This window comes from Pseudoalteromonas sp. SR41-4 (assembly GCF_014163985.1).
Classification (GTDB): domain Bacteria; phylum Pseudomonadota; class Gammaproteobacteria; order Enterobacterales; family Alteromonadaceae; genus Pseudoalteromonas; species Pseudoalteromonas rhizosphaerae.
Map to the genome: position 1 here is coordinate 89,385 of NZ_JACJEI010000001.1, position 57,671 is coordinate 147,055.

At 40.4% G+C, this 57,671-nt stretch carries 37 protein-coding genes and 1 pseudogene (1 of these 38 only partly in view); 23 read left to right on the plus strand and 15 right to left on the minus strand.

Annotation, left to right across the window (positions count from 1 at the left end):
* Nucleotides 1–56: 56 nt before the first annotated feature.
* Both H5180_RS00330 and H5180_RS00335 read right to left on the minus strand, forming a co-directional pair.
* Nucleotides 57–281, minus strand: a pseudogene (locus tag H5180_RS00330) (alpha/beta hydrolase family protein); the annotation flags it as partial.
* A gap of 71 nt (nt 282–352) precedes the next feature.
* Nucleotides 353–2,806, minus strand: a complete 2,454-nt coding sequence (locus H5180_RS00335; protein WP_259399518.1) for a prolyl oligopeptidase family serine peptidase — start codon at nt 2,804–2,806, stop codon at nt 353–355.
* A 174-nt stretch (nt 2,807–2,980) separates the two neighbouring features.
* On the opposite strand from H5180_RS00335, the gene H5180_RS00340 reads away from it, so the two are divergent.
* The 5 genes from H5180_RS00340 to H5180_RS00360 all read left to right on the plus strand — a co-directional run bounded on the left by H5180_RS00340 (nt 2,981) and on the right by H5180_RS00360 (nt 11,547).
* Complete coding sequence (locus tag H5180_RS00340) at nt 2,981–3,988, plus strand: LacI family DNA-binding transcriptional regulator (protein ID WP_182757420.1); 1,008 nt, start codon at nt 2,981–2,983, stop codon at nt 3,986–3,988.
* Nucleotides 3,985–5,205: a glycosyltransferase gene (locus H5180_RS00345; protein WP_182757421.1), complete on the plus strand. Its 1,221-nt coding sequence runs from the start codon at nt 3,985–3,987 to the stop codon at nt 5,203–5,205. The genes H5180_RS00340 and H5180_RS00345 overlap by 4 nt, the downstream gene beginning before the upstream one ends.
* A 117-nt stretch (nt 5,206–5,322) precedes the next feature.
* Nucleotides 5,323–6,549: a threonine/serine exporter ThrE family protein gene (locus tag H5180_RS00350; RefSeq protein ID WP_149980016.1), complete on the plus strand. Its 1,227-nt coding sequence runs from the start codon at nt 5,323–5,325 to the stop codon at nt 6,547–6,549.
* Between the two features lie 800 nt (nt 6,550–7,349).
* A complete protein-coding gene (locus H5180_RS00355; RefSeq protein ID WP_145234273.1) occupies nt 7,350–9,908 on the plus strand; it encodes a TonB-dependent receptor in 2,559 nt (852 codons plus the stop codon).
* Between the two features lie 319 nt (nt 9,909–10,227).
* A complete protein-coding gene (locus tag H5180_RS00360) occupies nt 10,228–11,547 on the plus strand; it encodes a TonB family protein (protein ID WP_145234275.1) in 1,320 nt (439 codons plus the stop codon).
* Here the strand turns inward: H5180_RS00360 and H5180_RS00365 are convergent.
* Nucleotides 11,528–13,681 (minus strand): winged helix-turn-helix domain-containing protein, encoded by a 2,154-nt coding sequence (locus H5180_RS00365; RefSeq protein WP_182757422.1) that lies wholly within the window; start codon nt 13,679–13,681, stop codon nt 11,528–11,530. The two genes, H5180_RS00360 and H5180_RS00365, sit on opposite strands and share 20 nt — an antisense overlap.
* 187 nt (nt 13,682–13,868) lie before the next feature.
* Here H5180_RS00365 and H5180_RS00370 point away from each other — a divergent pair, with 187 nt between their 5' ends.
* The 7 genes from H5180_RS00370 to H5180_RS00400 all read left to right on the plus strand — a co-directional run bounded on the left by H5180_RS00370 (nt 13,869) and on the right by H5180_RS00400 (nt 28,785).
* Nucleotides 13,869–16,460, plus strand: a complete 2,592-nt coding sequence (locus H5180_RS00370) for a TonB-dependent receptor (protein WP_145234279.1) — start codon at nt 13,869–13,871, stop codon at nt 16,458–16,460.
* A gap of 92 nt (nt 16,461–16,552) precedes the next feature.
* Nucleotides 16,553–18,601, plus strand: coding sequence for a S9 family peptidase (locus H5180_RS00375; protein ID WP_145234281.1), 2,049 nt, complete (start codon nt 16,553–16,555; stop codon nt 18,599–18,601).
* A 230-nt stretch (nt 18,602–18,831) separates the two neighbouring features.
* Nucleotides 18,832–19,257, plus strand: a complete 426-nt coding sequence (locus tag H5180_RS00380) for a hemerythrin domain-containing protein (RefSeq protein WP_145234283.1) — start codon at nt 18,832–18,834, stop codon at nt 19,255–19,257.
* Between the two features lie 307 nt (nt 19,258–19,564).
* Nucleotides 19,565–21,889 (plus strand): TonB-dependent receptor domain-containing protein, encoded by a 2,325-nt coding sequence (locus tag H5180_RS00385; protein ID WP_182757424.1) that lies wholly within the window; start codon nt 19,565–19,567, stop codon nt 21,887–21,889.
* A gap of 250 nt (nt 21,890–22,139) precedes the next feature.
* Nucleotides 22,140–23,150 (plus strand): alpha/beta fold hydrolase, encoded by a 1,011-nt coding sequence (locus H5180_RS00390; RefSeq protein WP_182757425.1) that lies wholly within the window; start codon nt 22,140–22,142, stop codon nt 23,148–23,150.
* A 473-nt stretch (nt 23,151–23,623) separates the two neighbouring features.
* Entirely contained in the window at nt 23,624–25,765 is a 2,142-nt protein-coding gene (locus tag H5180_RS00395; RefSeq protein ID WP_182757426.1) for a glycoside hydrolase family 16 protein, read from the plus strand.
* Nucleotides 25,766–25,839: 74 nt separating this feature from the next.
* On the plus strand, nt 25,840–28,785 hold the full coding sequence (locus tag H5180_RS00400) for a TonB-dependent receptor (RefSeq protein ID WP_182730915.1): 2,946 nt from the start codon (nt 25,840–25,842) through the stop codon (nt 28,783–28,785).
* Nucleotides 28,786–28,832: 47 nt separating this feature from the next.
* Here H5180_RS00400 and H5180_RS00405 read toward each other — a convergent pair whose 3' ends face one another.
* On the minus strand, nt 28,833–30,305 hold the full coding sequence (locus H5180_RS00405) for a S41 family peptidase (RefSeq protein WP_182757427.1): 1,473 nt from the start codon (nt 30,303–30,305) through the stop codon (nt 28,833–28,835).
* A gap of 318 nt (nt 30,306–30,623) precedes the next feature.
* Between H5180_RS00405 and H5180_RS00410 the strand changes: the two genes are divergently transcribed.
* On the plus strand, nt 30,624–32,168 hold the full coding sequence (locus H5180_RS00410) for a diguanylate cyclase (RefSeq protein WP_259399508.1): 1,545 nt from the start codon (nt 30,624–30,626) through the stop codon (nt 32,166–32,168).
* 24 nt (nt 32,169–32,192) lie between these two features.
* Here the strand turns inward: H5180_RS00410 and H5180_RS00415 are convergent, their stop codons facing one another.
* Nucleotides 32,193–32,615: a VOC family protein gene (locus H5180_RS00415; protein WP_182757428.1), complete on the minus strand. Its 423-nt coding sequence runs from the start codon at nt 32,613–32,615 to the stop codon at nt 32,193–32,195.
* 591 nt (nt 32,616–33,206) lie between these two features.
* On the opposite strand from H5180_RS00415, the gene H5180_RS00420 reads away from it, so the two are divergent.
* Nucleotides 33,207–35,390 (plus strand): fasciclin domain-containing protein, encoded by a 2,184-nt coding sequence (locus H5180_RS00420; protein ID WP_182757429.1) that lies wholly within the window; start codon nt 33,207–33,209, stop codon nt 35,388–35,390.
* A gap of 69 nt (nt 35,391–35,459) precedes the next feature.
* Here the strand turns inward: H5180_RS00420 and H5180_RS00425 are convergent, their stop codons facing one another.
* Entirely contained in the window at nt 35,460–36,284 is an 825-nt protein-coding gene (locus H5180_RS00425; RefSeq protein WP_182757430.1) for a sterol desaturase family protein, read from the minus strand.
* On the minus strand, nt 36,274–36,723 hold the full coding sequence (locus tag H5180_RS00430; RefSeq protein WP_182757431.1) for an SRPBCC family protein: 450 nt from the start codon (nt 36,721–36,723) through the stop codon (nt 36,274–36,276). Before H5180_RS00430 ends, H5180_RS00425 begins: the two co-directional genes overlap by 11 nt.
* Before the next feature lie 96 nt (nt 36,724–36,819).
* Between H5180_RS00430 and H5180_RS00435 the strand changes: the two genes are divergently transcribed.
* Complete coding sequence (locus H5180_RS00435; protein WP_182757432.1) at nt 36,820–37,818, plus strand: AraC family transcriptional regulator; 999 nt, start codon at nt 36,820–36,822, stop codon at nt 37,816–37,818.
* 93 nt (nt 37,819–37,911) lie between these two features.
* The gene (locus tag H5180_RS00440; RefSeq protein WP_182757433.1) at nt 37,912–38,673 is read left to right on the plus strand and encodes an ABC transporter substrate-binding protein; all 762 of its coding nucleotides are present in this window, start codon (nt 37,912–37,914) and stop codon (nt 38,671–38,673) included.
* Here the strand turns inward: H5180_RS00440 and H5180_RS00445 are convergent.
* Nucleotides 38,670–39,080, minus strand: coding sequence for an NUDIX hydrolase (locus H5180_RS00445; protein WP_096038737.1), 411 nt, complete (start codon nt 39,078–39,080; stop codon nt 38,670–38,672). The two genes, H5180_RS00440 and H5180_RS00445, sit on opposite strands and share 4 nt — an antisense overlap.
* 203 nt (nt 39,081–39,283) lie before the next feature.
* On the opposite strand from H5180_RS00445, the gene H5180_RS00450 reads away from it, so the two are divergent.
* On the plus strand, nt 39,284–41,173 hold the full coding sequence (locus tag H5180_RS00450) for a propionyl-CoA synthetase (protein ID WP_182757434.1): 1,890 nt from the start codon (nt 39,284–39,286) through the stop codon (nt 41,171–41,173).
* Between the two features lie 119 nt (nt 41,174–41,292).
* Nucleotides 41,293–42,561, plus strand: a complete 1,269-nt coding sequence (locus H5180_RS00455; RefSeq protein ID WP_182757435.1) for a mechanosensitive ion channel family protein — start codon at nt 41,293–41,295, stop codon at nt 42,559–42,561.
* 3 nt (nt 42,562–42,564) lie between these two features.
* Here H5180_RS00455 and H5180_RS00460 read toward each other — a convergent pair whose 3' ends face one another.
* Complete coding sequence (locus tag H5180_RS00460; RefSeq protein WP_182757436.1) at nt 42,565–43,449, minus strand: LysR family transcriptional regulator; 885 nt, start codon at nt 43,447–43,449, stop codon at nt 42,565–42,567.
* A gap of 110 nt (nt 43,450–43,559) precedes the next feature.
* Here H5180_RS00460 and H5180_RS00465 point away from each other — a divergent pair, with 110 nt between their 5' ends.
* Complete coding sequence (locus H5180_RS00465; RefSeq protein WP_182757437.1) at nt 43,560–44,702, plus strand: alkene reductase; 1,143 nt, start codon at nt 43,560–43,562, stop codon at nt 44,700–44,702.
* An 85-nt stretch (nt 44,703–44,787) separates the two neighbouring features.
* Here the strand turns inward: H5180_RS00465 and H5180_RS00470 are convergent, their stop codons facing one another.
* The gene (locus H5180_RS00470; RefSeq protein WP_182757438.1) at nt 44,788–45,315 is read right to left on the minus strand and encodes a hypothetical protein; all 528 of its coding nucleotides are present in this window, start codon (nt 45,313–45,315) and stop codon (nt 44,788–44,790) included.
* 324 nt (nt 45,316–45,639) lie between these two features.
* On the opposite strand from H5180_RS00470, the gene H5180_RS00475 reads away from it, so the two are divergent.
* Nucleotides 45,640–46,980, plus strand: coding sequence for an L-cystine transporter (locus H5180_RS00475; RefSeq protein ID WP_182757439.1), 1,341 nt, complete (start codon nt 45,640–45,642; stop codon nt 46,978–46,980).
* A gap of 315 nt (nt 46,981–47,295) precedes the next feature.
* Nucleotides 47,296–49,563, plus strand: a complete 2,268-nt coding sequence (gene katG / locus H5180_RS00480; RefSeq protein WP_182757440.1) for a catalase/peroxidase HPI — start codon at nt 47,296–47,298, stop codon at nt 49,561–49,563.
* Nucleotides 49,564–49,710: 147 nt separating this feature from the next.
* On the opposite strand, the gene H5180_RS00485 is transcribed toward katG, so the two are convergent.
* From H5180_RS00485 to H5180_RS00495, 3 genes are all read right to left on the minus strand, one after another.
* Nucleotides 49,711–49,908 carry a CPXCG motif-containing cysteine-rich protein gene (locus H5180_RS00485; RefSeq protein WP_145234329.1) on the minus strand — a complete coding sequence of 66 codons (198 nt, stop codon included), beginning with the start codon at nt 49,906–49,908 and terminating at the stop codon, nt 49,711–49,713.
* A 536-nt stretch (nt 49,909–50,444) separates the two neighbouring features.
* Nucleotides 50,445–51,179, minus strand: a complete 735-nt coding sequence (bla, locus tag H5180_RS00490; RefSeq protein WP_182757441.1) for a subclass B1 metallo-beta-lactamase — start codon at nt 51,177–51,179, stop codon at nt 50,445–50,447.
* Between the two features lie 678 nt (nt 51,180–51,857).
* Nucleotides 51,858–53,378, minus strand: a complete 1,521-nt coding sequence (locus H5180_RS00495) for an aldehyde dehydrogenase family protein (RefSeq protein ID WP_145234333.1) — start codon at nt 53,376–53,378, stop codon at nt 51,858–51,860.
* 189 nt (nt 53,379–53,567) lie between these two features.
* Here H5180_RS00495 and H5180_RS00500 point away from each other — a divergent pair, with 189 nt between their 5' ends.
* Both H5180_RS00500 and H5180_RS00505 read left to right on the plus strand, forming a co-directional pair.
* A complete protein-coding gene (locus H5180_RS00500; RefSeq protein WP_182733996.1) occupies nt 53,568–54,470 on the plus strand; it encodes an AraC family transcriptional regulator in 903 nt (300 codons plus the stop codon).
* A 306-nt stretch (nt 54,471–54,776) separates the two neighbouring features.
* Complete coding sequence (locus tag H5180_RS00505; RefSeq protein ID WP_145234337.1) at nt 54,777–56,159, plus strand: Na+/H+ antiporter NhaC family protein; 1,383 nt, start codon at nt 54,777–54,779, stop codon at nt 56,157–56,159.
* A 78-nt stretch (nt 56,160–56,237) separates the two neighbouring features.
* Here the strand turns inward: H5180_RS00505 and H5180_RS00510 are convergent, their stop codons facing one another.
* Nucleotides 56,238–56,654, minus strand: a complete 417-nt coding sequence (locus H5180_RS00510) for a phosphate ABC transporter substrate-binding protein (RefSeq protein ID WP_310736407.1) — start codon at nt 56,652–56,654, stop codon at nt 56,238–56,240.
* A gap of 10 nt (nt 56,655–56,664) precedes the next feature.
* On the minus strand, nt 56,665–57,671 hold the 3' portion of the coding sequence (locus H5180_RS00515) for a porin (RefSeq protein ID WP_392352553.1). Its footprint extends 73 nt past the window's final position; 1,007 of the gene's 1,080 nt are visible here — the last part of the coding sequence; its start codon lies off the right edge, out of view; its stop codon occupies nt 56,665–56,667.

Consider the following 57,671-nt stretch of genomic DNA (forward strand, 5'->3'; position numbering starts at 1 on the left):
GGTCTTCATCCCCATATAATTAAATTAACAAGCGCGGCATAAACCGCGCTTTCAATTTACTCTGAAACAGAAGGTTCAGTATTTGCTTGAGCATCGCTTACAGGAGCTTCGTCACTTAACAAGTACTTTTCGAGCCACTGCTCTTGCTCCCAAAGCACATGCAGTAAACTCTTGCGAGCACGGTAGCCGTGAGCTTCGTAAGGTAACATCACTAAACGCGCTTCTTTACCTAAACCTTTTAGCGCAGCGTACATACGCTCGCTTTGCATCGGGAAGGTGCCGTGAGATTAAGGGTGGGTCTTCATCCCCATATAATTAAATTAACAAGCGCGGCATAAACCGCGCTTTCAATTTACTCTGAAACAGAAGGTTCAGTATTTGCTTGAGCATCGCTTACAGGAGCTTCGTCACTTAACAAGTATTTATCCAGCCACTGCTCTTGTTCCCATAAAACATGTAATAAGCTTTTACGGGCACGATAACCATGGGCTTCGTAAGGTAGCATCACTAAACGCGCTTCTTTACCTAAACCTTTGAGCGCAGCGTACATACGCTCGCTTTGCATTGGGAAGGTGCCAGAATTCGGGTCTTCTTGGCCGTGGATCATTAACATCGGCTCGTTAATTTTTTCAGCATGAAAAAACGGTGACATATTGGCGTATACATCCTGTGCTTGCCAAAAATCACGTTCTTCTCCTTGAAACCCAAACGGTGTCAAGGTCCTGTTATAGGCGCCACTGCGGGCAATACCGGTTTTGAATAAATCACTGTGGGCTAATAAGTTTGCTACCATAAAGGCGCCATATGAGTGGCCTGCAATGGCGATTTTATCTTTATCTGCAATGCCTTTTTCGACCAGCACATCTACCGCAGCTTTGGCACTTGCAACTAACTGCTTTCTAAATAAATCATTTGGCTCTTTACCATCAACACCGACGATTGGCATCTTCGGATCATCAAATACAGCAATACCTTTTGCGAGGTAAGGCATTGGCCCCCAATAACCTATGTAGGTAAATTCGTACGGCGATTCACGTACTTGCGATGCAACTGCTTTATCTTTATATTCCAGTGGGTATGCCCACATTAATACAGGTAATGGACCTTGCGTTTTATCGTAACCTGGAGGTAAATATAGCGTACCAGAGAGTTCAACACCGTCATCACGTTGGTAACGCACAAGTTCTTTAGTCACCCCTTTAAACGCCGGGTATGGATGCTCAAAGGTAGTGAGCTGAGTCAGAGTGTCGGCATCTAAATCGCGAATAAAGAAGTTAGGTTGTTCGCTCTTAGATTCACGAATAGTAATTAATCGCTCACCTTCATCATCAAGCATGGCACGAACTCGCTCGTAATATGGCGCTTTTGATTGCCATAAACGTTTGGTTGTATTGGTCTTAATGTCGTACTGATCTAAAAATGGCACATTCCCTTGCTCTGACGCACCATCACCGCGCAAAAATATATAACGTCCACCAACCACTTTAATAACGTTTACACCGAGATCATTTCGCTCATAAATAGCGTCGCCCGGATCTTTATAAGCATCGTTATAGCTGCGCTGTGAAAACAATACGCGGTTATTATCCGCATCGCGTGGTTGGATCACATAGGTACGTAACTGGCGATCACTAAAACGCCACTCGGTTAAAAACGCAACGTTTTCATTCACCCACTCAATACCTGAAAAACGTCGTTCTAGTTTAGCAAATAGTTTTGGTTCACGTTTAAAAGGTGAGCGTAAACTATATAGATGATCATGATACGGCACATCGGTTTTCATATCGCCGCCATCTTGCGCCTGCGCCCAAATGAGTTCGGCACCTTGGTCATCACGCCACTGAAAATCACGACGCCCCGTTCGCACACTGTCATAACCTTGTGGAATGTTGTCGGCCAGTGGCTGTTTAGACAATTGCGCTAACGTATAACCACGCATGCCAAGCACCTGCCACGTTGTCGCAAAGCGGCTATAGGGTACTTGATACGAAAATGGTTCGTCGATAGTGGCTACTAAAATATTGGTTGAATCAGGCGAGATCGAAAATGATTTAAATAATGCTGGTTTGCCAATCGATAACGCAACACCGCTCAGAGGAATATAAGTTAATTGACCTTGGCCGTAAAACTTAAACTGCAACTCATCAAACGGGCTGGTTAATAAATTTTGGTAAGTCCGTGCTGGCGCTTTTTGACCGCTACTTTGTTGAATAACCGGCACAACGCTATTTGCATCACTAACTAATTTCGGCTTGCCAAGGTTAACCGCTTGGTTAGCAACAATTGCCGTGCTATCTGGTAACCATTGATAAGGGGTAGCTGTTAGCACTGAATTAAGAGCCACAGTTGACAACTGACGTGCTTGTTTAGTTTCGGCGTTATACACCCACAATTGCGCCTGAGTTGGTTGCTCAACAATAAACGCTAAATATTCGCTATTACTTGACCATTTAGGTGAGCGGATCACCCCTTGAGGTAAATTATTAACGGTAATCACAGCGCCAGTCGCAATATGTTTAACTTGTAACGCACTAAATTTAGTGCGAGGACGTGAGCGTGAAAAGTTTGCCGGGTTTAACTTTATACCCGCCAATTTCAATTCTTCTTTTGCTAAATCATCTAATGTTTCAATACGTTTTAGCTCAAACAGCGCTAACCATTGACCATCAGCCGATAGGTAGCTACTCGGTGCTAATTTAGCATCAACCAGCGCGGCTAAATCACTTGATGGGGTTTGATACCCCTGCGCGCCATGGCTAAAATGACTAAAGCCAACACTCAATAAGAGGGCGAATAAAAGCAGCATGCTTTTCATAGTGTATCCTTGGTATTTTTTATTAATTCCTGTATATAAACATGTTTTGCAACATTCATAAAGTTTTTACGATTCTACCTTCAATAACGCCGATAGATGACTTATTAGCTCAAACTGCGTTAAACTGGATCCTTCGTTCAAGCAATTGCTGACGCATACATTAAAATGAAAAAAAAAACCGATAAAATAACTATTTTTGACGTTGCCAGAGAAGCACAAGTTTCTAAGTCAACGGTGTCGTTAGTGCTTACACACAGTGACAAAGTCAGTGATAAAAGCAAAGAAAAAGTATTGCATGCCATTGATAAGCTTGGCTATGTATATAATAGAGATGCGGCAGCACTGAGAAGTCGCCGCTCTAATTTAGTGGCGTTAGTTATTAATGACTTAACTAACCCTTACTCTGCGCAAATAGCGGTAGGACTTGAAAACCATATTCATACCCTTGGCATGCTACCGATGTTAGTGAACACCGCCGAAAGTGTGGAGCGCCAAACACAAGTTGTTAAAACACTCAAAGAATATAATGTTGCCGCATTTATCATGTGCCCTGCCCCGGGAACTACCCAGCAGTGGGTTGATGAACTGATCAATAGTGGTTTCCCGGTCATTCACATTATGCGCGAAGTGCCTTTTTGTGCCGCCCCGACAATATTACCGGACAATAAAAAAGGCACTCATCTAGCCACTAGCCATATTTTACAACAAGGTATTGAGGATATCGCTTTTATAGGTGGAACTGATGATATTTCTGATCATCATGAACGTTTAAGTGGTTTTCACAGTGCCTTAAAGCAGTTTAATATCCATCAACACAAACCAACGATCACTGCCGCCACGAACCGTCAAGGCGGGCGCGATGCTTTTGCTACGTTGCATGCGCAATACCCTGCGACTAAAGCGATTATTTGTTTTAATGATGTTATTGCATACGGTGTCATAGAAGCCATTCGCCAACATGGTTTGATACCCGGTAAGGATATAAAAGTAGTCGGTTTTGATGATTTAGCTGATTCATGTTTAATGTCTCCCTCATTAAGCAGTGTCACCATCAATGCGGACGATATTGGTAAGCATACTTGCCAAGTACTGCAAGAATTACTTAATCAAGGCACTCCTGCGGTGCGTACCTTAGTCGATGTTCATCTGCAAGTAAGAGATTCAAGTCAATGAAAAAAGTCTTAGTAATTGGCTATGTATGGCCAGAACCAAATTCATCAGCGGCAGGCACTCATATGATGTCGCTATTAAAAGCGTTTAAAAATGAAAATTGGGCGGTTGAATTTGCCAGTCCCGCTCAAAAAACCGAGCATATGGTTAATCTGGATGACTACGGGATCAGCAGCGCAACTATTGCCCTTAATTGTGCAAGTTTTGATGAATATATTACCAACTACGCCCCTGATATCGTCATGTTTGACCGTTTTATGATGGAAGAACAATTTGGCTGGCGAGTAGATAAACATTGCCCTAACGCAGTAAAAATCCTTGATACTGAAGATTTACAATGCTTACGCAATGCCCGCCATGAAGCGCATAAAGGCAACCGAGCATTTAATCATAGTGATTTACATTCTGACATCGCCAAACGAGAAATAGCCGCTATTTTACGCTGTGATTTAAGTTTAATTATCTCAAGTTATGAAATGCAATTACTTGCTGATGTATTTAAAGTCGACAGTAACTTATTGCATCATCTGCCTTTTATGGTCGATTTAAGCTCACTCCCTGAGCAAACTAAATCGTTTGAGCAACGCCAACACTTTATGACCATAGGTAATTTTCGCCACGCCCCAAACTGGGATGCCGTACTCTATTTACAGCAAATTTGGCCGCTGATTCGTAAACAATTACCGCAGGCTGAGTTACATATTTATGGCTCTTACCCACCGCCAAAAGCCACGGCACTCAATAACCCTAAAACTGGCTTTTTAATTAAAGGCTGGGCCGCTGATGCTTATCAAGTAATGGAAAGTGCGCGTGTGTGCATCTCACCGCTGCGTTTTGGTGCTGGCATTAAAGGAAAGCTGTTAGAGGCGATGATCATGCAAACACCCAGTGTTACAACGACAATTGGTAGTGAGGGCATGCACCATGATTTACCTTGGAGTGGTGTGGTTGAAAATGAGCCGCAGCAATTTGCCGATGCCGCTGTGGCTCTGTATCAAAATAAAAGTTTATTTACGCAGGCACAAACAGCCGGTAATACGATATTAAAAACGCACTACGACAAACAGCTTTTATCTAATAATTTAATCATTAAAATTCAATTGATTAAAGAGAAATTACAAGCTCACCGCGAAGCAAATTTTACAGGCCAAATGCTCAAACACCACACAATGCGCAGCACTCAATATATGGCGCAGTGGATTGAGGCTAAAAACAAATAAAAAAAACTAGACAGGCGGTGATTAGTGTTTAAAATTCCCGCCAAACTAGCTAGGCAAATTTAGATGTATTGTCTATATTTTTTAACTGAATAATTTAAATTTTGGCTCAATACAAATTTGAAAACCGCAACGTTTACAGAAAAGCGCAAATTTATCGTTAAACTGGGTAAGATGCTTCATAAGTATGGTACCCCAGCTTATCGACTCGAAGCTCACTTAATGGAAGTGGCTACTTACCTTGATCTTAAATCTTCATTTGTAATGTCACCCACTTCCGTAACTTTTGTGATTTGGACAGATGGCCATGAAGATGAATATACTCACGTTGCCCGTGTTGATCCTGGTGATCACGATTTAGGGTCGTTAGCCGATACCGATGATCTGGTTAATAAAATGCTCAATGGCGAACTCACGCTACAAGAAGTTGACGTTCAACTCGACGCCATTTTTATTATGCCAAATCCGTATAATCGCTTTACCACAGGGGTTGCCTTTGCTACCTCTGGCGGCGCATTTGCAATGCTGATGGGCACCAGCTGGAATGACGTATTTTGGTCAGCGCTACTTACCTCTGTCGTTTACTTATTTGTACTGTGGTCAGCGCGTTCAAAACGCGTAGGCCATATGTTAGAGCCATTAGTGGCGATAGTCTCGGCTATTTTGGCCTGCGCTGTAAGCGTGCATTTAGACGTCGGGATTAATATTCGTTTAGTGGTATTGTCTGCGATTATTGTGTTTATACCCGGGCTTGCATTAGCACTGGGCCTAGCAGAACTTGCAGCGCGGCATTTAGTTTCTGGTACAGCGCGTGTGATGGATGCTTTTATGCTGTTGTTTAAACTGTATTTTGGTGCCTTCATCGGCATTGCGATTGGTTTTGCACTATTCGGCCAAGCCGATTTCGTACAACCTGACCCTTTACCTAAATGGACGGCTTGGTTGGCAATCTTTTTACTCTGTAGCAGCTTAATCGTTATTTTTAGAACCAAACTAAAACATGCTACATGGTCTATCGCCTCTGGCTTTATCGCTTATGGCAGCAGTATTGGCTCTGCGATGTATTTAGATTACACCTTAGGAACATTTGTAGGTGCATTTGCGGTGGGTGTATTTAGTAACCTATTTAACCGCGTAGCAAACGCTCCTGCCTCAATTGTTGCCATGCAAGGCTTGATTGTATTAGTTCCAGGTAGCAAAACTTACATAGGTCTAAACTCATTAATTGAAGGGCAAGACTTTGTGTATGCTGAGCACATCGGCCAACAAACCTTTCTAATATTTATGTCATTGGTGGCTGGATTAATCTTTGCCAACGTTGCACTCCCACCGAAAAAGAGTTTATAAAGCAATTAAGTGTCTAGCCTGCTAGGCGCTTAATTTAAAAGTAAACGTGAACCTATTGCTCTTAGTTACTTCCCTATCGTGAAATCTTAACTCGCCGTTAATGAGTTGCTAAAAAACTCTGCGATCAACTCTTCTTAAGTATCAAACCATAAAGGGTTATAATACCAATCGACTTAAATATTTAACCATTCTAGCGAGCTAAATGGTCAGTAACTTAACACGATTGGTATAAGCACTTTCAATAAATCTAAGATAATCAGATCCGTCCTGCATCAATCTTTATTATTTTCCCACTCATTTTTAGCCACAAAAATACGCTCGTAATTAAACGTTCTAAATAAACGTCGGGTGTACTAATGCCAATAATCTTGTTCAATTACCTTTTTCCTTTCATTTTTTAATCCACTAGTTGTGAATTGTAAAAATTAAAATCAAAAAATAGATTGAGTAAACTTAATTTATTAAAAAACAAAAATAAATAATAAATTTAAACTATTGATATAAATAAATTAAAAAGCAAACTGCATCATTTTATTTTCAATTTTGTCACTTTCATAACTATTCATCCAAATTCAAGACTCTATTTTTAAAAAGGCGTTTAATAGAGGCACAAACAAAGCTGGTACAGGTTACTTTTACAAATAAAGGTAGCCATAAACTAATCTCCCTTAGTTGCCAGCTTAAGTTTGTAGACAGCGTCTTAAATGCAATTCGGATCTTAAAAGTGAATACATAGGTACGAATAACATATACACAATCTGATACAACAAAATAAAGTTTTGATTCAAGGGGAATCGAGGATGTTAAAAGTAAAAATAAATAAGCTATATTTAGCAGTTAGCGCATCACTTATTACATCGGCATTGAGCTTACCTATGGTAGCCCACGGCGCCGAGCTTAAAAGCACAGATGAAGTTGAAGTAATCCAAGTTCGTGGTATTCGTGGCAGCGTTGTTAAATCGCTAAATACTAAACGCTATTCAAATGCCATAGTCGATGCAGTAACTGCGGAAGATATCGGTAAATTCCCCGATCAAAATGTTGCAGAATCACTGCAACGCATAACTGGCGTATCAATTAGCCGTAACTTTGGTGAAGGAGAACGTGTTAGTATTCGTGGTACGAGCGAGAGCCAAAACCGCACATTATTGAATGGCCAAGCTGTTGGCTCTGCCGATTGGTGGACAAACTCTGCCGCAAGCCGTGGTTTTAACTACACGATGCTGCCCTCTGAAGTTGTATCTGGATTAGAAGTTTATAAATCACCTGAAGCCGACATCGATGAAGGTTCTATAGGTGGAACTGTTATAGTACGAACTCGTAAGCCGCTTGATTTAGAAGCGAATAAATTTGCCGGCTCAGTACTTGCTCAATACAGTGAAATTTCAGGCGAAACCGACCCACAACTCTCTGCAATGTACAACTTTAAAACTGAAGACGAAACCTTCGGTGCACTTATTTCATTGGTTCGCCAACAGCGTAATTTGCGCCGTGATGGTATTGAATCATGGAGCTGGGCAAAACGTGATATCACCTTAGAAGATGGTACTGAGTACAAAGACGTATACAGCCCAGGCGGTGGTGGTTCTGCCATGTTTTTACAAGAGCGTATCCGTACCGGTATCAATTTAGCTGTGCAGTATCGACCTACTGAGCAATTAGATTTAACCTTCAATGCCCTTGATTCGACCCTTGAAGCAAATAATGAAAATCAAAACTTTCTTTGGCTGCCTGGTTACGGTGGCTCACAATACACTGATGTCACATTAATAGAAAATGATCAAGTTGGTACTATGCTCGTTGGCGGGACTTTAGGGTTATCACCGACGGCTAATAATATTCTTGATGAGACCAAAGTACGTAACTCTGAAATCAACACTAAGTCATACGATTTAAAAGCGGATTACCAAGGTGATTTATGGTTGACCAGTGTACATGTTGGATATACCGAAGGCAGCGGCGGCTCGCAAGCTGATCGCAGTGTTGGATGGGAAGGTAACTATATACATAGTTTCGACACCTCAAATGTAGAAGATGTGCGTACTAGCTATGGTGCAGATCCAGCTGATGGTAAAAACTGGGATCTAGGTTTTTTACGTTACGATAATAATAATGCCAAGGATGATGAAACTTACCTACAAGTTGATTTTACGCGCCCAATTGACATCGCTGTCTTTAGTAAAGTTAAGTTTGGCTTAAAGTACCGAGACCATTCACGTTTTAATACTAAACACACCACTGATAACCGCACCGATTTGGGCTGGAACTTAGCAGACTATTCGCTATCAATGCCATCAGATTATTTATCAGGCCTAGGCTCTGACGGTACACTGAGTAATTACGCAATCACCGACTCAGATAAAGTTCGCCGTGAAGGTGATGCTCTTGATTGGAACTACCGTGTACTCAAAGCGAGTACCTTTGAGGTTGAAGAAAAAATTACCGCAGGTTATATCAAAGCAGATATAGATGTTGAAGGTATGCGCGGTAACTTAGGTGTTCGTTTGGTGCAAACTCAGCAATCAACGGCAGCCTATGTAGGTGAAAGTGGCTCGGAAGTATGGACCAATGATGACCGTGACTATTTTGATATTTTACCGAGCATCAATTTAGCAATTGATTTAGATGACGATGTACTACTGCGCTTCAGTGCAGCACGTGTTATGTCGCGTCCAGATTATGCATCAATGACTCCTTCAACCTCTTATAACCTCGAAACACAGACAGGCAGCGGTGGTAACCCTGATATAGACCCATATCGTGCAACCCAGTTTGATACTGGGGTTGAATGGTATTTCAGTGACGCAGGTTTATTCTCAGCTGTTGTATTTTACAAAGATATTCAATCTTTCTTAGATGTTTCACCAAATCTTGAAATACATGAAGGTGTTGAGATCTTAGTAAACCGCCCGACTAACGGTCGATCGGGTCGTATCCAAGGTCTTGAACTTGGTTATCAACAAGAAATCCTTGATGGTTTTGGCTTAAATGCTAACTACACATTTGTCGATGGTGAAGCAAAAGATGCAGATGGCAATGATACGATTATTCCAGGTAACTCTGAACACACAGTCAATTTAAGTACTTACTATGAAACAGAAACCTTTAGTACCCGTATTTCATATAACTTCCGTACTGGTTACAACTCAGGCCAAGGCCATGGTTATGTTGATGATTATGGTCAGGTGGATGCGAACTTTACCTATAACGTAAACGATAATCTAGCGCTTGTGTTAGAGGCAATTAATTTAACAGACGAGCATACCTTTAGCTATCAAGAAAAAGGTGTGCAACAAGCACTGACCGGTGTTTACGCGGATGGTCGTCGTTTTGTAGCCGGAGTACGTTTTAACTTTTAATATCCATTTTTGTCGAACTCCAAGCTAACACAGGTATTCGACTCTCGCCAAGGACGGCATCGCCCCTATGCCCAGGGGTTTAAAGCAGGTAGTCATTTGACTGCCTGCTTTTTTTCATGCTTAGGAAATTACCATTATTAGTAGCACAAAGGCGCTAGTAATAATAAACAAAACAAGTACAATCAATAGGTAAAAAAGTTACTCGATCAACATCGGCGAAGCATAATACGTGTCAGAAAGCACAGTTAGTCATTACAATAAACAAACAACAAGATTTTGTCGTTACAAATTCTTAATTGTATTGCTTTGCCTATTTTTTGTGTTCCAGACTAAAGCTGACTTACTGAGTGCAACTCTCGATTACCATCAGGGAAACTTCAACGATGCGAAGCGCGAATTCCAACAATTAGCCTATTTGGGTAATGCCGATGCAATTTACAATATTGCTGTTATGCATTTACATGGCCAAGGGGTTGAAAAAAATAAAGCCCAAGCCTATGCCTGGTTTAGTTTAGCGGCAGATTTTGGCTTACTTGATGCACGCGATACTGCAATGCTGATAGCCAGACAGAGTAACAATCAACAACCTCTTGATGATGCCTATAATGCACTGCTAAAACAACTCAGCTTTCAGTGGTATGACCGACAATTACGGCCAGAGTTAAACGCCAGTCCAGCCCCTCATGCGAGTCCACAACGTAGCTATACTGTAGAGCCAAAATACCCAGAACATGCCTATAAAAATGGTATCGAAGGCTGGGTCTGGTTAGAGTTTGATATTGATAAAAGCGGCGCAGTAACAGATGTTTCCTTAATTGATTCATACCCTGAAAAAACCTTTGATAAAGCCATTATCAACGCAGTTAAACGTTGGAAATATCAAGGTGATAGCCAAACATTGCCCTATTACAACCGTTCTCTACTGTATCACTTTACGACCTATAAAGGTAAACAGTATGAACAAAGCTTCAAAAGCCAACAACGTGAATACAATGAAAAAATTTCAGACTTAATTGATGCCGCCGAACAAGGTAACGCCTTAGTGCAATATTATATTGCCAATTGGCTAAGTTCTGACGACTACAACGCAACTAGATTATTGAAATATCACTGGCAACAAGCAAATGCTAACAGTGAATTACTACTGCGTTCAGCTGTCAATGGCTATGCTAATTCGCAGTATCGTATTGGCGCAAATATGCTTCGCGGCGAGTACGGTAAAGTTGATCGTGAAAAAGGATTGAATTGGATTGTGCTCGCAGCACAAAGTGGCTTTGCTAATGCGCAATACCGTTTAGGCCGAGAGTTACTCAATAGCCAATATGTGGATTATGCGCCTAATAAGGCCTTAAAATGGTTAAAAGCTGCAGCAGAGCAAGGCTTGTTTAGTGCCAAACGCGATCTCGCCTTATTGCTTTTTGAGTTAAAAAAGCCCGCCCAACAAGTAACTGCCGCATTAAATTCAGCACTGATAGATGATAGTGAACACCCACAATTATTATTACTAAAAGCGCGAATTCAAGCTGCTAGTAATAAACCGCAACACGCTAAAAAACTGGCTAATAGTGCTCTAAAAGAAGCGAATGCTCGTAACTGGGATCAAAGCCGAATCAAACAATTTATGGCGACACTACCTTAACTGCTTTGTGTAATAGAATATCAGTTTCAATGCCATCCACTTGACTAAATACCACTTGACGCCCGTCTGTTGAACTACTGATATTTAAATTAATATCAATGTCGTAACCATAAACACCAAGCTCTTTTATAAACACATTACGCTTTTGCTCTGTTAAATAACAATACAGCAATAATTGATGCCCTTGACGGAGTACATAATAAATACCATGTTTAAATACCGCAGGCTTAAATAACTCAAGTGATGGCAATAATTGCGCTAATGGTAATTGCTGCTCTAACACCGCTGATAGATAAGTTCGCACGTGTAAATCATGTTCTAAATACGAGCTATTAAGTTGCCACAATGGATGTTCTTCGTCTAAGGTTTCAAACTTAACGCTATCAGCAACCAATGAGTTACTCATCTGCTGAATATCATAACGCCAATCTTGCCATTGTGCCTGTTCATTCGTGCTTTGTTGCTTTTTAACTTGATAATAAATACTGTGACTATCTGGCGACCAATGCACTGCATTAAGCTGCTCAAAACCCGAAATTATTGGTACTAAGCGCCGCGAAAAAGTATTGATCAAATACACATTTTGTTGCTCGTCAGCCAATAATACGTTGTCACCATTAGGAGAAAAAAGCAGGTATTTTGGCGTAATATCACTGGGCAGAGTAGCGATCAAGTTCGCGGTTTTACGTTGTTTATGCTTAAGCCATACTTCTATATGAGTAAAGCCCGTGATCCCTCTGCGCTGTAATGAAATAAACGCGCTTTGCTGCCCGTCGGGAGATACCGCAGGTAAAATATCCATTCGTGCCGACGATGACAGTTGTACAGCATTACGGATCTGAGGCAAATCCTGAGTAAAATCGAGTTCAATTTGATACAAATTAACGCGCGCTTGTCCTTCAGCATGGGCAATATCGCCTGTTTGCGGGTTAACCGCTAAATCGGCAACAAAGCCTAGCGGTTGGTGAACTAGTTGTTCATTACCTTGATAGTCATAACGGCGTAATGCATCATCCCCGAGCCAATAATAATTGTCTTCACTGTCAAATAATAACGGCGCATGACTATGACGACTGCGCTTTATTTCAGTACGCTTAAGTGATTGTGTTAAATCAACTTCACTAACGCTAAACCAGCCTTGATCTTTTTCCAGTAACAGCATTTTATTATGCTTGTTAATATCAAAAGTGATTGGTTTAAAATCCCCTACGATTTGCTGCTCTAATAAAGTTGGCGTAGGTGTAAATGCTAAGGTATATTTTACTAGCCGTGGCTGCTCATCCTGCCAATGAGTGGTATAAATCGTATTCTCATCAACCCAATGTAGTTTGGTTGGGCCGTGGCGTTGTTGGCAGCGGGTCAATTTAAACTCGGGGCTCAAACGCCACGTTTCAATTGCGTTAGATACAGGGATCACCCGAATATCGCAGCTCAGTGGATCATATCTAAAATATGCCAGCCATTTACCATCCGGAGACCATACTGGCGCTTCTTCAGAATAACCTGAGTTTTTAATACTGTGGACAGTTTTACTTTGTTGATCATAAACCGCCAAATCAAACTGACTTTGCTGCTCGTTTGACTGGCTAAACGCTAAATATCTACCATTTGGGGAATAACGTAAAAATACTTCTGCACCAGGAGCTGAGGTGATCCGTGATTGATACTCATAATTTAAACTCGGCGCTTTAGGTGCAAGTAAATACTGACTAACAAGTGTAATGATGGTGCCAAAAATTAATCCAAGCGTAATAAATAAAACGGATGTACGTGGCGTTGCTGGTGTGACTTTGTCTAATAATGTCGGGGCATCGCTTACTTGTGCTATTAATTGATAGCCAACTCGCGGGACAGTTCTAATAAAGAGCGCGGTGTTTTTATCATCCTTTAAACTTTTACGCAGTTGGGTGACCAGCTGGCTCACCGAGTTATCACTGACCACCACTTCTGGCCAAATCTTATCCATAATTATATCACGAGGAACCGCTTGGCCTTGATGCTCAAGTAATAATTTTAGCAACATCAATTGCTTTGCTTCAACCGCGCACCAACGCCCTGCCACTTTCACTTTTAAGGCAGTAAAGTCAACGAGTACATCATTAAGTAATAACTGTTTTAGCTCGGGTGTTGGCATAGTTCGTTTTTTACACACGTTAATCTATGGTTAAATAAGCCAAGAAGGCGTATTATAAGCAAGTACAGTAAATCATAACATAGCCCGCAGCTAAGCACTTATCTTATAAGTACTTAGCTGCAGCATAATTTTTAATGTCGCTTCAACTGGGTCGAATATGCCGATAAAAGCAGTCAATTTTGTTAACATGACGATTCTCTTCACACTCTGCTCATTTATGAGTATGGCGAATCCCCCTGTTACCAGCGACGAAAAAAAATTAGAAACAATTCAAATTAGGGGCTTTCATGACAGCGCTATCAAAACACTTCGAGATAAACGTGATAGCCAATCAATCATAGAAGCAATTAGTGCACAAGATATTGGTAAGTTCCCAGATAAAAATGTTGCCGAAGCATTGCAACGTATTACCGGAATTTCACTATCGCGTGCACAAGGTGAAGGTGAGCGTGTCGGTGTCAGGGGCACAACACCTGAGCAAAATCGTACTTTTTTGAATGGCCAAGCCATTGCCTCGGCCGATTGGTGGATCTCAACTCAGCCAAACCGAGGTTTTAACTACACATTATTACCTGCTGATTTAGTATCTTCGCTTGAAGTTTATAAAACCCCGCAAGCAGACCATAACGAGGGGTCACTCGGTGGCTCTGTCAATATAAAAACTCAGCGTCCATTGCATACCGAACGTAATCATTTTGTTGCCAACGCACAAATACAATACAATGATTTATCTGGCGAGTTTGACCCACAACTGGCTGCATTTTATAACTGGACTAATCCAGATAAAAATTTTGGTGCTCTGATAACTTTCACGCGTAATCAACGTTCATTGCGTCGTGATGGTCTTGAATCTTGGGGTTGGCATGAGCAAAACTTCCAACAAAATACAGATGGTACGCTCACAGCAAGTGACGATAACACCGCAGATATAAAAAATATTTGGACACCTGGCGGAGGTGGCTCAGCTATTTTCCAGCAACAACGTATTTTGACTAGTGCAACTGCGAATTTTGAATATCAACCAAACTTAGATTGGAATATTCAACTTAATACCTTGTATTCAGTACTTAATGCCGATAACAGTAACCAAAACTTTTTATGGCAACCCAGTAGCGTGTTTGCCAGAGGTGGCCATATCAGTGATGCTCGTATAAGTGATAACACATTAACTTACGCCCGCTATTCACAAGTGCCTGAGCAAAATGCACAAAACCTGCCTTTTAGTACTGCAATGGAAGCTATTTGGCGAGAATCTGAAATAAATACCAGCAGTGTGCATTTAATTGTCAGTCAACAAGCACACCTTTGGCAGAACCAATACCAAATTGGTTTTACCAAAGGCGGTGGTGGCTCTAAGCAAGATCACACATCGCAATTTTCCGCCAATACTGCTTTTAGCGTAAACACCACTGAGCGTAAAAATATTATTGCCAATTATGATGTTTCTCCCCTTGATGCACAGGCTTGGCAACTGACAGAAGCACGTAACGACAGCCAAGATTCCAATGATCAAGAGCTCTATTTACAAGGTGATTTTGAACGCGCAGTTGATCATTCTATCATCAGCGCGATTAAAGTAGGTGCAAAATACCGCGACCATCAACGCGATTTTATTCGTTACCGTTCATTCAATGGCGCATTTGATGGTATAGCTCAACAGCTTGATTGGACGTTAGCGGATTACCCTGCTAGTTTTCCCCATGGCTTTTTGTCCGATATTGGTGATCAATATACCCTCAGAAATTATAGCTTCGCCAATATTAGTGCGTTATCAAAAGACTTCCAAACTATCGACTTTATAAAACAACAAGAAAAAGCTAGCAGATTTGATATTCAAGAACGCACCACCGCAGGTTATGTTAAATTGATGCTAGATGGTGATGACTACCGTGCTAACCTTGGCGTAAGGCTTGTAAATACTAGGCAAGACGCTGGTGCTTATAAACGTATTGGTTCACCGGTTGAACAACAAGAAAGTTTTGCATGGCAGCAACATAATAAAAATTATGTCGATATATTACCCAGCGCCAATATCAGTATTGATTTGAATGAGAACCTGATCGCCCGTATCAGCGCCGCACGCGTAATGTCACGTCCTCAGTATAATCATTTAATGCCTTCAACTAATTACAATGTCACTCAAGCACAGGGTCAAGGAGGCAATCCTGACTTAGACCCCTATCGAGCCAATCAATTTGATTTAAGCGTTGAGTGGTATTTTAATGATGCTGCCCTCCTTTCTGTGGCGTTATTTAATAAAGATGTCGAATCATTTGTTGAATTTAAACGTACCATTGAACAACATGAAGGCATTGAAATGACCATTGACAGACCAATCAATGGCAGTGGTGGTACTATTCGCGGTGTTGAGATTGGCTATCAACAAGAGCTTATCTATGGTTTTGGCTTGATCACCAACTATACGTTTGTTGATGGCGACCGAACAGATAGCACATCAGCGCGCGACGATTATGTACCCGGCACCTCAAAACACACTATTAATCTAACCAGTTATTATGAAAATGATTGGCTAAGCTCACGCTTGGCGTATAACTATCGCACACATTTTGCCACGGGTGTGGGAGAGACTATGATGGATGATTTTGGCCAACTTGATGGTAGCGTCACTTTTAAAATATCTGATAGCCTTGATTTTGTTATTGAAGCGATAAACCTCACCGATGAGATCACTTACCTTTATGAGCGTAATGAATATGCGCCAACGGGCATTTATCAAAATGGCCGTCGCTTTTATGTTGGTGTGCGCTACAGCCATTAGCCGACAATGTTTGCGTATTAATCGCATATTTTAGCATTTAAGGTACACCTTGTTATAATCCTTTGATAATTAAAACATGCGAAGGAAAATTCATGATAAAAACTAGCCTAGCACTGGCTCTTGGACTCTCAAGCTCACTGGCATTTGCAGCCACATCGCTTACTGTAGAAGATATCCCTAAAATTCAGTCAGTTATTCAAACCAGCATTAGTCCAGATGGTGACAATGTTGCATTTACCCGCTCAGTGCCACGTGAATTATACGTCGACGAGAATGGCGCCAATTATAGCGAACTCTATGTCGTCGATGATGAAGGTGTCGAGCGTCCTTTCATTACCGGCTCTGTAAGTATCAAGAGTATTCAATGGTCAAACGATAGCAAAACGATCTACTTTTTAGCAAAACTTAAAGACGACAAGTTTACCGCGTTATATCAAATTCCAGTGGATGGTGGTCAAGCGCAAAAAGTACTATCGCTTAAAGACACATCAATTTCTAGCTATCAGTTAAGCCCGAATAACAAACAACTCGCTATTTTAGCTATGCCAGCGGCTGATAAATCTGAAAAAGAGCTAAAAAAATTAGGCTTTATGGCTGAGGTGTATGAGCTAGGCTTAAAAGATAAACAACTATTTATTGTCGATTTAGCCAAAACAGATAAACCTCTGACACCAACAGCGCTTAACGTTGCGAACTATGTAAGTGATGTAAACTGGGCCGCAAAAGGCGATAAGTTATTAGTAAAAACCCAGCCTACAGCGCTAATTGACGACAAATACACTAAATCACAATGGCACTTATTTGATATTGCGACTAATCAAGTGACGATGTCGTTTGCTACTGAAGGTAAATTAGACAGTGCTGAACTGTCTCATGATGGTCGTTACATCGCAATTCTAGGTGCCGAAGATAAGCATGATCCAGCAGCTGGTCGTTTATTTTTAGCTGACACAAAAACAGGTGAAGTAAGTGATTGGTTACCCAATTTCATGGGTCATATCGTTGATTTTAAATGGTCACATAAACGCAATACGCTTAATTTTATTGCCAATGTAGGTACGCAAAGTTTTGTCGCAAGCATTAAAACCGGCTCTAATAAATACAAAAAAATTATTAATGAAGGCCAATTTATTGCATCAAATCTGAGTATTTCTGATTCAGATAAAACCTTAGCGCTACGTGCAAACACTGCAAAGCACCCAAATGAAGTATTCATTATTCGTGGCTCTAAAGCACAACGTTTAACGGATTCAAACAACTGGTTGAATGACAAACGTTTTGCTAAGCAAGAAACTATTTCACTTAAGGCCCGCGACGGTGTTGAGATTGATGGCATATTAGTCTACCCATTAGATTATGATAAAGGCACGCGCTATCCATTGATCATGTCAGTGCACGGTGGCCCTGAAAGCCATGACAAAGACGGTTGGGTAACAAACTACTCGCGCCCAGGTCAAATGGGGGCTGCACGTGGTTATGCTGTCTTTTACCCAAATTACCGTGGCTCTACAGGTAAAGGCGTTGATTATTCAAAGCTTGGTCAAAACGACTATGCAGGTAAAGAGTTTGACGACTTAATTGACTTTAAACAGCATCTTGTTGAAATGGGCTTAGTTGATACTAAACGTGTTGGTATTACGGGTGGCTCTTATGGTGGTTATGCATCAGCATGGGCCGCAACAAAATTGACTGAACACTTTGCTGCGAGCGTAATGTTTGTAGGTGTTACCAACCAACTATCTAAATTTGGAACTACTGATATTTCCAACGAAATGAATCTTGTGCATGCACGTTCATACCCATGGGATAAATGGCAGTGGTATTTAGAGCGCAGCCCTATTTACTGGGCTGGCCAGTCTAAAACACCATTACTGATCATGCATGGTAAAGATGATCCTCGCGTACACCCTGCACAATCAATGGAACTGTACCGTTATATGAAAGTACAAGGCAAAGATGTACGCCTTGTATACTATCCAGGCGAAGGTCATGGTAACCGTAAAGTAGCCGCGCAATATGATTACAGTTTACGTTTAATGCGTTGGATGGATAACTATTTAATTGACGGCAAAAAAGACATGCCAGCATTCGAGATTGACCATGCAGGCAAGTTAAAAGCGGTAAAAGACGCCAATAAATAACTCTCTTATTTTGTGTAAATATGCTTTTAGGCCAACATTCATGTTGGCCTTTTTGCTTTTGAATAACAATGTATATGGATGTAATATAAAGACCTAACTCGGTAATTTTTACAAGAAAACATCCTAACAAGCTAAAATATAAAAATTAAATCAATATATTACAACAACTTAAAAGTTGGCTTCCGTCTTGCAATATTCATTGTAATTAATGAGTAAAGCAAGGAAAACCCATGAATATTTTTGAAGCACTTCGTAATGATCACGATAAACAACGTTCGCTTGTCGATGCGCTGATAAAAACCCAGGGGGAGTCACCGAATAGACAGTCTCTTATGGATAATTTAAAACATGAGTTAGTAGAACATGCTAAATTTGAAGAGCGTTATTTCTACAATCCTTTGATGTTTGATGATTTAACCCATGAAAAAGCCCGTCATAGTATTGCAGAGCATCATGAACTTGATGAATTGATTGAGCAACTTGAAGAAACTGATATGAGCTCACCAGCGTGGCTTGTGACCGCTAAAAAATTACATCATCTTGTACATCATCATCTCGCTGAAGAAGAGCATGAAGTATTTCAACTAGCCGGTAAAGCGCTAACCGAAAGTCAAAAAGAAAGTCTAGCCGAAAAGTATAATGATGCGATGAGTTAACTGCTATATGTGCCCGCTTTAATTTATAAAGCTCTCTAAATAGCTACAACTCTATACCATTTGCATTTATTAGGCACCTCTAACACGGTCAATACTTGGCTAAGCAAATACTCTTAAATTAACTAAGCCCGGCATCAAACGCTGGGTTTTTTAATGCTCATGCTCCATCCCCACCTTTATTTAATATGAAAATCATTCATTGAATGTAAATATTTCGCAATTGAATATACAACTGATAATTGTTATCATACCCACCTTGGTTACTTATTAGATTAATAATCTTTATTCTTGTCATGAAGGAAGTACAATGAAATCCCGCCCGCTTTATCTGGCCTCACTGATCAGTGCATTATTAACATCAACAACACTTATTGCTGATGATGACACAGCTGAAAATATGGAAGTGATGGTTGTCACCGCTTCTGGTTATGAGCAAAAATTAATAGATGCACCTGCAAGTGTCTCAGTTGTCTCTCGCGAAGATCTACAAAATAAGCCATTTACTAGCCTTGCTGATGCGCTTCGTGATATCGAAGGTATCGATGTTGGTGCCGGACAAGATAAAAACGGTAATATTAGTATTACCATGCGTGGTTTACCCGCAAGCTATACTCTAGTGCTTATTGATGGCCGCCGTCAAAGTGACGTAGGTAATATAGGCCCAAACAACTTTGGTAACAGCCAATTTATGTATATGCCGCCACTTGAGGCTATCGAGCGAATTGAAGTCGTTCGTGGCCCAATGTCCACTTTATATGGCGCTGATGCAATCGGTGGTGTAATCAATATTATCACTCGTAAAAATCTTGATAGCACCCATGGTAGCGTCACGGTAAGCAGTAATATCCAACAAGACGATCAATACGGTAACGATAATAAAGTCGATATATATTTGACCGGACCAAGCGGCGTTGAGGGATTAACTTACGGGATCCGTGGTAGTTTTTATGACCGTCAAGAAAGTGAGCCAACTTACAGCGAAAGTTTACCACTTCCAGATGGCAGCATGTGGGTTGATGATGGTAGTTTTGGCGATAAAAAAATCGTTGCAGCACGTAACTGGAATGCCGGCGCAACAATAAACTACCTGATCAATAATCAGAATGAAATCACCTTTGAGTACGACATAGCCAAACAGCGTTACGATAACACCGAAGGTCAAACAGGTACGTTAGATAGCCCAGTCAGTTTATGGCGTGTTAGCAAAGGCATTGTACAGCCACGCGTTGGTTATACTCCATATCAACGTGTTGAACGTGAGCAATTTGTATTTGCACATGTTGGTCGATACGATGTTGGTACGCTGACCAGCAGCATTACCCAAAGCAGCAGTGAAAACTTTGGTCGCTCATTACCTCTTAATGTACAAGAGCGTTTAGGTGTGCAGGCCATTTGGGACCAAGCAGTACAAGATCAAGGCATCGACAAGCCAGAACTAACGGATGCAATTTACGCTCAACTTGATGAGACTTTTTTACCACGCCCAATGCGTACACTAAAACTTGATAACTTAATTATTGATACTAAGTTTGAATCAAATATAGATAACCACTATTTTGTAGTAGGCGCACAATATTTTGATGCCGAAATGGAAGATGGTGTATTTGGTATGTACGGGGATGGCTTCCGTGAAGGTACGACTCAAGATCATCGTCAAACAGCTGTATTTGCTGAAGATAACTGGGAAATTACCACAAATCTAACTGCAACTTTCGGCGCTCGTTATGATCATCATAATATCTTTGGCTCACAAGTTAGTCCTCGCGCTTATTTAGCCTACTCTCCTGCTGATGAATGGACTTTCAAAGGTGGTATCAGCACAGGTTACAAAACCCCAGAGCCAAACCAACTATTCTCTGGTATTACAGGTTTTGGTGGCCAAGGTACTAAACCTTTTGTTGGCACGCCAGACTTACAACCAGAAACCAGTGTAAACTACGAAATGGCTGCTTACTTTAATGGCAGTGATAGTTTTAGTGGTAACGTAACGGTGTTTTACAATGATTTTAAAGACAAAATCATTAACCAAGATAACTTACCAAACTGTGAAGTGGCCATAGCTGATGAACCTTGTGTTGAAATTGGCGCAGGTTGGGCTGGCATCGGTAGCACCACCTTTACGCAAGCTGCTAACGTAGATAAATCAGCTACTCGTGGTGTTGAAATTGCTGCTAATTGGCAGATTATTGAACAGTTGTCACTACGTGGTAACTTTACTTACACCGATAGTGAAGTAAAAAGTGGTCGTGATGAAGGACTACCTTTAGTTAATACACCTAAAAATATGTATAACTTAACGCTTGCATGGCAACCATTGGATGATTTGAGTATTTCACTTATTTCTGAAATCCGCAGCGATCGTTACCGTGGTACGGCAAATGTGTCTGGTCCACAGGGCCCTGAAACACAAAAGCTCTACTACAAAGCCTATGATTTATATCATTTAGCAGCAAGTTATAAAATTAATGATAGCCTAGCATTAAATGCCCGTATTAATAATCTGTTAGATGACGACTTATCAAGCCGTACTTGCTTATTAGCAACCTCAGAGGAAGAGTACGAATGTACATCTGATTACAATACCACCCAAAAAGCACGCAGCTTGTGGGTATCAATGAGTTACAGTTTCTAGAATAAGAAGCTATAAAAATACAGCCCAGCAACAATGCTGGGCTTTTTATTATTACGATTTAACCGTGCCTTTTATACTTTATCACCCAACACAGATTCGTGGCCTAAGCAGCTTAAAGCGTATACTCAATAAGGGTTACCGATGAATGAGCAAAGGAAGCCTTAACTTATAGTATTAAATTTTAGAATTTATTCGCTTAGTATGTGAAGATATGTTTTGACAGATTTAATTTAAATCATTGAGGGATCTTATGTATAGAATATGGTTATTAAGTTTATGCTTTGTCTTCGGTATTGCAAATGCACAAACGCCGCAACCACTGAGTTATGACGCATTATTAAGCAACTATAATTACGATTTTGACGTTAACTATTTTAACCTTGACTCACAAGGGCTGTCGTTAAAAATGGCGTATATTTACTTACCTGCAAAGGCTGGTAAACCCGTTATGACTTTAATGCATGGTAAAAACTTTAACGCTCATTACTGGACTGAAACTGCACTATTGCTACAAAAACTCGGTTATGGCGTGCTGATACCTGACCAAATTGGTTTTGGAAAATCATCTAAACCACGAGATTATCAGTTCTCTTTTGCAGCCTTAGCTAGTCACACCCATGCTTTAATGAGCCAACTTAATATAAATAAATCAATTGTATTGGGTCATTCTATGGGCGGTATGCTGGCAAGTCGCTTTGCGCTTATGTATCCACAAACAACCCAACAATTAATTTTACTCAACCCTATTGGCCTTGAAAATTACCTGCAATATGTTGATTACAAAGACACTAACTTTTTTTATAAAAATGAGTTAGCTAAAACACCTGCCGGGGTAAAAGCATACCAGCAAAAAAATTACTATGACGGAAAATGGAATAACCAATTTGCTGCTCTGACGAATTTTATTACCGGACAAATTCAAGGCCCAGATAAAGAGCTAGTAGCGTGGGTTAACGCAAAAACATACGACATGATTTTTACTCAACCCGTTATCACCGAGTTTAAAAACTTCACTATGCCTGTTTCACTAATTATAGGTACAAGAGACAGAACAGGACCTGGCCGTAACTGGAAGAAACAAGGAGTAGATTATGAACTTGGCCGCTACGATCAATTAGGTAAATCAGCCGCGGCATTAATTCCTCACAGCCAACTATTTGAACTGACTGATTTAGGTCATTTACCCCATATTGAAGATTTTAAGCGCTTTAAAGCTGTATTGTTAAAAGCCTTAGAAGCATGCTCAAAGCCACTAGAGTAATATTTAGGCAGATCAGCTGTTAAAGTTATTAACAGCTGATTTAATTACTCAACGCTGACCTTTGAAAACCAATTAATAAACATAAATGCCTACTATTAGATACCTTTTAGCGATAACAGAAAAATATTGTCAATTAGCATGTGGATTCACTTTTAATATTTTGATGGCACTAAAAAATAACAACTCACTGATATTATTAGACTAAAACTCTATCTCCATTAATATATTGCTATTCTGAAGTTATTTAAAAATTAAATAACTTTTCAGTTTAAAACTAAAAAAGCAGGTAATGTAAACTTAAAGTTAAAGAAACAAGCAGTCTGTTGTTGACCAAATTACAACCTTAGCATACTCTATGTAAGCGCTTACAACACACACACTGATAAATGTAAGCGCTTACAACTTCGTTCGTAGACACAATAACAACCACAACGAAGTACTTTTAAATTTTTGTCGATACTGGGGTTCAACTAATGAACATGACAACAACCAAAGTAAGCCGCCTTGTTGCGGCAATATCCATGACCATGCTATTTGGCTGTGGTGGAAGTGCTGAGACAAAATCTGACTTCACAAAAGTCGATCCACAAAAGCCGGTTTCTGATTGGCAAATGGTTTGGAGTGACGAATTTGATGGCGCAAGTATTGATTCTAACAAGTGGAACTTTGAATTAAATTGTGCCGGTGGTGGTAACAACGAAAAACAATGTTACACCGACAGTGAACAAAATGCCTTCATTAAAGACGGTGTACTAAACATAGTCGCCTTACCGGCCGACGAAGGTGCCGAAAAGCCTTATACATCGGCACGATTGAACACCCGCTACAACGCTGATTTTACTTATGGTCGTTTTGAAATGCGTGCAAAGTTGCCTTCAGGGCAAGGTAGCTGGCCTGCTTTTTGGATGATGCCAACTAATGAAGTATATGGTACATGGCCGCGCTCTGGCGAAATTGATATTTTAGAAGCGGTAAATTTAAAAACAGTTGCTGAAGATGGCACCGTTGAAGCTAATATTCATGGCACACTTCACTATGGTCGTGAATGGCCTAACAACTCGAACTCTGGTAAAGCGTATACATTCCCTGAAGGGATGAATCCTGCTGACGATTTTCATACTTACGCTATTGAATGGCAAGAGGGCGAAATTCGTTGGTACGTTGATGGCTACTTATATGCCACACAACGTCGTTCTGAAGTTCGTTATAACTCAAAAGACGAAGCTGTTGGCCTAAAACATAAAGGTTGGTTTGCTGAATACTTTGAACAAGGTAATGGCGAGCTTACAACACATTGGGATAATGCCCCCTTTGATAAAGACTTTTACCTTATTTTAAATAACGCCGTTGGTGGTGATTGGCCGGAAAACGTAAATAACTTAGGCGTTGACGCTGCAGCATTTGCAGAGGGTCAAAGCTTTGAGATTGATTACGTACGCGTTTATCAATGTGCAGCTAATACTGACACAGGTAAAGGCTGTGAGACAGTGCGTCCAGGTTACGACAACATAGAAGATGCACTTGTTGAAGGTAAAGCGCCTGTACCTACTCCACCAAGTGATGGTGTTGCAAAAAACCTTGATATTTTTAATGGTAGCTTAGACGCAAACTGGATCGCTTGGGATTGTTGTGGCGGAACCACACCAGAAACCATTACCGACGCTGACAAAGGCGACGTAGTTAAATTTAATATCAACGATAATAACGGTACAGTATTAGGTTTTTCAACCCGTGGCGGTCACTTCCCTGATGGCTTTGCAGGGTCATCGTCTCCATTTGATGCTTCTTTACTGCTTGATTTAAATGGTCGTGTATCATTTGATATGAAAGTAGTGACTCCTCCAACATCTTCAACTACTTGGTTATTAAAGGCTGAAGCCGGTGATGGCGGCCCTAATACGGGCGACGTCCCACTTAGCGAAAGTAATGAAGGTGTAACACCTGTTACTGGCCAATGGCAGACCTATACGTTTCCACTTTCTTTACTACAAGAAAGAGGCCTCGATATAAGTGCTATTGATGTATTAATGGTATTTCCTACATGGCAAACAGGTGGCGGTGCCGAGTACTTAATTACCAATGTAACTATTGAAGGTGACTTACCAAAAGTCGATCTTTTCAGTGATGAACAAAACCTAGATTGGCCAATGTGGGATTGTTGTGGTGGTTCAAAACCGGTTGAAGTAATGGATGATGAAGAACACGGTTTAACGGCTGAGTTTACTATTGGCGCAACAGCAACAGTAATGGGCTTTAATAGCCGCACAGCTGCAGGCGGAAGCGGTGAAGCATTCGATGCTACTTCGATATTAGAAAACGGTGTAATAGCGTTTGAGTTAAAGGTGATCTCAAAACCAAATAATCTTGATTCAGTTTGGAATTTCAAAGTTGAGTCTGATAACGGTAGCTCTGCTGTCGAAATTCCATTAACTGACAGCGTCGAAAGTGTAGAACCTACTATTGGTGAATGGCAAACATATACCTTTACCCTTGCTGATTTAGCGGGTGCAGGTTTAGATGTTAGTGCATTAGATGTGGTGATGATTTATCCAACTTGGGACACAGGTGAAGGCGCTGTTTATCGTGTAGATAACGCATTCATTGGCATTCCATAACTAAGAATCACTTTATGGTAGGTGCGTATAAGCACCTACTTACCGTAAAAAATTTAGTAAAAAGCAGAGCAATTATGAACACAAATAAGTTTAAAAAAAGCCAAATAGCGGCTTCTGTGTCACTTATCATCGCTGCAAGCACATTTAACTTCGCTAACGCTGCGCAAGAAAGTACTGCCGAACCTGAAATCGAAGTAATACAAATTAAAGGTATACGTGGTTCACTGATCCGCTCTATGGACATGAAACGCGATGCATCTGGGGTAGTCGATGCAATTTCTGCCGAAGAAATGGGGAAATTCCCAGATACCAACTTAGCTGAATCACTACAACGCATTACGGGTGTATCGGTGAGTCGTGCAAACGGCGAAGGTAGCCAAATTACAGTCCGTGGTTTTGGCCCTTCATTTAATTTGGTAACACTTAACGGTCGCCAAATGCCTGGAACGGGTAACTCTCGTTCGTATAATCTTGAAAACATCGCCTCAGAAGGTGTAAGTGCCTTAGAAGTATTTAAAACTGCCCGTGCTGATGTGCCTAGCGGTGGTTTAGGTGCGACAGTTAATATTTCAACATCGCGCCCTCTGCAAAGACCTGGGCAGCACTTTTCAGCAACAGCAAAAGCAATTCATGACTCATCAAATGAAGTTGGTAGCGATGTAACACCTGAAATATCAGCTATTTACAGCAATACCTTTAATGATGAAATGTTTGGTATTGGCTTTTCATTCTCGCATCAACAGCGCGACTTTCAAAAACAAAGTGCTAATATTCAAGGTTGGCAAGCTAATGTAGATTTACCGACTCTTTCAGAAGATAAATTTATTGATGCTCGCCCAGTTGATGCAGACGGTAATCGCGTAGGTAATCATTTTTTTGCAAAAGACATGAACTACGCTATTGAAGATTTACAACGTGAGCGTACCAATGGGCAAGTAACACTGCAATTTGCACCCACTGATAATTTTGTGGCCACCCTTGATTACACAGCAAGTGAGGCTACAACAGGGTCAAAAACTCTCGGCTGGGGTATTTGGAACGACTTTGGCAGTAATATTAACGGTTACGAGCTAGATGAAAATGGCACCGCTATTTATGCAGATATAAGTGGTAACGATGCGTCATTTACCTCGAGTAAAAACACCACTGAAGTAAAAGCTCGTTCTATCGGTTTAAATTTAGATTGGCAAATTAATGATACATGGAAAATTGAGCTTGACTACCATGATTCTAAAAACGAAACCGACAATGGCGCAGACAAAGGTCTAGGTAGTGATGGGCAAGTTATTTTAGGTTCTGATCAGCTTGTTAATAAAATTTATGATTACCGCACTGGCGAAGTTCCGCATACGCAAGTTAATTGGAAAAACGGCACGAATGTATTAAGCCCAGGTGAGATTGATTCAAACTTTAGCCAGTTTATTCATTCACCGGGGGAATCAAATATTGAACAACTTCAACTACATGCAAGTTGGATAAATGAAAGTTTTGACATCGGTTTAATTGAAGTTAAGTTTGGTGGTTCGCGCACAGAGCAAAACACTGGTGGTTATGAGGCATGGAGTGGCTTAGTTGGTGGCCCTGGTTTTAACCCTTCTTACACTGAAATTTTCCCAGATGGTATGTTTACACTTCATGATACCTCAGGATTATTAGATCAATTTGCCGGTGGCGGTAGCAATTTACAACCAAACTATTACTACAGCTATGATTTTGACGAAGCCGTAGCAAGACAAATGGCATACTTAACCGCTGATGTAACAGGCGGCGATGCTTATGCACCTAATGCCTATCTTGATGGCATTGACAGTCAAAGCTCGGTTGAGGAAATTACCAACAGTATTTATGTTCAATCACGTTGGGAGTTTGACGTTAGTAATTACTACGTTAAAGTAAACGCAGGTCTTCGCTACGAAGAAACCGATGTAACCAGCTCTGTTCGTCAGCGTGTTGAACAACAAGTTAATTGGATAAGCGCTTCAGAGTGGATCACTCAATATTCAGCAGGTGGCGATGATAACTTCTTAGTGCAAGAAGGCAGTTATGATATTTTACTGCCATCAATTGACTTAAGTGTTGACCTAACTGATGACGTGGTTGCTCGCGTATCGTGGGGCAAAACAATGTCGCGTGCACCTTTGGGCGATTTAGCTGGCGGTCGTTCACTAACAGGCAGTCCAAAACCGGGATCACGCGTAGGTAGTCAAGGTAACACGGGGCTATTACCGTTTGAATCAACAAATCTTGATTTATCTTTAGAGTATTACTACGCAGAAGGCAGTTATGCATCTGTAGGTTACTTTAAAAAGGACGTTGATAACTTTATTCAAACCACCATTACCCCAACAACCATTGAAGGCTTATATGATATTTTAAATGGCCCGCGCTATTTACAAGCTGTGAGTGATATTGAGGCACGTGGTGAGCAAGCAACAACCGATGCCATTTTTGCACAAATGCTTGCTAATGGTGATGGTAATGTCAATGGTCAAATTGAACCAAATAGTAACGATCCGCTTATTACTTGGAACATTAGCCAACCACAAAATACCGATAGCAAATCAGTCGATGGTTTTGAAGTGGCAGTACAGCACTTAATTGGCGAAACAGGCTTTGGTGTCGGTGTTAATGCTACATTTGTCGACGGAGATGTTGAATTTGATACAGACAGCTTAGACCAACAAGCTCCGTTAACGGGCTTAAGTGATTCAGCTAACTTCCAAGCGTTTTACGAAAAAGATGGCTTATCAGTAAAACTGACTTACGCATGGCGCGATTCATACCTTATTGGTGTAGGCCAAGCACAAGGTTCTGCTGATGCACCACCACAATATGCTAAAACATATGGCCAGTGGGATATGAGCGTAAATTATGACGTTAACGAGAATGTGACGGTATTCTTTGAAGGTATAAACCTCAATAATGAAACCGAGCAAGGCTATGGCCGTTACGAAGAGCAGTTCTTATTTGCTCGCCAGTATGGTCCACGCTACGCAATTGGTGCACGCTATACCTTTTAATAAACCTAAGTAATTAAACATTCCAGCCGCTCATTGAGCGGCTTTTTTTATAACTGTTTAATTTTTTCTAATAGCTTATCGGTTGTCCAATCAATATCGTTATAGGCAATATCGGGCTTATAGTAATCGCCCTTTCCTCTTGCTCTATCAACATACACTTTATTAGGGATAATAACTTTACCTAACCCTGAGGGTAACTCGGCTAGTCGAACATCCATATACAATGAGTCAGCACTGCTTGGCGCGCCAAATAACTGAGTGTTTGAAAACTGCTTAAATACATCAATGGCGTCAAGACAGGCACTTGCACACTGTGGCGGCACAATAACAAAAACCTGTGTTTTAAAGTCACTCACTAGCGATGTATTTTCGCTTTGATTTGATTTGCTTTGCTTTGCTTCTATATAAAATGGCTTATTGTTTTCAAGTGACTTTGCCATACCTGCAGCTATTTCTTTAATCTCTTTATGGACTTCAGGTTGATCTTTCACCACTTCAATTAACGATTTAACATAGTTAGTATTATCTTTTGACGCTCTCCACCAAACCCGGCTATTTTTTGAGTAGTTATCCATTTTTTGTTCAACAACTTGCTCACCCCACAACACTTTTGCAAGCTTTAAGCTCCAATAAGACGAGCCACCTTGGTTATGACGAAGATCTAAAACCACCGTTTTTGCACTGAGTAACTTAGTACGTTGTTCAGTCACTTTTTTATACAGGTTGTTGTAATCATGAGTTTGCTTATCGTTATTTGCAAAACTGGGCATAGCAATCCACGCTATGTTTTGCGCAGGCCAAGTTAAATCGGTTGTAAGCTCATCCCCATTATAGGCATGTGTTAAATGCTTACTTACACTCTTTGGCCGAACAGACCAATCAAGGGTTTTACTGTAAGCTTGCCCATTAGCTTTAATAAATTGACATTCTTTTAGAGGTGTTAAAAATGGGTTACCATCATCAATTAGTAACCGCCAACCTTGCTGCCACCAATGCCCAGGTTGTGTAACCTGTCCATGAAATTTAAACACTCTTTTTCGCATTAAAGTCTCGGTACTTTGCCCATCGCAACCACTTATCACATCACCTTTATTTATATTATCTGTTTCACTGTAATACACTTTTAATGCATCACCCCGCCAAACGGCACTAAAACCAGGCCAACGACGAGCAGATCGTTCAACGCTTGAAAAAGCCCCTGCATGGCCATCTTGTAAAATAGTACTAAAGCGCGCTATAGCCGCAACATGAGCTTGTGCACCACTGGCCTGAATTGATAGTGCAAGTGCCTCTGCTTTTGCTTGCTTTAATAGTTCAGGAAAGGCTGGGTTGTTAACATCAAACATACCAGGGTGGTTTTGTACCGATATGCCGTAAGCGGCTTCAATATCAAGCTCACTAACACTGCGCCATTGCCCTGGGGTTTGAGGAGAAACCGGTAATTCAGCTACACTTAAGGTAGGCGCAATTAATAAAGCGCATAATAAAGTACGATTAACTATTGTTGTTTTTATTTTCATGAAAATCCTTTTTAATGCGATCAATTACTTTAGATCCACCAAGGGTGATCAACCCCCCGATCTCAAGCAAGTAAAAAACTACCAGTTTATTTTAAAGCAATAACTTATCAGAACAACTTAACCCGAAGCCAGTCGAAGTTCAACTAACTGCAGCCTAGGTCACTATTTCTTATCAATATTTACTAGTAAAGCAAACTAGCTTTGCTAGTATGAGGTAATTATTATTTTTATGTCTCACTTATGCGCAATACTACCGTGAAAATAAGGAATAGCTTCCTCTTCCCAAGCTCCCGCTTCCTCAGGTTCAACGGTATCATATTGGCTTTTATTACTCTGCTATTGAGCGGCGCAGCTTTCGCTGAAGATAACTGTTATTTAACAGCTATTGCAAACAATGTATCAACCCCGTTATTGCAAAGTGTTGCATCAGACATAAGACTAGTAAAAGGGGTTAACCAATTTGAATTAGTATGTACACTAAGTCAAAGTGGTGTATTCACTTTTACTCGCCCTGCACTTAAGAGCTTTTCGTGGCAACAAGATGGCGCATTAAAAGCTCCCTTAAAAACAAATCAAATGGCTATTTTGATGGAACAAGGCAGCTTTCACGCACAGCTCACTGTAACAGTAACAAATAGCTACACCCCTCGCTTTACGTGGTTAAATACACAGCAGTTTATTGAAAGAGTTCAGTTATATAATTTAATTTTCGGAGTGTTTTATGGCTTGTGTGCCACACTTATTTTTTATGTACTAATAATAGGTTATGGTATTAAAGATGCTATTTTCAAACAGTATGGTGCATACCTTTTTTGTATTGCTAGCTTTATCTTTTTACAAGAAGGTCAACCCTATTTATTTGCTCAAAATCAGTTTTCCGAGCTTATCAGAAACCTTTATTCATTAAGTATTGGTTTAACTGTTGTGAGTGCGACTTGGTTTATGTGCGCAATATTAGCATTGCCGCAATATTGGCCAAAAGTGAGTCACTTATTAAAAATTGCCGCTTTGTGTGTACTTACCTTGTGCTTACAAAGAGTAGCTTTAGATTTACCCGCTATTGCTAATCTCACCTCAGCGATTACAGGCTACTTGTCATTATTGATTGTAATGAGTATTTTTATACTCTCAGCCGTGCAAGCTAAGCAAGGTGTGAATGAGGCAGGCTTAGTTTTTATAGCCTTAAGCTGTGTATTTATTAGCATGACTTTTAGAATATTACTCACCGAATACAGCCCTTTTATTCAACGTTATGGGTTTGTGATTGCTTTTACTCTTGAGTCATTACTACTGGCCATCGCCGTGGCCAAGCGCTTACAAAGACTCAGTTATGCAAAAAAACAGGCTGAACGACACGCTAATTACGACCCCCTTTGTCATATACATAATCGTCGCGGTTGGAGCTTAAAAGCAAACGACTTATTAACTCAACATGCTCAACAAGGCGGTATCCTGTGTTTTTTATATATAGACTTAGACCGCTTTAAAGTAATAAATGATAGTTATGGCCATGATGTTGGCGATAAAGTGTTAAGCAAAGTAGCGCAATTGATTAATAACCATATGCGCAGTGAAGATGCGGTTGGACGCTTAGGCGGGGATGAGTTTGTGGCTATGGCATTATTTACCAGCAAAGATAAAATTAACCAACGAGTTGCGACTCTTGAACAAAAGTTAAATGCGCTTAGCTTAGAGCACCAAGGCAACACCATCGCTATTTACGCAAGCGTAGGGCAAATAAACTATAGCGAAGCGCCTAAAAATTTAGATGAGGTTTTAAAAGCCGGTGATGAAGCAATGTATCAAAAAAAGTCATTACGAAAAGCGCAGGCTAAGCAAACCTACACAAGAGAAAACGCCTAAAGTAATCGTTTAGGCGCATAATCATTACTCGTCTTTTTTGAATAAGACTTCTGGGTTTACCATAGTTTTCATTTCTAAAACATTGCCGTTTGGATCTTCAATAAAAAACGTCTCTTGTTCAAATTCATTGCCAACAAAACGACGGTATGGTTTATCTAAATATTCGAGACCAGCAGCCGCAATGCGCGTTTTTAAAGCTTGAAATTGATCTTCTGATAGATGAATGCCAAAGTGAGGGACTGCCACCGCGCCCATATCAACATCATGACGTACCGTTGGTAAGCGCTCTTCGCTTTGGTGAAGCGTTAACTCGTTACCCCAAAAATCAATGTCTACCCATCGCCCTGCTTCACTATTGCCCGTTTTACAGCCAAGTACGTCACAATAAAATATTTTCGCTTTTTCGAGATCACCTGCCGGTATTGCCAAGTGCAAACAGTTGGACATAAATTACCTTCATTAATAACTTTTAACATATGAAATATGCTGCATTATACATAAATTGCAATTTATATAACATTAACAACATCTGTTTTGTGCTATTAAATGCGAGAGCTATGGTTTGTGATGTGCGCGCTAAAAGTAAATTTTTATTATTAAAATTCGTCAATCCAAAATTATTAATTCCTATCATGGTATCAGCAGCTTTGATAGGCCTTATTGTCTAGTTTATGTCATTCCCGAAGAGTCATAGTAGCAATACTTATTTATCAATATACGCCTAGCCGACAGCTTTGCCATTGGCTTTCTTGCAAGCTCTGTCATCATATTTTATGGTTATTACATCGAGCACAGTGTTGATGACTTTACTGGCGCTTTAGGAATGTGTGTATTCTTCATCCGTGTATATCTGCAGCGTATTTATTTTTATTAGGGGCGCCAAATCCTTAGTAACCTGAATTTTTTCTAAATAGTCTAATAAAATCTTAACGATATCCCAAAACAAAAAATAACAGGCCTTTTTTTGATCAGTTATAGCTTCCCTTACGTAATGTTCACACAGCTATAACACTGTAACATTCAATTAAAGGAAAAATTATGAATAAAGTATTTAAGCTATGCGCAGTCATACTTCCCTTGTTACTGATCCAAGGCTGTAATGACGATGATAACGTACCTGTAAGTACTGACCCACAACCAATTACTACCATTTTTGATGCTGCACAAAGTTCTGATGATTTCACTACACTCGTTGCAGCTTTAGAAGCAACAGGTCTTGACGAGACTCTTGATGATGCAACGAATAGTTACACAGTATTTGCTCCCACCGATGCGGCTTTTGCATTACTAGGTGAAGACAAAATCAACGCTTTATTAGCTGATACTGACAAGCTTAGTTCAATATTAACCTATCATGTTTTATCAGGTAGTGTTGATGCACAAACAGCAATTAGCCTCGCAGGCACAACGGTTGCAACTGTCAATGGTCAAAATATTGCTCTATCTTTAAATGGCGATACGCTGTTAGTAAACACAAGCACCGTTACCATGACTGATATTGAAACTGATAACGGTATTATCCACGTCATTGATGCTGTTTTAATGCCTAAAGAAGTTTCTGAAACTGCGCCAACGAAAAATATTGTTGAAACAGCGCAACAAGCTGGTAATTTTAGTACGTTACTCACAGTGCTTGATGTTGCGGGTTTAACAGCTGCATTGTCGGATAATTCAAAGGAGTATACTGTATTTGCCCCAACAGACGCTGCATTTGAAGCTGTTGGTAGCAAAATGATAAACACCCTATTAGCTAATCCAGATGTACTCGGCAATATTCTAAAACAACATGTGTTAACTGGCTCTATTGATTCAGTAACCGCAATGTCTCTAAACGGTCAATCAGCTGAAACACTGCTTGGTAATACTTTACCTATTTCAATTAACGCAGACACCAACATCTTGATGTTTGGCGGCGCTAATGTGGTAATAACTGATATAAAAACAACTAATGGCATTGTTCACGTAATTGACTCTGTGATTGTTGCTGACGTTGCCCTACCAGAGAGTTTTGGCACAATTGCGGATGTTGCAAGTGAAAATGGCAGCTTTACTACATTACTCGCTGCACTCTCAGCAACAGGTTTAGACGCATTGGTTAGCGATCCAATCAGCACATTCACGGTATTTGCACCTACTGACGCAGCATTTGCTGCCCTTGGTCAAGACACTATTGACGCTTTATTGGCAGATACCGACACGCTTCGTGATATTTTACTTTACCATGTAGTAGCAGATGCAAATGTACTATCTGATGCAGCAGCCACCATTGCAAACAGCGAGAACAACAAAGTTGAAATGGCAAATGGTGATATGGCTGCTTTATCGTATGTAGACAGCTCACTGTTTATTAATGATGCGGCGGTAACTACAGCGAATGTAACTGCTGACAACGGCGTTATTCATGTATTAAATAAAGTGATTATGCCACCGGCTGAAGTCGGCACACCGACTAAAACTATTGCAACAGTTGCCACAGAAACGCCTGCATTATCTACATTAGTAACAGCACTGCAAGCAGCAGGGTTAGTTGATACGTTTAACGATACCACTAAATCGTTTACGGTATTCGCACCAACAAATGCGGCATTTAGTAAAATTCCTACCGCTGATTTAAATGCTTTATTAGCTGACACTACTGCACTTACTGGCGTACTTACTCAACATGTATTAGCTGCCCAAGTAGGTAGTACTGATGCGTTTGCTGCTAACGGTAAAATGGTCACTACACTTGCTGAGAATATGCTAAGCGTAAACGTGGTAGATTTTACCAGTACCGAAAATACAGCAACAGACAGCGTAGCTTATGATGCAACAAATAATCGTTTAGTAACGGGTATGGCCGATGCTATGCCTGGTAAAACCGTGTATGTATTTGATAACGACTTAGGTGAGGCAATGAGCGTATGTGAAGCAGCTTGTGCAACAACGTGGCCACCCGTGTTAGGCACTGCGGCATCGATTGAAAATATTCCGGGTTTATCATTGATTGCTCGCTCAGATGACAGCATGCAAGTCGCTTACCTTGGCCGCCCTTTATATACCTTCTCAGGTGATACGGCAGCTGGTCAGAATAATGGTCAAGCTGTGAACGATATTTGGTGGCAAGTAAGCTTACCGGCTACATCACTACAAGTAGCTGGCAGCAATGTAACAACCACTGATATTTACACTAGCAATGGCGTTGTACACTTAATTGATACAGTGATCACAACGGCCAAATAACTAAATTTTACTGTGAGATAAGCCAGGAGTGATGCTATTTGCTCCTGGCTTTTTTATATAAAAATAGGCTTACTTATTACTACTTTGAGAGCTTGTTGGGTAGCCAAACAACACGTTTAACTTGGCTTTTAACCCTTTAGCTTGGTAAGTACTTTTAAATAAATACTGCCACTGATGAAAGGTGATTTTGATTGGGTTATTACTGTTTAATTGACCAATAATGCCGTATTTACAGGGCTTGTTTTCATCCTCTTCTACATAAGTGCCAAATAATTTATCCCAAATAATTAAAACGCCAGCGAAGTTTTTATCTAAGTAGCCATTATTTATAGCGTGGTGCACCCGATGATGCGATGGGGTATTAAATAATGCTTCAAACCAACCGAGCTTTTTTACCACTTGCGTGTGTACAAAAAATTGATAAGCCAAATTAAGTGCCACCACCGCAAAAACAATCACAGGCTCAAAGCCTATTAATATCATCGGCAACCAAAATAGCCACATTCCCGCCAGCGGATACATTAAACTTTGTCTAAATGCCGTGGTAAAGTTCATTTTAGTAGAACTATGATGCACTACATGAGCGGCCCATAACCAATGAATATGGTGTGATGCACGATGAAACCAATAGTATAAAAAGTCTTGCAGTAAAAAAGCGCCTAATACAGTAAATAGCGTCGATTCAATATCAAATAGCCGAAACTGATACAGCCAATAAAAAAACGGCATTAATAATAATAACGCAATGGCATCAGCGCCTTGATGTAATAAAGCAAGTAACGCGTTGGCTAAGCTGTCTTTTATATCGTAGTAACGTCTAAATTTTATAAACTCAACCCCTACAAACAGCAAAAAAATAGGGCTCAGTGCCAATAAAATAATTTCAATGCTCATGACGTTTCTCCTGAAAATAGCTGGCTATTTTTTTAAGTGCTTGGCTAACATCTTTTTTTATAAAAAAAACCAGTATAAAGTCGGGTAACCAAAAAGGCGCAATACAACGAATATGGTAGCTGATCTCGGTGAGTGATGGCTGAGTATTATTGGCTTTTAAGTAAATATCACCACGGTGCTGTGCAACGGGTTTATCCCCTAAAATGCGGTAACAAATGTGGCTATTATCGGCCGTTATTATTTGCTCCTTAAATGTTGTACCTTGCATTTTTATTTGTCTAATGGTGCCTTTTCCACCACTTATTTCACCAAAGTCTTGCGGTGTTAACACTTCAAACTGCGCATTAAAAAAGCGCCCCAAATCAGCATGCACTAATAATAAGGTGCGTAATTGTTCAGGCGTTGCTGCCACACTATGTTTAACGTTTATCTCAATCATTGTGTGCCCCCTATTATTTTTATAGATCTCTAGCATATAAAAATATTACATGGCAAACTTGCGATTAGATGACTATTTTTTAGCTTTAGGCGACAAATGAAAACCTTAGCCGATCATTACTTTTCTAGCTGTTTGGATTATCTTCAAAGCACAGGATTAGATAGCCAAGAGATACTAACTGCCATTGAATTTGATGAATATACAAATAAGCAAACACAACAATTAGCGCCTCGTATTAGCTTAAAAAGCTATAATGCGCTGCTTAGTTATGCACAGCAAACGCTAAATGACTCCTTATTTGGGTTTGAGTTAGGAAAACAAATACGTACCGCTGATTTTGGTGTACTTGGGTATTTAATTGAATCGAGTACTAATCTAGCCAGTGCCATTACTGCATTACTGAGCTACGACAGTTTAGTGGCTAACATAGGGCGTGCTGAGTTTGAACAGCAACAAACACTTTGCAAGGTAACCTGGTTAGCAGACCCACAGTGCAGTCCACAAGCCGTATTACGAAATATGACCGCGTGGGTAAGTGTTATACGCCAACTGCTTAATCCTCAGCTTTCGCCTAGTTGCGTTTATTTTACAGCACATTTTTCAGACAGTGAGTTACAACAATTAGCGCAATGGTTTAATTGCCCAGTAAAAGCTGGCGCTAACTTTAATCAAGTAGAGTTTCCAAGTAGTTACTTAACCCTTCCTTTTAAAACCGATAACTCCCAGATTAACGCTGTGCTAAAGCAAATGTCAGAGCAACAGCTATCCCAGTTTAAAAGTCAGCAATTATTAACAGAAAAAATTAATCATATTTTAATGGCTAAATATGATTTGCAGGACTGTTCACTGATCAGAACGGCTAGTGCTTTAAATATGACCCCGCGCACAGTGCAACGTCATCTAAAGCAAGAAAACACCAATTTTGCCGCTCTCCTTGAACAAGAGCAAAAACGCCGTTTGTTAACATATATTCCTCATTATTCGCTAAGCAGTATTGCAACTATTTTGGGGTTTAATGATCAAAGCTCTTTTAATCGCGCCTTTAAGCGCTGGTATCAATGCTCACCTCGTCAATTTATAAAAAACAATAATTAAACAATTTGATTACCTAAAACACACATTTAACGTGTACCTTTTTATTGATTTTATTTACACTAGCCTCATGTATTGCTTTAAAGACAATTATTTATGCGTTTGCGTATGATGTTAACTGTTTTTGTATTGGTTTTTTATAGTGCGGTCTGTCACGCAAACCCGGTTACCTTCATCGCTGAAGATTTGCCCCCTTATCATTTTAAAAACCCTCAAGGTGAAGCGCAGGGTGCCTTAGTAGATATCGCTAAAGCAGTATTAAAAGGCACGGCTTTAAAAGCAACGTTTGAAATAATGCCGATGGCGCGTATGTTTCAACAACAACAAGCCAATCCTAATGCCATCATGCTGTCACTGTTAAAAACACCAAACAGAAACAGCCAGTTTAAGTGGCTGGGAAAAGTGTATTTTGCAGATGCATACCTAGTAAGTTTACGCAGTCATAACGATGAAGTGATTCACTTAAACTTTGCCAAAGAATACAAAGTAGCCACTATTCGCGGTTATTCTGCACAAGCTTATTTAGAAGCTCAAGGCTTTACTGAAAGTGAGAATTTAGTCTTAGTGAGTTACTACCAGCAGCTATGGAGAATGCTGTATAAAAATCGTATCGATTTTGTGGTGACTAACACCCTCACCCTTGAAAACGAGTTAAAGCGAGCAGGGCTCGACCCAAACTTAATTACTAAGCGTATACATTTAGATGAGCTACCTTCTTCTCTTCACTTTGCAGCAAGTAAGCAGCTTAACCCGCAAACAGCGAAAATTATTACTGATAGATTAAACGCGATAAAAGAAAGCGGTGAATACCAACAAATTTTAAATAAATGGCAACTCCCTATTCCAACGCGCCTTTAGTATTGAGTAGGTAAAACGCCTTGCGTTAAGTAATTTTTCAATGAAGTAAATAAAGGTGAAGGTAAGTTATTAATATCGCACCAACGCCACTGTAAACATTTGTTAGGCTCTTTATTCACAGGCTCGCCACCTTCATACTTTGCCCGTACATATAAAGTAATATAGTGCTTGTTCTCGGCGCTAAAAATATCGTTGGTAAAATCGAGTTTACGAATATTAGTAACAGTAAGCCCTGTCTCTTCTGCTACTTCGCGCACTGCACATTGCTCAACCGTTTCACCAAATTCTAAATGCCCCCCAGGGGTTGCCCAGGTATTTGCACCATGTGCGCCTATTCGCTCACCGAGTAAAATTTTATTATCATGCATTACTATCACTGCAACGCCTACTCTGACAACTTGACTCATTATTACCACATTAAATAGTTCATCATTTTTATATGTTACCTCATTTAAATCATCAAACTAGTCGTTAGTTCGTTATAAACCATAGCGTTAGCTAAAAACCACACAATCCGTTCATTATTTAACCGACCATAGTCGAATATCACTCCTGATAAAAAGCGCTTAGTTTTAAATAAAGTTATATTAAATTTTGCTCAGGAGCCTTTATGTCAGGTGAATACAAACAACACTACAACGAGTTTAAACAAAACCCGGCAGCGTTTTGGTTATCGCAAAGTAAACGCCTACCTTGGTACCAGGCTCCCGAAACAGCTTACACACAAGATGAAAACGGTTTATATCACTGGTTTGCCGACGGCCAACTTAATAGCTGCTTTTTAGCGGTAGATCAGCATGTTATTGCCGGCCATGGTGATGAAACAGCGTTAATTTATGACTCACCCGTAACCAATACCGCGCGCAGCTACAGCTACTTTGAACTACAACAAGAGGTCGCTAAATTCGCAGGAGTAATGCAGTCTTTAGGCGTAATAAAAGGCGACCGCGTGGTTATTTATATGCCCATGATCCCCGAGGCCGTAATTGGTATGTTAGCCTGCGCCCGCATCGGCGCTATTCATTCGGTCGTATTTGGCGGGTTTGCAGCACATGAGCTTGCCGTAAGAATTGATGACGCCAAGCCTAAGTTAGTACTCAGTGCCTCTTGCGGTGTAGAAGTGAATACCGTAATTGAATACAAAGAGTTACTTGATAACGCGCTCGAATCAGCCTCTTATAAAGTAGAACATTGTATTATTTATCAGCGTGAACAAGTAACTGCACCACTTATGCCTGAGCGTGATATTGACTGGGCTGTTGCAATGCAAACAGCTACTGGTGTTGATCCTGTTCCGGTAAATGGCGATCACCCGCTTTATATTTTATACACGTCAGGCACAACGGGTACTCCCAAGGGAGTTGTTCGTGAAAATGGCGGCCATGCCGTTGCCATGCATTACAGCATGGAAACCGTATACGGAATGAAACCCGGTGACGTGTTTTGGGCCGCTTCGGATATTGGTTGGGTTGTAGGCCATTCGTACATAGTGTATGCCCCGCTTATGTACCGCTGTGCCACTATTTTATTTGAAGGTAAACCAGTTAGAACCCCAGATGCCAGTGCATTTTGGCGAGTGGTTGAACAGTATAAAGTAACGGCTTTATTTAGCGCACCGACAGCCTTTAGAGCGATAAAAAAAGAAGATCCCAATGCCGATGGGTTTAAACAATACGATACTTCAAGTCTGAAACGCTTGTTTTTAGCAGGCGAGCGCTTAGATCCCCCCACCTACGATTGGCTCAAAGAAAAAACAGGCCTACCTGTGCTTGATCATTGGTGGCAAACAGAAACTGGTTGGGCGATAGCCTGTAATCCTGTCGGCATTGAGCACCTACCTACAAAAGCAGGCAGTTCAACGGTTGCGACTCCTGGGTTTGACGTACGTATTTTAGATATGAATGGTGACGAATGCGCCCCCAATGAACAAGGTGCAGTCGTTATTAAACTGCCTTTACCGCCAGGATGTTTACCCACTATTTGGCAAAATACCGAACGCTTTAAAGCCGGTTATTTAAGTGAATATGAAGGCTATTATCTTTCTGGCGACGGCGGTTATATTGATGATGATGGCTACCTATTTATTATGGGCCGCACCGATGATGTGATTAATGTCGCGGGACATCGTTTATCAACCGGTGAAATGGAAGAAATTGTAGCCGCTCATCCCGCGGTTGCTGAGTGTGCCGTATTTGGTGTTAATGATGCGCTCAAGGGTCAAAACCCGATGGCCATGGTAGTATTAAAAAATGATTTTCATGGCTCGCATAAAGAAGTAGAGCAGCAATTGGTGCAAACCGTGCGTAATCAAATCGGCGCTATTGCGTGTCTTAAAAATATTATGTGTGTAGAGCGCTTACCAAAAACACGCTCAGGTAAAATTTTACGCAAAAACTTACGTCAACTTATTGATGGTGAAGAACTACAAATTCCATCAACCATTGACGATCCGAGTATTTTTGAGGAGTTAACTCTGCAACTTGCTGAAAATAAAATATAAATATTATTTTTAAAACGTCTATTTAAGCGCGGCTTAAATAGACTTTTCTCGCCCCATCTGCTTAACTAGATTTCATTAAATAGATGAAACTCACGCAAATAAATCTCTTGGGAATATAAATGACTGAAATACGATCGCAGCTGCGAGAATTTTTACTGCAATGGTTTAGTCTTTATTTTCCTGGGAGTGCGCATTTATGGTACAACATATTAGTACTGTGCTGGGTTGGCTTATTTGCGCTCATATTGCACCTCATCTTAAGGTCAGTTTCAAAACGACTACTTAAAGGCCGCTTTAGTGATAAAGTTGTTCAAACCGATACCCACACACCTGCCGACTTAGCGCTTAAATTAACACGTAATATTTCCTTTGTTTTACAAGGTGCTGTGGTTGTTATACAAGCAAGGTTCTGGGTTCCAGAAGGAACGGCTTTTTTACATATCATTGAGATGTTTACTGATCAGTGGATCATTTTATTTGCACTGCTCTCGCTGTTCTCTTTGCTCAATATTTTTCAAGCGATATCTGACAGGCAACCCATTGCAGCTCACTTTCCATTACGTGGTTTTTTACAAACAATTAAACTGATCGCCAGCGTATTAACCGGTATTTTAGCGATTTCATTATTAATGAATAAATCCCCGTTAATATTACTCAGTGGTTTAGGTGCGCTATCGGCTGTACTGCTACTGGTGTTTAAAGACGCTATTTTAGGGCTGGTGGCCGGTATTCAGCTTTCAGCAAACAATATGCTTGCGGTTGGTGATTGGTTAGAAATGCCCAAATACGGCGCAGATGGTGATGTGATTGATATAGCCTTGACCACAGTTAAAGTAAGAAATTGGGATAAAACCATTACCACTATTCCAACCTATGCGCTAATTTCTGACTCATTTAAAAACTGGCGCGGTATGTCAGAATCCGGTGGGCGGCGCATAAAACGGAGTATCCATATAGAAATGAGCAGTGTGCGCTTTTTAGATGAGCAAGAGATCACCGCGCTGAAAAAAGCAGATTTATTAAGTCACTACCTCGAAATTACCCTACCGGCTATTAACGAGCAAAATACCACGAAAAAAATAGATATGAGCTGTACGTTAAATGGTCGTCGGCTCACTAATGTTGGCACATTTCGTCATTATTTAGTCGCGCTATTAAAACAGCATCCACATATTCATCAGGGAATGACACTGATGGTAAGGCAGCTAGAGCCAACTAAAAATGGCTTACCCATTGAGATTTATGCATTTACCAATACAACTAATTGGGGTGAGTATGAAAATATTCAGTCAGATATATTTGACCATATATTAGCGATATTACCCGCCTTTTCGTTACGTGCCCATGAGGCACCAACAGGGAACGATATTCGTCAACTAATTAAATAATCACTAAATCCGTTTTAATTGCGCTATTAACCACTGGTGAATATCGCTGTTATTTGAACGTGGATGCCACGCTGCAATCACCTTAAATGGCGGTGGTAATAATTCAACTTCAAGCTGTTTCACTTTGGCGTTTGGCAGTAAACGCGATGGGTAAAAAGCAATTAAGTCAGTACTGCAAAGCAAATCGGGGACAAATGAAAAGCCAGGCACTGACATAACTATATTGCGCGCATAGCCCTTATCAGCAAACCATTGGTCGTGAGAGCCTCGTAAGTTAGCACGTGACGCTGAAACCACTAATTGAGGGTGTGCGGCCACTTCAGCAAGGCTCAACGTCGATGAAGAAAACACCGTGTTTTTCCCCGCAATACAAATATGTTGTTCTTCAAATAATGTGTCATAGATTAAGTTTGTAGGGATAAATTCAGGAAAACTAATTAATAAATCCAGCTCTCCTGCACTTATTAATTGATTAACATTATCAGAGGCAAAGTCACGAATAATCAGCTTTAATCCTGGCGCTTCGCGTCTTGTTATTTCTAATAATTGTGGCAAAAGAGCTGCTATAGCGTAATCAGTCGCACTTATTGTAAATACGCCCTTGTAGCTACTTGGGATAAATTGTTTAGGTATTAATAACGCTTCTACCTGAGTTAATATTTGATTAATGGGCTTCTCTAGTGCAATTGCTTTAGGTGTTGCAACCATTGTATTGCCTTGGCGAATAAAAAGCCGATCGTCAAATAAGTCACGCAATTTTCGCAGCTGCTCACTAATAGCCTGCTGGGTTAAGCCCATTTTGCGGGCCACATCCGACACATTTTTTAGTTTAAGTAATGCACTCAATATTCGTAATTGTTTTATATCAAGCCGAGATATACCATTCATAATTGTATCTTAAACAAAAAAGCATTGTTTCAAATTGTACCTTTTAATCCCTATGCTCACCAGCATTGTAATTGGCGCTAAACAGCATTATTAATTTAAAAGGTATTAAAATGAGTCAACCAAGTAAAAATATCGACAGTCTATTTTCATCAATCAATTTAGGCCCATACACACTTAAAAACCGTATTGTAATGCCGCCACTTACACGTTCACGTAGCACGGTTCCTGGCAATATCCCCAACGAGGTGATGGCCACATATTATGCACAGCGTGCTAGTGCTGGTTTTATGGTTACCGAAGGCACTCAAATTGAACCAAGAGGACAAGGGTATGCCTGGACACCGGGCATTCATTCTAATCAACAAATAGCTGGTTGGAAAAAAGTAACTGATGCAGTACATGCAGAAGGTGGAATTATTTTTGCTCAACTTTGGCATGTTGGCCGCGTTTCACACACCAGCTTACAGCCTAATGAAGCCAAACCTATTGCCCCCTCAGCTCTAATAGCTGATAGCGTTAAAGTCTTTATTGAAACAGGACCGGCTCAAGGCGCTTTAGCCAACCCAAGTGAACCACAAACTTTGACAACCGATGAAGTAAAAGAGCTTGTTGGCATGTATGCACAAGCTGCCCGTAATGCGCTAGAAGCGGGGTTTGATGGCGTAGAACTGCATTGTGCTAATGGGTATTTAGTAAATCAGTTTATTTCTGAGCACACCAATAAACGAGATGATGAATACGGCGGATCTCTTACTAATCGCCTGCGCTTTTTAAAAGAAATTGTCGCGGCAGTAAGTGACGTAGTAGGCCCTGAGCGCTTAGGGGTTAGATTTGCGCCCTTATTTAGCAGTACTGATGAAACCCGTGTTTATTTAGGGTTAGTAGAATCAGACCCACATCATACCTACATTGAAGCGATTAAAGTACTTGAACAAGCCGGTATTGCTTACCTTTCAATTGCAGAAGCTGATTGGGACAATGCTCCTGATTTACCAGAGCTATTTTATCAAGCAGCTAGAGCTGAATTTTCTGGGCGTATTATTTACGCTGGTAAGTACACTGTTGAAAAAGCGGTGGCGATGTTAGCTAAGGGCTACGGTGATTTATTTGCTTTTGGTCGCCCTTTTATCGCAAACCCTGATTTACCAGCGCGCATAAAAAATCAATGGCCATTAAATGAAGCCGATGCAGCCACCATGTATGGCGGCACTGAGCAAGGTTACAGTGACTATCCTTGCTACAAAAATGATTGATAAAAATAACGGAGTAAGAGGCAACTTAAGTTAATAATAAATGACCCAAACATGCAGCCCATGTTTGGGTCATTACAGGGTATTACTACTTTTTATCTATCACCATTTTTAGTTCATTTAATGCAGCAACCGAAAAACCCCGATCATAAAAGTAAATAATCTTACCGCTACCATCAATTAATACGATGCGGCTATTATTCGGATTTTCGTTACCAGTGAACGCTTGTACTGCATCACCATCTTTGTAAATAGTGATCACCCCGCCCCACAGTTCTTTAGGAATGCCTTTTCTCATACCGCTATCAATAAAAGTACTAAACATACGCGGCACCATGCCTTGAATTGTGGGTAACTCATAAGCGGTGACGTTTATGCCACTCATATCCAAGCCAATAAGCCAGCGATCAATATCAAATTGACTATCTTGTTTATACCCAATTAACAGTAATGTCTGTGCGTTGTTAAAGTCTGTAGGGATAGTAAATTGCTGTTGCTCCAAGCTTTCACCACTGATAGTTGGAAACTGTTTACCGACTAAGTTCTGATTTGGGTATTGACTCGAACACCCACTTAAAAAAATAAAAAACATTAAACCAACAACTGATCGCAACATCTCTGTTCTCACTATTAATTAATAAACGATTAGGAAAAATTCTTTTGAATACAAATTTTTGATACGAATAAACACGCTATTAAGATCTAAATAACAACCAAAGAAGTCCATTCATACTGTTTTTTATCATTACTTAATTTAGCATTTATTATTAGCACCTTTAAATAGAAGCTTAACGGTTATATTTGTGTGCAATAGTATTTTTTATACTCAAATATTATTAGCACATATCAATTTGTTCTATAGCATATCAAAAGTGTATTTTCGTAACCCGATACAAAACGCTAAAGTGCCGCGCTTATTCACAGCTTTAAAGAGGATGCTATGTCGCTTGCTGTTTTATTAATGCTGGCATTATTTGTCGGTTTACTGTTTGCGATTTATCTTTTTTCGCAAAAAAGTAAAACCTTATCTCGCACTGTTTTATTTGGCTTAGTTGTTGGTAGTGCTTTTGGTTTAGCCTTACAATTTTTATTTTCCCACTCCCCAGAGTCTATTAATGACGTTTTAAGTTGGGTAAGTGTTGTTGGTAAAGGCTATGTTGGGCTATTAAAAATGATCATCATGCCATTGGTATTGGTGTTTATGATTGCCGCCGTGGTGAAACTAGAAAACCAAGGCTCTTTGGGCAAAATATCGTTCATTAGTATTGCTGTTTTACTCTTTACTACGGCAATTGCAGCCTTAATTGGTATTGCCGTAACCTATGGCTTTAATTTAAGTATTGAAGGCTTAGTTTCGGGAACCCGTGAGGCAGCAAAAATGAGCACGCTAGAGGGTAAAGCAGCTAATTTAGCTGATTTAAGTGTGCCACAAATGCTATTGAGCTTTATTCCAGAAAATCCATTTGCTGATTTAAGTAACCAACGCTCAACCTCTATAATTGCCGTCGTTATTTTTGGTGTCCTTGTGGGGATTGCCGCACGCAAGGTGATGCTTGAACGTAGCGAACTAGCAGATCCAATTCGCAACGGTGTTAACGCCTTACAAGCCATAGTAATGAACTTAGTAAGAATGGTGATAGCGCTAACGCCTTATGGCGTCGCAGGGTTAATGGCAAGCGTTGTGGCAAACTCAAGTAGCAATGATATTGTTAATTTACTGGCGTTTATTGTGGCTTCCTATGTCGCTATATTATTAATGTTTATTGCTCATGGTTTATTACTTAGCCTAGTTGGTGTGAACCCTAAGAGTTACTTTGAAAAAATTTGGCCAGTACTGACCTTTGCATTTAGCTCGCGTAGTTCAGCAGCCTCTATTCCTATGAATGTGGATGTACAAATTAACCAGCTAAAAGTGCCGCCTGCTATAGCTAACTTATCGGCTTCTTTTGGCGCCACTATTGGCCAAAATGGCTGTGCCGGTATTTACCCAGCCATGCTGGCAATGATGGTAGCGCCCAGTGTAGGAATTGATCCGCTGACATTCGAATTTATTTTACCGTTAATTGGCATTGTTGTTATAAGCTCTTTTGGTATTGCCGGAGTAGGTGGTGGCGCAACGTTTGCTGCATTGGTTGTATTACCAACCATGGGCTTACCGGTTGAGATAGTCGCGTTACTGATCTCAATCGAGCCATTAATAGACATGGCACGCACCGCATTAAACGTATCAGGGTCAATGACCTCAGGTGTTATAACGAGTAAATTAATTAAAGTGCACTAGATTTTTTGTAGTCGCCCAGCTTTGGCTGGGCTTTTTTATCTGTATTACTCTCTCCGTCTTAAGTAAAAACAATCCATTTATCTAATCACTACAACAAAATCAATCACATTTATAGATTGTAGTAATCGCTTTATTTCGCACACACATTTCAGCCCGATGCTATATTCTTTTCATTGCTTTGTTATTCAGGCTTGATTAAGCCTCACTTGAGCAAACAAATTTACAACTCAATAATTTTTAAAGCGATTGAGATCTCTGTTTAAAGTAGTAATACGCTTTGTATAACGAAATTCGTTAACTTTAAGGAAGCTGACAATGAAAAACCGTTCATTCAATAAAAAAGCGCTTGTTGGATTTATAAGTATGGCACTTATATCTGGCACCGCTGTTAGCCAAGAAAAACCACAAATGTCAAAGCCACAAGGTGCTGTTGGCATGGGTGAAGCTAAAATGGGCGCAACCAGAACAAACCAGTTTTGGTGGCCAGATCAACTTAACCTTTCACCTCTGCGTGATCATGATGAACGCTCAAACCCTTACGGTGCCGACTTTAATTATGCCAAGGCATTTAATAGCCTAGATTTAGACACAGTAAAAAGTGATATTGATGCCCTACTAACACAATCTCAAGATTGGTGGCCGGCGGATTTTGGTAACTATGGGCCATTTTTTATCCGTATGACATGGCACAGCGCAGGTACTTACCGTACGCTTGATGGCCGCGGCGGTGCTGGTGGCGGTCAACAACGTTTTGAACCACTCAACAGCTGGCCAGACAACGTAAGCCTAGATAAAGCGCGTCGCCTACTTTGGCCTATTAAACAAAAATACGGAGAAGCACTTTCATGGTCAGACTTAATCGTATTAGCCGGTAACGTTGCTCTAGAAAACATGGGATTTGAAACCTATGGTTTTGCCGGCGGCCGAACTGACGACTGGGAACCAGACATGGTTTACTGGGGTCCAGAAGTAGAAATGCTTGCCAGCGACCGTGAAGATGACAGCGGCAAATTAGAACGCCCATTGGGTGCAACTCACATGGGTTTAATTTACGTAAATCCTGAAGGCCCAAAAGGCGTACCTGATCCAATCGGTTCAGCTAAAAATATTCGTGTGGCGTTTTCTCGCATGGCCATGAACGACGAGGAAACTCTTGCACTTATCGCAGGTGGCCACACCTTTGGTAAAATGCATGGTGCGCACAAACCTAAAGATTGTGTGGGTGCAGAGCCCGCAGCAGCAGGCATTGAAGAACAAGGGTTAGGCTGGAAAAACAAATGTGGTAAAGGCCACTCTGAAGATACCGTATCAAGTGGTTTAGAAGGCGCATGGACACAAGCTCCTACTCGCTGGTCATCACTGTACCTTAGCAATCTACTTAACTTTGAGTGGAAACAAACTCGCAGCCCAGCGGGTGCCATTCAGTGGATCCCAACGGATGAATCGTTACATAACGTTGTACCTGACGCTCATATTAAAGGTAAGTTTAACGCACCAGTAATGACCACGGCCGACTTAGCGTTAAAATTTGATCCTGAATACCGCAAAATTGCTGAACGCTTTTTAAACGACCCTAAAGAGTATCAACTAGCATTTGCTAAAGCATGGTACAAATTGACTCACCGAGATATGGGGCCACCACGTAACTTCTTAGGTAAAGAAGTTCCTAAAGAAGACTTAATTTGGCAAGATCCTATTTCAGCAGAGACTCAATCAAACATTGATGCTGGCGCAGTAAAAGAGCTTAAAGCCAGCATTTTAGATTCAGGTCTTAGCGTATCAGAGCTAGTACGTGTTGCATGGGCATCTGCTGCAAGCTACCGTCATTCCGATATGCGCGGTGGTGCCAACGGTGCACGCATTGCGCTTGCTCCACAAAAGGATTGGGCGGTAAATAATCCGGCCGAAACTGCAAAAGTACTTAAAGTATTAAAAGCGATTCAAGCCGACTTTAATGATAGTTTCTTTAGTAAAAGCCAAGTATCACTGGCCGACCTGATTGTGTTAGCTGGTAATGCAGCGATTGAAAAAGCAGCGAAAGATGCAGGCTACACAGTAGACGTACCTTTTAATGCTGGCCGTGGCGATGCTACGCAAGCTCAAACTGACGTTAATGCATTTAGTTTATTAGAGCTGCCTGCCGATGGCTTTAGAAACTACTTTGATGCTGAACAAAGCTACAAATCGCCAACTGAAATGCTAATAGATAAAGCAGATCAACTTGATCTAACAGTGCCTGAAATGACGGTATTAGTAGGCGGATTACGCGCATTAAATGCTAACTATCAAGGTACTGATTATGGTGTATTTACTGATAAACCAGGGACATTAAACAATGATTACTTTGTAAATCTACTTGATATGTCTACGGTATGGAAAAAATCGGCTACCCCAGGTATTTACCAAGGCTTTGACCGTAAATCTGGAGAACAAAAATGGAATGCCACCTCTATTGACCTTATTTTTGGCTCAAATTCAGAGCTTCGCGCGGTCGCTGAAGTATATGCATTCGATACCTCTAAGCAAAAATTTGTTGAAGATTTTATTGCGGCATGGACTAAAGTAATGAACTTAGACCGTTAATAACCATTAAGTAATGCAACCATAGCGCTGCAATTAATTGCAGCGCTTTTTATGTTGGTTAGTCATACTCTTTTATATATTACTGCATTGCTTTGCAGCTAAACATACTGCCCAAACCTTGCTGAGTGTAAGTGCCTATAAAGATAGTCAATAAGCTTCGTCATCACTAAAAACCGTCACTGAAAGCTCTTCATCTATATTTTCAAAAACCAAAAAATTAATAGGCTTACAACAGACTTGGCAGTCCTCAATATATTGTTGATCAACATCTGCCGGATCGAGCAGCACGTCAATATTCTCACCACAATAAGGACATGCTATCGTTTTTTCAGTTAATTGATTCATTGCTATAACCTCACATATTACTTGCTATATCCATTATCATTAGACATATAGTATCAAGGTGCATTTCTTTGTGCAGGCTCTTTGTTGAATTTCTTTGCTGGAGCAATCAGCATACTATATTCACTGCTAGCTGCCCCATCACCTCACCTGATTAAAGGTTTGGTAACAATAATCCAACCAAAGTGCTTAGCCTACCTTAGGTAATAAAATGATTGCTCATTTTATTACCTAAGCAAAGTTTAAACCTCCAGCAACCTGGTCATCTTCATTTACAGCAATTTTCGATAATTTGATAATCTTTAATTTCTACTTTTTTGCTAAATTATTTAGTAGTTTTATAAGTTGATAGCTCTAAACGTAGTTTAGTATTTTTTAGATGACAGTAAGAGGTTGGTTTTGGTGGCTTTAAAAAAGTTAACCAATGAGTTTAGGAGGCGTAAGATTAGTTCCTATAAAGGATAATCCTACGTTCTCCCCACATAAAAGGCGCTCTATCAGAGCTTGACGAGATCTTTTATGTGATTATTAGTGTATATTTATTGCGCAGACTCACTTAAAAGCATTAATGTGTTTGAAATTAATGAAAAATCACCTAGCTCACCATGACCTGGGACTACTATCTGTGCAGAGTTATACTCCTGGCTAATATGTTTCATTCCCTGAAGCCATGAACCAATATCACTATGTGCAGTATTGCCTAAAGAGGTTGCTCCTTTAGCGCGAACGGCACAACCACCAAACAGAATTTTTTCTTGTGGTAACCAAATCATCAAGTTGTCCATTGCATGACCTGGACCTGGGTAAATAACATCAATTTTTCCTAAACTAACCATGCTTCCAGGTGAAATAATTGCTTCTAAAGATTGATCTGGTACTGGCAAGCCATACTCAGTAGCAAATTTTTGCGTTAGAGGATGCGAATAAACTGGAATTCCTTTTGATTTTAAAGCATCCGTACCCGCAATCCGATCACCATGAGCTTGAGTTACTATTGATGTTTTAATCGGTAGTTTAATCTTCGTTCTAATTTGCTCCATGAGTTCTAACGTAGCAAGCTCTCCCCAAGCAGTATCCACTAAAACAACGCCTTCCCCATCTTGAACTATTAATCCACTTGAAGGAAATTTTACTCCATTTGGGTATGTATAATATGAGGTATGAACCCACACTCCTGAAGCGATCTTTTTTATTTCAACATCAGCACTTGCAAACGCCGACATTGAGATCGTAGAAAATAAAATTATTAAAGTTAGATGTATGATTCTTCTCATACTTTTCCTCAGCTGTTTAAAAAATAGTAAAATAATCGCACATAGTACTGCCGATAACATACTTACACTCAAAGTGTTTTAACAAACAACTTAATTCATTGCTATATTAGACTCATTAAATTTAAGGGGTTGGGTAAAACGAAAAAGCAACAGGCATAAATATCTTTGCCTAAGACAGTGCATATCTAGCCTCACAAAACTTAGGACATTAAAAGATGTTTGCATAAATATATTCAAATTCATCATCTTTTTCATAAAATACGACATCCCAAAGGGATCCTTTTGCTCCGCCTCGCTTTTTGCAAACTCAATATTTTTGCGCATATAAGAGCTCAAAATATCTAAATGACTTCAAGGAATTTGGATTTAATTTTTAGCAGCTTAGATTGCACTCCAGCCTCTATAAAAACCTAACGAGCCTGAAGAATAATTCGTTTTTAATTTATTTTTTATTGATGTACTAACCACAGTCGAATTCCTATTTTGATTCAATCGGTTACTTCTATTTCACGAAAAATATAAAAAGAGGACTTGGTGTTGTTTTAATTGGCATTTTGGAAGGTATTACAGGTGTTTGAGGATATAAAGCGCAGTGCTTTAGAAAAGTAAAAAAGCGCTGCAACAATACAGCGCTTTCATTACTCATAAAAATTATTTGTTTAAGCTTAACCGCTTTATTTAAAAGAAGCCGAGCGGATCTTCGCTGTAGCTTACTAATAAATTTTTAGTTTGTTGGTAATGGTCAAGCGCAAGCTTGTGGGTTTCGCGGCCGATGCCTGATTTTTTATAACCACCAAACGCAGCGTGTGCAGGATACATATGGTAACAGTTGGTCCATACACGGCCTGCTTCTATTTTGCGGCCAAAGTGATAAGCACGGTTCATGTTGCGGCTCCATACCCCTGCGCCTAGACCAAATTCAGAGCTATTAGCCAGTTCGAGTGCTTCGGCTTCGTCTTTAAAGGTCGACATTGAAATCACCGGGCCAAAAATTTCTTCTTGGAATACCCGCATATCGTTAGTGCCTTTTAACAGCGTTGGCTGAATGTAATAACCGCCATTTAGCTCATCTGTTAGTTGCTCTACATTGCCGCCAGTAAGTACTTGTGCGCCTTCTTTTTTGCCAATTTCAATATAGCTGAGAATCTTATCAAACTGTGCTTTAGACGCTTGTGCGCCTACCATGGTTTCACTATCAAGCGGGTTACCGCGTTTAATTTTTAATGTGCGCTCTAAAATACGCTCAATAAACTGCTCGTAAATATCTTCTTGAATAAATAGTCGCGATGGGCAAGTACACACTTCACCTTGGTTAAAGTACGCAAGTACTGCGCCTTCAATGGCTTTACTTAGGAAGGAATCGTCTTTTTCCATTACATCGTTAAAGAAAATATTCGGTGATTTACCACCGAGCTCAACCGTTGATGGAATAATGTTATCAGCGGCACATTTTAAAATGTGTGAGCCAACAGGAGTTGAGCCGGTAAAAGCAATTTTAGCTATACGCGTGCTGGTTGCCAGCGCTTCGCCCGCTTCTTTACCGTAGCCATTTACTACATTAAGCACGCCTGCAGGCAATAAATCACCAATAATTTCCATCAACACTAAAATAGATACTGGTGTTTGTTCAGCCGGTTTGAGTATCACACAGTTACCTGCGGCAAGCGCTGGTGCGAGTTTCCATGCGGCCATTAGAATTGGGAAGTTCCACGGAATGATTTGTCCAACAACGCCCAGTGGCTCATGAAAATGATACGCGACTGTGGTTTCGTCTATCTCGCCAATACTGCCCTCTTGGGCGCGAATACAACCGGCAAAATAACGAAAATGATCTGCCGCCAGTGGGATATCTGCCGCCAATGTTTCGCGAATGGCTTTACCGTTATCCCACGTTTCGGCAACTGCAAGAAGCTCAAGGTTTTGCTCTATCCGATCAGCTATTTTTAATAATATATTACTACGAGCCGTTACTGAAGTTGTACCCCAAGCAGCTTTTGCAGCGTGGGCTTTATCAAGGGCAAGTTCAATATCCGCTTTATCAGAGCGTGGTACTTTACAAAATACTTTACCATTAACGGGGCTAATATTATCAAAGTACTGACCATTTACAGGCTCGACCCACTGTCCGCCAATGTAATTACCGTACTGGGATTTAAAGTTAATAAGTGCGCCGTCGCTGCCAGGATTTGCATAGATCATTGTGTGTGTCCTTTATTCAAAATGTTGCTTTTTAAATTTAATCAAATTGACTAAGTTTGACGGGAGATTGTTGTTTATTTATCCGTCACCTGTTGACATTAGCTTATAAGAAGCATAAAAACTTGATTAGCTGTCCAAAAAACATGTCTGTGCGTCCAAACTCTGTTGGTCGTGTTTAAAGGAAATAAAATGAATACCACGTTATTGACTGAAAAACTGACTAAAAAGCGCCAAGCGGTTGATGTACTGATCGAAAATAAAATTACTTTTGCCTCAGACAACGCCGAGCTGAGCATTTACGACACCTACCAAGACGCACAAAAAGTAGCACTGCATTCCAGCGAACTGCTGTTTTGCGGCATGATCAGCGGTAAAAAAGTGATGCACGTTGCTGACAGTAACTACCATGAAGAGTTTTTACCCCAGCAATCATTTGTATTAGCACCCGAACAAGGGGTTTTAATCGACTTCCCAGAAGCATCAATGAAGCAACCTACCACCTGTTTGGCTATCGAAATTAGCCGCGATAAAATCAGCCAAGTAGCTGACGCGCTAAATATGCAGCAGCAAATAAGCAGCGATGATTTTTTTCATTACATTCCAAAGCTGGTGCATACCCAACACAATCAACAAACCCAACAATTACTTGAACGGATGATTGGGTTATTTAGCGAAAACGAGCAAGATCGTCATTATCTAATTGATCTATCAGTAAATGAGTTAATCACTCGATTATTACAACAACAAAGCCGCGATTTAATGCTCGCCAATTGCCAACAAACTATTGCATGCCCATTAACCGATGCCCTGCATTTTATTAAAGAACATCTTAATCAAACTTTAGATATCGATACTTTATGTAAAATAGCCTGCATGAGCCGTAGTAAATTTTACCAGCAATTCAAGCTCGCCTTTGGGCAAAGTCCGGCCATGTGGCAACAACAGCTAAGATTAAAGAAATCTCGCCAACTTCTACAATCAGGACAACAAATAAGTCAAGTTTGCTACGATCTTGGCTTTACCAACCCCAGTCACTTTAGCCGTTTGTTTAAGCAAAAATTTGGTGTTTCACCTAAACAATGCAAGCATTAATATTCATCTATTAAGAATTTTTAACTAAATTAAAAGTTTTTATTGACTCGAACGCAATTGCAGATTATTTTCCCGCTGATGTTTTTATCGGCATAACAATAGCGGCATGCATCCCCTGCACCGTCTGGCGCCAAGCCAACGCATTTTACTGTGTCGCAATTGTGCTAAACCCACCGCGAAACCTAACAGTGACTTCTGCGTGCAAAAGCAGTGACTTGGAATATCAGCCGTTGGGCTAACATTCTTTGTTTTTGTTAAGCAGTTTGAGCCAATTACTCAAATGCTTTTTATTTTGTGAATACTTAAATGCTCGAACCTTCTGCGTTAAGTCTTGTGCCGCCAGTTGTAGTGGTGGTTTTGGCGATCGTGCTACGTCGTCCTATTTTATCTTTGCTGATCGGTGCCCTTGTTGGCCTTGCTATGCTAAATCCTGTTGAAATGCTTAGCAACTTTGCTGCGGCATCATTAAAAGTAATGGTAGATGAAACAATCGGCTGGCTTATTTTAGTGTGTGGTGGCTTTGGTGCGTTAATCGCATTACTAGTGCGAACCGGTGGTGCAGCAGCATTTGGTAGTTTTGCGCTGCGTTTTTGTAAAGGCCCACGCTCATCTTTACTCATGACCTTTTTACTTGGTATCGTTATTTTTATTGATGACTACCTCAATGCGCTTACCGTGGGTGAAACCATGAAACGCATTACCGATAAATTCAAAATTAGCCGTGAGATGCTTGCTTACGTAGTTGACTCTACCGCAGCGCCAATTTGCGTATTAGTACCACTGTCTACATGGGCAGTATTTTTTGGTGGCTTATTGGTTGATAACAACATCGCCGTCGAAGGCCAAGGTATTGCCGTGTATATTCAAGCAATCCCCTATATGCTGTATGCATGGTTTGCCGTGTTACTTGTGCCATTAGTGGTACTTGGTGTTATCCCTTTATTTGGGCCGATGAAAAAAGCCCAATTACAGGCAATGCAAGAACAACCGCAAGTAGATCCTGCACAGTACAACGAAGTGCAAACTGCCGATGAATACGCAGTAAAAGCCGTTGAAGAAAGCTTTGAAAGCGCAGACAGCCACGGCAAACTGTACAACTTTTTACTGCCTATTTTATTGCTCGTTGCGTTCACTGTGTATTTTGACATTGATGTATACAAAGGGTTATTAGCGACATTCGCCGTGACGCTTCCATTTTATATGCTGCAAAAGCTAATGCCATTTGCCGAAATGATTGAAAAAATGCTCGATGGTTTTAAAAGCATGTTGCCAGCAATAGGAACTGTGATCGCCGCATTTATTTTTAAAGATGTGTGCGACCAACTACTATTACCACAGTTTGTAATTGATTCCTTAAGCCCATTCATGACCGCAGGCTATTTACCTGCAGTGGTGTTTTTAGCAATGGCAATTTTGGCGTTTGCTACAGGCTCAAGCTGGGGTATTTTTGCGGTAACAATTCCTATTGTGATGCCTCTGGCAGTCGCGGTTGATGCAAATATACCGCTGGTGATTGGTGCGCTGTTATCTGCCTCATCATTTGGTAGCCAAGCATGTTTTTACTCAGATTCAACTGTCCTTGCAGCCCAAGGTTCAGGCTGTAACTTAATGAGTCACGCAATTACTCAATTGCCCTATACACTCATCGCAGCTGCCTGTGCATTTGTCGGGTTTTTAGTGATTGCTTAAGGTGCATAAATCTAAAAAAAATCGATTACAGTTTCCTGTAATCGATTTTAACGTTTTGCGTTTTTATCTAAATTATTACTAAAACTTCCCAACCGATTTCACTGAATCGGTTAGCGATGCAGCATTAATGTAACCAATCATACTTGGATTTTTACCTACTAAATCAATTACCTCTGCATCATTAGTCACTTCTTTAGGAGGCGAGCCTTTACCTGTAAAAATAAGCTTTGACCAGTATGCTTTTAACTGGCTACCTGATTTTGATAAAACATTCGCATCAAACTCTTGGCGTGCTGTAGAGGCTTCCTCTTGATTCAATGGAACAGCTTGATTGCCATCAGAAAATGATTTGGCCTTGCCTAAAAAGAGCTTTGAAATCTCAGATTGATCAAAACTACTATTATTTGTAGGATGAACAACAACAACTACCTCCGCGTTTACTGAATAACAACTAAGCAATAAAAGTGGTAAAAGTATCTTTTTTAACAACATCATAGCGTATTCCTTAAAATACCAAGTCAATGCCAAGTGTGATCGACTCACTATCACCTGCAACAGCTAAATCAAATGATTTATCATTCACTTTATCAAACTGGACTTTAAAAGCCGCTGAAGAATGAAAATCCCAGCGTATTCCGACTGACGTTGTATTGTGCTGTTCACCATCATCGGCATCTTCTTTAAATTGAGAGTAAGAAACATAAGGAGTAATTGTGTCTAAACGGTAACCTAGCGTAATCATTGAAGTGTCAAGGTTGCCATTCAAATCCAACCGGTTTAACTCTGTTAATATAAATAAACTTTCAAAGTCTAAGTTAACTGCAACACCATAAAACTTACCTGTACGGCTAGTTTCACCGTCAAATAATACTCGCTCACCACTACGGTAGCGCTCATTTTTGTAAGTCATATGGGTTAATCTAACTTCGAACCACTCTTTATTTAATTGCAATACCCCACCTAACATATCACGCCAAATTTCACGTGTTGGCTCTTTGAAAAAAAACTCACTAAGGAGCTTATTTTCTGTATCATCCTCTTCTCCATAATAAAGATTGCCCATTACAGACCAATCACCAATTTCACCGCTGTATAATGCATTTACGCCGTTGTAGTTAAATATTTGCCACGTATAATTATCCGCAGGCGGACGCATCCATACATAGGCGTAACCTACATCATAAAAATCCGAATAATAAAACAGGGGCAATCGTTTTTTACCTGCTTGAACAGTCCAATTTTCATTAATCTCATATGAGAGATAAGCCCATTCAATTTTTGCATCAAAATCATTAGCGCCTCGAGCAACTAGTTGGCCTGTCACCGATAGTCCATCAGCTAAATCAGCGCTAATTTGTAGCCCAAATAAGCTCTCTGGTTTAAACGAAACATCTTCGTCGTAAGACGATACTATTGGATAATCGGCCAAAAAAGTAGGTGGTATATCGTACTGCGGGACCCCACTTCCAGATAAAACTTTACCAGCATTAATACTAGTAAACCCTGATAAGT

Bases quoted from the DNA above. Each gene is read 5' to 3' on its own strand.
- H5180_RS00450 (WP_182757434.1), top strand. From the start codon at position 39,284: ATGTCAGGTGAATACAAACAACACTACAACGAGTTTAAACAAAACCCG.
- H5180_RS00385 (WP_182757424.1), top strand. From the start codon at position 19,565: ATGAAATCCCGCCCGCTTTATCTGGCCTCACTGATCAGTGCATTATTA.
- H5180_RS00465 (WP_182757437.1), top strand. From the start codon at position 43,560: ATGAGTCAACCAAGTAAAAATATCGACAGTCTATTTTCATCAATCAAT.
- H5180_RS00400 (WP_182730915.1), top strand. From the start codon at position 25,840: ATGAACACAAATAAGTTTAAAAAAAGCCAAATAGCGGCTTCTGTGTCA.
- H5180_RS00355 (WP_145234273.1), top strand. From the start codon at position 7,350: ATGTTAAAAGTAAAAATAAATAAGCTATATTTAGCAGTTAGCGCATCA.
- H5180_RS00470 (WP_182757438.1), bottom strand. From the start codon at position 45,315: ATGTTGCGATCAGTTGTTGGTTTAATGTTTTTTATTTTTTTAAGTGGG.
- H5180_RS00500 (WP_182733996.1), top strand. From the start codon at position 53,568: ATGAATACCACGTTATTGACTGAAAAACTGACTAAAAAGCGCCAAGCG.
- H5180_RS00460 (WP_182757436.1), bottom strand. From the start codon at position 43,449: ATGAATGGTATATCTCGGCTTGATATAAAACAATTACGAATATTGAGT.
- H5180_RS00340 (WP_182757420.1), top strand. From the start codon at position 2,981: ATGAAAAAAAAAACCGATAAAATAACTATTTTTGACGTTGCCAGAGAA.
- H5180_RS00495 (WP_145234333.1), bottom strand. From the start codon at position 53,378: ATGATCTATGCAAATCCTGGCAGCGACGGCGCACTTATTAACTTTAAA.
- H5180_RS00475 (WP_182757439.1), top strand. From the start codon at position 45,640: ATGTCGCTTGCTGTTTTATTAATGCTGGCATTATTTGTCGGTTTACTG.
- H5180_RS00420 (WP_182757429.1), top strand. From the start codon at position 33,207: ATGAATAAAGTATTTAAGCTATGCGCAGTCATACTTCCCTTGTTACTG.
- bla (WP_182757441.1), bottom strand. From the start codon at position 51,179: ATGAGAAGAATCATACATCTAACTTTAATAATTTTATTTTCTACGATC.
- H5180_RS00425 (WP_182757430.1), bottom strand. From the start codon at position 36,284: ATGAGCATTGAAATTATTTTATTGGCACTGAGCCCTATTTTTTTGCTG.
- H5180_RS00380 (WP_145234283.1), top strand. From the start codon at position 18,832: ATGAATATTTTTGAAGCACTTCGTAATGATCACGATAAACAACGTTCG.
- H5180_RS00395 (WP_182757426.1), top strand. From the start codon at position 23,624: ATGAACATGACAACAACCAAAGTAAGCCGCCTTGTTGCGGCAATATCC.
- H5180_RS00365 (WP_182757422.1), bottom strand. From the start codon at position 13,681: ATGCCAACACCCGAGCTAAAACAGTTATTACTTAATGATGTACTCGTT.
- H5180_RS00335 (WP_259399518.1), bottom strand. From the start codon at position 2,806: ATGCTGCTTTTATTCGCCCTCTTATTGAGTGTTGGCTTTAGTCATTTT.
- H5180_RS00405 (WP_182757427.1), bottom strand. From the start codon at position 30,305: ATGAAAATAAAAACAACAATAGTTAATCGTACTTTATTATGCGCTTTA.
- H5180_RS00430 (WP_182757431.1), bottom strand. From the start codon at position 36,723: ATGATTGAGATAAACGTTAAACATAGTGTGGCAGCAACGCCTGAACAA.
- katG (WP_182757440.1), top strand. From the start codon at position 47,296: ATGAAAAACCGTTCATTCAATAAAAAAGCGCTTGTTGGATTTATAAGT.
- H5180_RS00455 (WP_182757435.1), top strand. From the start codon at position 41,293: ATGACTGAAATACGATCGCAGCTGCGAGAATTTTTACTGCAATGGTTT.
- H5180_RS00445 (WP_096038737.1), bottom strand. From the start codon at position 39,080: ATGAGTCAAGTTGTCAGAGTAGGCGTTGCAGTGATAGTAATGCATGAT.
- H5180_RS00370 (WP_145234279.1), top strand. From the start codon at position 13,869: ATGACGATTCTCTTCACACTCTGCTCATTTATGAGTATGGCGAATCCC.
- H5180_RS00505 (WP_145234337.1), top strand. From the start codon at position 54,777: ATGCTCGAACCTTCTGCGTTAAGTCTTGTGCCGCCAGTTGTAGTGGTG.
- H5180_RS00415 (WP_182757428.1), bottom strand. From the start codon at position 32,615: ATGTCCAACTGTTTGCACTTGGCAATACCGGCAGGTGATCTCGAAAAA.
- H5180_RS00440 (WP_182757433.1), top strand. From the start codon at position 37,912: ATGCGTTTGCGTATGATGTTAACTGTTTTTGTATTGGTTTTTTATAGT.
- H5180_RS00390 (WP_182757425.1), top strand. From the start codon at position 22,140: ATGTATAGAATATGGTTATTAAGTTTATGCTTTGTCTTCGGTATTGCA.
- H5180_RS00375 (WP_145234281.1), top strand. From the start codon at position 16,553: ATGATAAAAACTAGCCTAGCACTGGCTCTTGGACTCTCAAGCTCACTG.
- H5180_RS00485 (WP_145234329.1), bottom strand. From the start codon at position 49,908: ATGAATCAATTAACTGAAAAAACGATAGCATGTCCTTATTGTGGTGAG.
- H5180_RS00435 (WP_182757432.1), top strand. From the start codon at position 36,820: ATGAAAACCTTAGCCGATCATTACTTTTCTAGCTGTTTGGATTATCTT.
- H5180_RS00345 (WP_182757421.1), top strand. From the start codon at position 3,985: ATGAAAAAAGTCTTAGTAATTGGCTATGTATGGCCAGAACCAAATTCA.
- H5180_RS00510 (WP_310736407.1), bottom strand. From the start codon at position 56,654: ATGATGTTGTTAAAAAAGATACTTTTACCACTTTTATTGCTTAGTTGT.